The sequence below is a fragment of the Gordonia sp. NPDC003429 genome (assembly GCF_053588575.1).
Window position 1 is genome coordinate 57,672 of the sequence record NZ_JBSFQF010000005.1, and the last position, 57,307, is coordinate 114,978.

Sequence of the window (57,307 nt, forward strand, 5' to 3'; positions counted from 1 at the left end):
CCCTGAGGACGATCGCCGACGCCGCAGGCACCGTGTATGACGCGGTGGCCCCGCATCGCGTCGGGGACCCGTCGACGCACGACGTGGTGATCGAGTTGCCGGACGGACGTCGTCTGTCGGGCAGTATTCCCGACGTGTTCGCCGGTCGCGCCGGCCCGACGATCATCGCGGCGAGCTATTCGAGGCTCGCTCCCAAACATCGCCTGCAGGGTTGGCTGAAAGTCCTCGCCCTCAGTGCGGCACACGAGACGCCAGATGAGGTGATCTCGGCGCGGGTGTTCGGGCGCGAAGGTCATGCGGGCGTGGCGCAATCGCTTCTGGTGGCGCCCGCCGACGCGGCATCACTGATCTACGATCTCGTGCGTCTGCGTGATCGCGGACTGTGCACACCGCTCCCGCTGCCGCTGGGGTCCGGCGCCGACTACGCGGCCCGGCGGGCGCGGAGAGCCTCCGACGACACGGCCCTGCACATCGCGCGCCGCACCTTCGAGGGCAGGTTCGGCGATGCGCAGGATCCGTACCACCGGTTGGTCTACGGCGGCGATGTCACCGAGCCGACAACGTTTGACGACATCCTCGCGGTACCCACCCCGTCCGACGGCGACGGAGAGTGGCCGCCACTGCCGTCGGCACCCGGTGAACCGCTCTTCTGCGGTCTGGCCCGGCTGCTCTGGGAACCCCTCCTCGGACACGAGACGCTGTCATGAACGCACAGGGAACGTTCCACCTGGCTGAGGGAGTACCCGCGGGCACCACCGTGCTCGAGGCGAGCGCGGGCACCGGAAAGACGTACGCGATCGTCGGGGTGGCCGCGCGGCACGTCGCGGACGGTGTGCCGATCGGGGATCTGCTGCTGGTCACCTTCAGTCGGTCGGCGACAGCCGAACTGCGCGAACGGATGCGAGATCGGCTCGGCGCGTTGGTGGTTGCGCTCGATCCGGCACACTGTGCCGAACCGGACCCCGATCCGCTCGTGGCGTGGTTGCGTTCGGGTAGCAGCGTCGACGTCGGTGTGCGCCGCGAACGACTCATCCGGGCACTATCGGATTTCGACGCATCCACCATCGCCACCACCCACACGTTCTGCAACCGCATGCTCGAGGCGCTGGGCTTCCTCGGAGAACGTGAGATGGTCTACGACATCGTCGAGAACACCGATGATCTCGTCGCGGAGGTTGCCCGCGACCTGTTTCTCGCCGGGTTCGCCGGCGATGCCGACGAGCCCCCGTTCTCACTGAAGGTGGCCACCGAGATCGCCACCGACGCCGTCCGCAACACGGGGTTGGTGTTGTCCCCGGAGCCGGCGACGCCGCGCGGGTCCGATCATCAGCCCACCGTCGCCGACCGACGGGTGCGGTTCTGCCGCAGGGTCCGGGACATCGTGGACACCCGCAAGCGCACCGCCCGCCTGCGCACCTACGACGACCTGCAGACGATCCTGTACCGCATCCTCACCGACCCGATGGTGGGTGAGCGTGCCGCGCAACGTATCCGGTCGGTGTTCCAGTTGGTGCTGGTCGACGAGTTCCAGGACACCGACCCGTTCCAGTGGGAGATCCTGCGTCGCTGCTTTCACGGGCATCGGCGTCTGGTGCTCGTCGGTGATCCCAAACAATCCATCTACGCCTTCCGCGGTGCCGAGGTGCGCAGCTATCTCGCGGCGGTCCGGTCCGCCGATCAGCGGCTGGCGCTGGACACCAATTGGCGCACCGACGGTGACCTGGTCGACGCGCTCGGCCGTGTGTACGGCGGCGCCAGCCTGGGTGATCCGGCAATCACGGTGCGTCCCGTGTCCGCGGCACGTCCGGGCAGCCGGCTCACCGGTACGCCCGCACTTCGGTTGCGGGCCTTCACCGTCGATGATTTCCCGAACCGCAGCCAGCCATTGCCTGGAGTCGGGGCGGTGCGCGAGCGTGTCATCGACGATGTGGCCGCCGACATCGCCCGCCTGCTCACCTCCGATGCCCGCATCGACGACGGTTCGGGGCCGCGAGCCATACATCCCGGTGACGTCGCGGTGCTGGTCCGCACCAACCCAACGATCGCCCCGCTGCAGCGCGCCCTTGCCGCTCGCGGCATCGCGTCGGTGATCGGTACCGGCACCAGCGTGTTCCGCACCGTCGGCGCGCAGCATTGGCTGTGGGTGTTGCGGGCGGTGGAGCAACCCGCCCGTGCAGACCGGGTGCGTCTGGCCGCGCTGACACCGCTGATCGGTTGGAGCCCCACCCGACTCGCCGATGCCGGGGACGAGGGTCTCGCTGAGCTGTCCGCGTTCTGCGTCGAACTCGGTCGCGTACTCACCGAGGGCGGCTTCGCTGCGCTCACCCAACGTCTACTCGCCCGGTGCGACGTGGCCCCCCGAGTGCTGGGCACCGTCGACGGCGAGCGCGCCCTCACCGATCTGTTGCAGGTGTCGTCGCTGGCCAACCGGTACGTGGTGGAGACCGACTGCGGGATCTCGGCCCTGACCACCTGGCTGTCCGACCGTATCGACGACGAATCACGCTGGCACAGTAGGGACGACCAGACCCGGCGCCTGGACCGCGACACCCACGTGGTGCAGATCATGACCGTCCATGCCAGCAAGGGACTCGAGTTTCCCGTGGTGTACGTGCCGTTCGCCTGGGACACCCTCGGCGCCTTCGACCGGGAGACCTTCCGCTACCACGACGACGACGAGACCCGGCATCTCGACGTGGGTGGCAAGGGAACCCCCGGACGTCCCGATCGTTGGGCGAGATCGAAGTCCGACGATGCGGGCGAAGACCTGCGACTGCTCTACGTCGCGCTGACCCGAGCCGCGTCGGCGGTGGTCACCTGGTGGGCGCCATCGCACAACACCGCCCGAGGTCCACTGCACCGGCTTCTGTTCGGGCGCGACCCCGGTCATGCAGGGGCGGTGGCGGAGTCGGCGCCAGTGCCCGACGCCGACACGCTGGGTGCGCGCCTGAACCGGTTGGCCGCGGGATCGGCGTCGATCGCGATCGAACGCGCAGGTCGCGGGGCCTCCTGTATCTGGCAACCCGGTGACGGCGACGGGCCGCGACCGGCGTTGGACGTGGCGCGATTCGACCGCACCATCGATCAGCAGTGGCGACGCACGTCGTACTCGGCGCTCATCGCCGGTGCCGGACACGCCCACCCGGTGGTGGAGACGGGTAGCGAACCCGAAGCCGACCCGGGTGGCCGCGAGGTCCTCGACGACGAACCGGCCGAGGCGCCGCAGCCTCCTGACGAGCCGGGTGGCTCCGCAACCAGCGAGGACGTGCCGGACGCGTCGTTGATGAACGGTATGCCGTTCGGTGCCGCCTTCGGCACCCTGGTGCACGAGGTGCTGGAATACGTCGACACCGCACAACCGGACCGGGCCACGCATGTCGGCGACCTGTGTCGCGTATCGGCGGCGCGACACGCCGCCGACGTGGATGTCGACCGCCTGGCCACCGCGCTCATCGGGGTACTGACCACGCCCATCGGTTTCGGCGACCTCTGGGGGGTGAAGCCCCGAAACAGGCTGGCCGAGCTGGAATTCGAGCTGCCTCTCGGTGCCGCCGGGCACGCCGGGCGGGTCGCCACTCTCACCGACATCGCCGCTGTGATGGATACCCATCTCCCTGCCGATGATCGACTCCGCGACTATGCCGCGGTTCTCGCCGACCTTCCCGCACGCACGTTGCGCGGCTATCTGACCGGCAGCATCGACTCGGTGCTGCGTACGTCCGACGGCCGATTCGTGATCGTCGACTACAAGACGAATCGACTGCGTCCCGGACCGCTGCGCGCCACCGACTTCTCGGCCGCGGCGATGGCCGAGGAGATGATCCGCTCCCATTATCCGTTGCAGGCGTTGCTGTATTCGGTTGCCCTGCATCGTTATCTGCGATGGCGGCAACCCGGATACCGACCCGACAGGCACCTTGGCCCGGTTCAATACCACTTCGTGCGGGCGATGATCGGGCCGTCGACACCACCCGGCTGTGGTGTGTTCGAGTGGCGGATTCCCCCGGAGCTGGTCGTGGCGCTCTCGGATCTGCTCGCCGGTGTGGCATCCGGCGCGCCGGTTGATCCCGGTGAACCGATGACGGAGGTTTCGCCATGAGCGTCGACACGACGTCCACCCCCGCGCCCGGCAACGGCAATGCTGAGGGGCTGCGGTCGCACAACGATGCGCAGCGGGTTCGGCGCGCACCGGCTGTGCTCGACGACCTCAACGCGCTCGGTGTTCTCGCCGCCGCCGACGTGCATGTGACGCAGCGACTCGTCACCATGTGCGGCGCGCCGGTGGGTGATGCCGCATTGGCGGCCACCGCGCTCGCGGTCCGCGCGGTGCGCCTCGGCTCCACGTGCCTGGCGCTGGGGACAGTCTCCGACGTCGCCGCGGCCGCCACCCCCGGACCGGTACGGCTACCGTCGGCGGCCGATATCGTCGCCGAACTGCGGGACTGTCCGCTGGTCATCGGGGCACCGGGCGCGCCGCTTCGACCGTTGGTGCTGATGGAATCCGACGACGGTCCACTGCTCTACCTGCAGAAGTACTTCCGGCAGGAGCAGGCCATCCGCACCGCCCTGTCGCGGCGAGCGGAGCGAGCACCCATCGTCGACGACGACCGGCTCGACGTCGCCATCGCGGAGGTGTTCGTCGGTGGCGACGTGGCCCCCCGCCAGCGGGTGGCCGCCCGGCTCGCGGCGATCCGGTGGACCTCGATCCTCGCCGGCGGTCCCGGAACCGGCAAAACCTACACCGTCGCAAGGATTCTCGCGGTGCTCGATCTGCTCGCCGGAGGCCGAACACGCATCGGGATGTGCGCGCCCACCGGCCGGGCGGCCGCCCAGCTGCAGGCGTCCGTCGACAACGATGGGTCGCTGCCCGGCACGGTGCACGCGGTCACCGTGCACAGCCTGCTCGGGTGGCGTCCCGGATCGACGCCGCACTACGGACGAGGCAACAAGCTGCCGCACGATGTGGTTGTCGTGGATGAGACGTCGATGCTGTCGATGACGGCGATGAGCCGGCTTCTCGATGCCATCCGCGATGATGCGCGTCTCATCCTGGTGGGCGATCCCCACCAGCTGGCGTCCGTCGAGGCCGGCGCCGTGCTCGCCGATCTGGTGGAACGCGATCCGGCGCAGATCCCGGCCGTCGGCGGGATCGAGCCGGCCATCGCAGCACTCGCCGGCGACGCGGGCCTCACCGACGACGAACGACTGCGGCTGCGCGACGGTGTGGTGACACTGCGCCACGGGTTTCGGTTCGGCAGTCAGATCGCGCGGGTCGCCGACGCCGTCAACGCCGGTGATGCCGACACGGTGCTCGACCTGGTGACGTCCCCGACGCTGCACGACGTGAAGCTGATCGCGCCGGATTCCTTGGGCGCGGTACACGACGACATCGTTGCGTGGGGCCGGCGGTTGCATGCGGCCGCTGTCGACGGGGATGTGCACGGCGCACTCGGCGCACTCGACGCCCACCGGGTGCTGTGCGCCCACCGCGACGGTTCCTGGGGGGTCCGCGGGTGGCAGTCACGCATCGCGGACTGGCTGTCGGCGCTGCCCGGTCATCCGCGGATTCTGCTCGATGCCGCCACCTCGATACCCGGGCAACCGATCCTGGTGACCGCCAACGACCGGCAGACCGCCACGTTCAACGGCGATTGCGGGGTGGTCATCGCGCTGCCCGCGGGGTCGGGCACGGCCGGGTCGGCGAGCCCCACCGCTGTCGCCTTCCGGCGTGGCAGTGAGGAACGACTGATCGCTCCGGCACGCCTGGCCGACACGATGCCCGCCTATGCGATGACCATTCATCGCAGCCAGGGAAGCCAGTTCGACACCGTCACCGTGGTGCTCCCGCCGGGCGGATCGGAACTGCTCACCCGGGAATTGCTGTACACCGCGATCACCCGCGCCCGCACGCGGGTGCGGATCGTCGGCACCCCCGAGGTGCTGCGTGAGGCGGTGCAGCGGCGGGTGCACCGGGCCAGCGGTCTGCGTTCGGTGATCCGGCCGCTGGGCACGTCCTAGAGTCCTACCCGGGTCGTCCTAGAGTTCACACCCGCCGCGAACGAGGTCGCGCCGCAAGTAGTACTCGGTGCCCAGCAATCGGTCACGTCGTTCCTGGGGCAGTGACATCAGTTTGGAGATCATGTAGCTGCGTTCCACCTCTGAGCGATGCGACGAGATGGCTGCCGCCTTCTGCTTCACCCACGCCGAGACATCGAGTTCGAGGTCGATGGCCGACGCCGGGGTGCCGGGGAGGGCGTATCGCGAGATGGTGGGGAAGAAGTCGTCGACCACCTCTTCGATCATCCATTCGGCGATCGTCGCCATGTACACCGACCGCACCCGCCACGCCGGCCCGGTGCTGCGATGCAGCATGGGCACGGCGGCCGCGTCGGCCGCGACGCACGCCAGCCGGCTCGCATGCACGTGGTCGCGGTGGCCGTAGATGCCGACCGGGTCGTAGGTGATGATGATCTCGGGGCGCAACTTGCGGATGTGGCCGACGAGCGTGCGGACCTGTCCGTCGAAGGGCACGTCGCAGAACCGTGGCCGGCCGGGCGCCGACTCCGGCACACCGTCATCGGCGAACCCGAGCATGATCGGCTCGGTGGTGACGCCGAGTTCGGCCAGCGCGTTGCGAAGTTCGCCGTGCCGCGATGTGCCTGGTGCCCATGTCGCGGTGACTACGGTGACTTCGCCGCCATGCTCGACGTTCCGCGCGATGGCACCGCCCGTCCACAACGACTCGTCGTCGGGATGGGCGTGTACACACATGATCCGAGGCGCCGACATCCTCATGCTTCCGTAGCGGTCAAGAGCACAGGTGTATCCGGCATTCGCATCGGTGAAACCCGGACACCCAGTTTCAGGGTACTGCGTGCCATCTCGGTAGAATCGCGCGAGCGTTCTGCGGCGCCGGGCACGGTCGTCCGCGGCACGTGGATCATGTGGACGCCACGTACGGCACGTCGGAGGTCGAAGAGATGAGCACCAACACTGAAACCCGTGAATTCCAGGCCGAAACCCGGCAACTGCTGGACCTCCTGGTGCATTCGGTGTATTCGGACAAGGACAGTTTTCTGCGGGAACTGATCTCGAATGCCTCCGACGCACTCGACAAGCTGCGGCTGGAGTCGCTCGTCGACAAGGATCTCGACGTCGACACCTCCGATCTGCACATCACCCTCGAACCCGACGCCGGTGAGGGAGATGCGCCGCAGCGCACGTTGACCGTGCGCGACAACGGCATCGGCATGTCACACGACGATGTGGTCGACCTGATCGGCACCTTGGCGCGGTCGGGTACCGCCGAACTGCGCGCCAAGCTCGCCCAGGCGACCGACGCGACGAGCACCGAGGAACTGATCGGCCAGTTCGGGATCGGGTTCTACTCCACGTTCATGGTTGCCGACAAGGTCGTTCTGGTGACGCGTAAGGCGGGCGAACAGACCGGCACCCGATGGGAGTCCACCGGCGACGGCACCTACACCATCACCGAGGTGGCCGATGCGCCCCAGGGCACCGCGGTCACCCTGTACCTCAAACCGGTCGACACCGAGAACCACCTGTACGACTACACCGACACCACCAAGCTGCGTGCCCTGGTCAAGCGGTATTCCGACTTCATCGGCTGGCCCATCCGGATGGATGTGGAGAAGACCACCACCGCCGAGCCCGAGAACGAGGGCGAGGAACCCCAAACCACCACCACGGTCGAGACCGAGACCATCAACTCCATGAAGGCGCTGTGGGCACGATCGCGTGATGATGTGTCCGACGAGGAGTACAAGGAGTTCTACCGGCACGTCGCCCACGCCTGGGATGATCCGCTCGAAATCATCACGCTCAAGGCCGAGGGCACCTTCGAATACCAAGCGCTGCTGTTCATTCCGTCTCAGGCGCCGTTCGATCTGTTCATGCGGGAGCGGGTCGGTGGGGTGCAGCTCTACGTCAAGCGCGTCTTCATCATGGACGACTGTGAGGAACTCATCCCCGAGTACCTGCGCTTCGTCAAGGGTGTGGTCGACGCCGCGGATCTGTCCCTCAACGTGTCGCGCGAGATCTTGCAGCAGGACCGCCAGATCCGAGCCATCCGACGTCGCCTGACCAAGAAGGTCATCTCGACCATCAGCGAGATGCGGGCATCGCGCGCCGAGGACTACCGCACGTTCTGGCAGAACTTCGGTCGCGTGTTCAAGGAGGGTCTGGTCAACGACTTCGACAACCGTGATGCGGTTCTCAAGGCGTCGGCATTCGAATCAAGCTACGGCTCCGACGATCTGGTGTCTGTCGCCGACTACGTGGGACGCATGCGAGACGGTCAGAAGGCGATCTACTACCTCACCGGAGAGTCGCGTCAGCAGATCGAGAACTCGCCCCACATGGAGGCATTCAGGGCCAAGAACATCGAGGTGCTGTTCCTCAGCGATCCGGTGGACGAGATGTGGGTCAGTGGCGGGATCGAGTTCGAGGGCACACCGTTCCAGTCGATCGCCAAGGGTGAGGTGGACCTCGACAACCTTGACGGTGACGCGGAGAAGAAGGACACCGCCGACGAGCGCGGCGACGACTTTGCCGGGTTGCTGGGCTGGCTGGGCGAGACACTGGGCTCCGACGTCAGCGAAGCGCGTCTGTCGCATCGCCTCACCGAATCGCCGGCATGTCTGGTGGGAGACACCTACTCGATGTCGCCGCAACTCGAACGCCTCTACCGCGCGTCGGGCCAAGACGTGCCCAAGAGCAAGCGCGTGCTCGAACTCAACGCCGACCACCCCCTCGTCGCGGGGTTGAACACCGCGTTCTCCGCGTCGGACGATCACCACGCGCTCGAGGCGACCGCCAAACTGATCTACGGCATGGCGCTCATCGCCGAGGGCGGCGAACTCGAGGATCCCGCCGAGTTCGCGCGGCTGCTGGCCGCCACCCTGACGGAGAGCGTCGGACACGACGTTCCCGCATCCTCGGAGTCGGCGACCGACGGGGCGTAACCAGACTCCCCATCACGCGGGTTGTCATCTGCTCGAATAGTTTTGGACCCGTGGACGGGCCCGGGGCGGAATGCTGTCTCAACGTCCGTTAAGGTTGGGCGATCCTGCGACCCGGGGGGTCGCGATGACCGCGAAGAGGTGGAGTCCGTTGAGTTACCCGAATACGCCGGGTGAGCCCTACCAGCCGACCCAGGTGGCGCCGACCGCCGGTCAGTACGGAGTACCTGTCCAGGCTCCGTACGGACAGGGCCATCCGCACGCCGGGCAGGCGCCCTACCCCGGATACGGGCAACAACCTCAGGCCGCCTGGGGACCCGGCGGTGGGGCACCGCCCACCCCGCCGAAGAAGAGCAACCGCGCACTGTTCCTGTGGTTGACCGGCGGCGCACTGGTTCTCGTCGTGTTGCTGGTGATCGCGCTGGTCGTCGTCCTCACCCGCGACAAGGGACCGGGCTCGTCGCCGAACGGGGCTGTCCAGACCTACCTCGACGGTCTCGCCAACTCAGACGCCAAGAAGGTTCTCGGGGTGGTGCGCACACCGCCGTCGGAGAAGCTGCTCACCGACGACATCCTGCGCAAGCAGCAGGAGATCGCCAAGATCACGGCCATCACGGTGAGCGAGCCCACCAACAACTTCGGTTCGAGCGCCACCGTGAAGGCCACCTACAAGTTCGGCGACCGCAACGCCGACGTCGACTACCGCCTGACCAAGTCCGACGGCAAGTGGACCGTGGACAACGGCGTGCTGTCGGTCGACGTCAGCAACATCAAGGTGCCCAAGCTGACCCTGTTCGGGGTGGACATCAGCAACGACACCAAGGTCTACGTGTTTCCCGGACCGCTGCTGTGGGGATCGGGCAACCCGAACTTCACCGCGACCACCGACGACGACAAAGAGTTTCCGCTCGGTGGCGACTACTACGTGTCGTCATCGGTGAAGGCCGACCTGAGTACGCAGGGCAAATCGGCGGTCAACAAGGCCGTCGACGCGTACCTCGCCAATTGCGCCACCTCGACCAGCGATGACGCCTCCACCGACCGGCCCGGCTGCGGACAGGATCTCTACCGCACTGCGGTGCCGGGCAGCGTCCGATGGACCAAGCCCACCGATCTGTCCGACCTGCGCTACAGCATCGGGTACGACGATCCCAACAAGGTCGACGTCCTCGGTCAGGTGAACTGGTCGGCGACCTACGCCTCGCCCTCGTCGGGTCCGAGCGTCGCCACCGATTCCGATTTCATGAACGGTTCGGTGGATCTGTCACAGAACCCGCCGACCTACACGCCCGACCGCTGACCGTACGCCTGGGATCAGGTGGCCGCGGAGACCTCATCCCACAGCGGATGATCGTGCGGTAGATCGAGCAGTCGATTCACCCCGTCGAGTGAGGAACCCCGCGGTGGCCCCACCTCCACGCCGGGGCCCAATGAGTGCACGCCGCTGATGAATTCGGCACGAAGCAGAGAATTGTTGGTCAGCACCGCACCCATCCAGCTGATCCTTGCGGGTGCCCCCGGCTGTCGTCCGCTGCGATCGAGGGCGGCCCGCACCGCAGCGGTCAGTTCGGTGGCCGCAGCCCGGATGATCGTGACCGCGACGTCGTCGCCATCCTGCGCGAGCCGGCCGACGGTGCGGGCGAACCCCGCGATACGGCGCACCCGGCCGGCATCGGCCTGCAGCTTCATATAGATCTCGGGGAGCGGCCCGAATTCGACGACGGCGGCCTCGCACAGTCCGGTGGCCTGGCCGCGTCCGTCGAACGCGCGCAACGCTGCGTCGATCCCGGCCCTCCCCATCCAATACGCGCTGCCCGCATCGCCGACGATGTGTCCCCAGCCATCGACACGGGCCGTGCCCGCCGGACCCACGCCGAGCGTGACCACCCCGGTGCCGACGGCGGCCGTCACACCGAATGCGAGTCCGTTGGCGCCGAGGTAGGCCGACACCGAGTCGTGTGCGAGTCGGACCTCGCTCACGCCCATCGTGGCGGTCATGCGGAGCAGGTCGCCTGGGCGACTGTGTTCCGGTGTCAACCCCGAAACCCCGGCCGCGAGCACCGTCGTGGTGTCCGGGTGGTCGGCGAGGGCGGCGCGCGCGACATCGGCGATCTGTTCGACCACCGGATGATCGGTGCGCACCGGGGCGGCTTCGTGCTCGGTGATGTGGCCGTCGATGATGAGGCGAACACGGGTACCCGTTTGCCCGCCGTCGATGATCAGACGACGGCCCGTGGGTGCATCGGGTGCGGACATGTGGCCTCCTGGCCACGAAACTACCCGTTCAGGCGACCGAGTCGACGCTGTTCGGCAGGGTGATCAGGTCGATGTCGTTGGCGCGGTGGATCGGGTGTAGCCGGGTGCCGTGGCGCGCGCCGGCCTCCTCGATGAGTTGGGCCCAGCACAGGTCGCGTGAGGTGACGCCGTCGGATCCGGGCCGGGTGAGCAGGATCGCCACCGAGCGGCGCGAGCCGGTTCGGGTGATCTCGTGCAGCGCGGCCATGAGGCGATCCACACCGACCGGGTCGGGCAGGGTAGGCAGGGTGAAGCAGGAGAGCGGGGGCACCAGTCGGTCGTCGTCGACGACACCGAACCAGAGCCGCGGTTCGTCGAAACCGAGGGGGCCCATCAGTGCACGCCAGCGTTGCCGGAGTTCGCCGGTCGACGTGAACGGAAGGGTGGCGGTGTCGATGTGCGGTGGTAGTGAATCCTCGGTTGGGTTTCGCTGTGCGGCAGCATGGTTGACGGGTTGACCGGTGGCGATGTGGTGGTGTGTCATGTACCGATGATCGGGGTCGGCGGGCAGCACGGCAGATGAGTGTCCACAACAACACCCGATTGTGGACCGAGGAGTTGACGGCCAGGTCATCGGCGTTGTGATCATGCCAGACTGGCAGTCATGGGTATCCTCACACCACTGGCGGTCAGGATCGGATCGATCTCCTGGATGCCCCGGTTTCTGCCGCAGATTGTCCAGTGCGACAGAGCAATTCAATTCGTGACCGGTCAGCGGATCGGCCTGCTCGACATCGCGGGATTGCCCCATATCACCCTCGCGGTGCCCGGTCGGCGCAGCGGTGTGATGCGCCGGACGCAGTTGCTGGCGGTTCCCACCGACACGGGTTGGCTGATCGCGGGTTCGTACTTCGGTGGCCCCACAACACCGCAATGGGTGTTCAATCTGCGGGCGGCCGCCACCGCCGAGGTGCACGACCACGGCCGAACCGTCGGCGTACAGGTTGTCGAACTCGACGGCGACCAGAGATCGGCCGCCTGGCAGACGCTGCGGTCGGTGTGGCCCAACTTCGACCTCTACGAACAGCGCACCGACCGAGCCATTCCGGTTTTCGCCCTGACCATTCGCCAGCCGTCGGTGCGGTCGCCGCTCACGCCCCGGTGAACTTGGGCTGCCGCTTCTCGAACGCCGCGGTGATGGCCTCGGTGAGGTCGTGACTGGGCAGGAACGCCGCATTCCATGCGGCCACGAATCGCAGGTTGTCGTGCACGGCCGCCGTGCGGGTGTGATCGAGGACCGACTTGACCCCCTGCACGACCAGCGGGGGATTGGCGGCGATCGCGGCCGCGGTGTCCCGGGCGGCGGTGAGAGCGTCCTCGGGTGAATCCAGCACGTCGTTGACCAGTCCGATCTTTTCGGCGCGCGCGGCGTCGATGTCCTTGCCGGTCAGCGCGAGTTCACGCAGGTGGCCGTCGCCGATGATCGCGGGCAGCCGCGCGAGGCTGCCCATGTCTGCGACGATCGCGACACGCGCTTCGCGCACACTGAACTTCGCGTCGGAACTCGCGTAGCGGATGTCCGCTGCCGCGATCAGGTCCACTCCGCCGCCGATGCACCACCCGCTGATTGCCGCGACGACCGGCTTGCGGCAGTCGGCGACGGCGTTGGGACCGCTCTGCATTCGGGTGATGGTGTTGAGCAGCGCGGTGCGTGGCTTGGCCTTCGCGTTGTCGGCGAGTGCGGGCGCGAGTTCGCCGGCCATCGCGGGAAGGTCCAGGCCGTAGGAGAAGTTCTTCCCCGAACCCCGCAGGACGACGGCACGGACGTCGTCGTCGGCGTCGAGTCCGCGGAACAATTCGGGAAGTTCGTCCCAGAAATCGGGGCCCATCGCATTGCCCTTGCCGGGCCCGGTGAGCATCACCTCGGCGACACCGTCGGACACCGAGACCTCGAACGCCTTCCACTGTTGCTCACTCATGTCTGTTCACGTTACCCGTCGACACCACCCGCCGGTTGAGCCCATCCACCCCGCTGGTTGAGCCGTCCACCCTGCTGGTTGAGCGTTCACTCGATGGTTGAGCGTTCGCTTCGCTGGTTGAGCGTTCACTCGCTGGTTGAGCTTGTCGAAACCACCCCGCTGGTTGAGCGTTCGCTTCGCTGGTTGAGCCGTTCGCTTCGATGGTTGAGCTTGTCGAAACCACCCCGCTGGTTGAGCGTTCGCTTCGCTGGTTGAGCCGTGCACTTCGCTGGTTGAGCTTGTCGAAACCACCCCGCTGGTTGAGCGTTCGCTTCGCTGGTTGAGCGTTCACTCGCTGGTTGAGCTTGTCGAAACCACTTCGCTGGTTGAGAGGAGTGGTTTCGACAAGCTCAACCAGCGGAAGAGCTCAACCAGCGGAAGAGCTCAACCAGCGGAAGGGCTCAACCAGCGGAAGAGCTCAACCAGCCGAAGAGCTCAACCAGCGGAAGAGCTCAACCAGCGGAAGGGTTCACCCAGCCGAAGGGCTCAACCACCGGAAGGGCACCGCCGTTACGCGGTCGCGACGGGTGCGGTATACGTGCCGGCGCCGGTCACGATGGGGAGATCGAGCGTGGTCCGGATCCCGGGGGGAGCGGCGAGCACCGCGGGAATCGCGTTGACCACTCGGCCGACTCCCGCGACGATCGCGGCGTGATTGTGATCACCCCTCGCACTGGTCGGCATGATGTCGACCCGATACGACGGCTCGCCGGTGATCTCGACGCGATAGCAGCCGCCGGGTTGGGCGGGCCGGGGCCAGTCCGGTCGTAGATCCTCGCGCAGCCGCGTGACGTGCTCGACGACAATCGCTGGTGCGCCATCGACCATCCCGACGATCTCGAACCGCACCGCAGCCCTCGTACCGGCGGCGATGACACCGGAGGCGATCTCGAAAGCGTCTGGTGCCGGCTCACTTTCGTGATGTTCGACGATCTCGTCGATGGTGATGCCGAGTCCGCGAGCCAGGATCTGCATGGTGGTGCCCCAGGCCAGTCCGAGAACTCCCGGCAGGAACAGCATGGGGGTCTCGTCGAGCGGTTTGCCGAATCCCATCACGTCGAACATCACCGTTGCTCCGTCGTAGGTGGCGTAGTCGGCGATTTCCATGCACCGCACCTGTTCGATGCGCTGGCAGGTGCCGGCGAACACGAACGGGATGAGGTCGTTGGCGAAGCCGGGGTCGACGCCGCTGATGAACACGCTGGCGTCATGGGCCCGTGCGGCGTCTTCGAGTTTGGCGATTGCCTTGTCGGGCATCACTCCCCACGGATACTGCAGGCCGCCGGGAGCGGTCCCGACGACGTGGATGCCGGCCGCCACGAATCGCATGATGTCGCCGAAGGCCTCGACCGGGCGTGTATCTCCCATCGCGCAGTACACAACACACTCCGGGCGGGCGGCGATCACGGCATCGAGATCGTCGACCGCGATGATCCCCGTCACGCCGTCCGTCCCGGCGAGCGCCGCGGCGTCCCGGCCCACCTTCAGTGGGTCGGAGACAGCCACGGCCACCAGCTCGAAACGGGAGTCCTCGATGAGTTGGGTGAGGGCGAGTTTGCCCGCATTACCGGTACCCACCAGGGCTGTGCGGATGGCCATGTCGATGCCGCCTCCTCGCGCTCTATGTACATGTGTCCGGACGAATGTCCACTTCAGTAGAACACGTTCCCACCCGGCAAGGTAGAACGTGTTCTCATTTGTGCTCCGAGCAGGTACTGTGTGTCGCCATGGGACGTGTAGACAACAAGGTCGCAGTGATCAGTGGGGGTGCACGCGGGATGGGTGCCTCGCACGCCCGGGCACTGGTGGACGAGGGTGCGAAGGTGGTGATCGGCGACATTCTCGACGACGAGGGAAAGGCGCTCGCCGACGAGATCGGGGAATCGGCCCGCTACGTGCACCTCGATGTGACGTCACCGGACGATTGGAAGGCCGCGGTGGCGACAGCCGTCGACGATTTCGGCACCCTCAACGTGCTCGTCAACAACGCCGGCGTCATCAACGGATCCACCGTGCAGAAGTTTCGCCTCGACAAGTGGAAACAGATTCTCGACGTCAATCTGACGGGCACATTCCTCGGAATCCAGGCCGTCGCGGATCCGATGATCGATGCAGGCGGGGGATCGATCATCAACGTCTCGTCGGTGGAGGGGTTGCGCGGAAGTCCTTGGGCGCACGGATACGTCGCCTCCAAGTGGGGAGTGCGCGGGCTCGCGAAATCTGTTGCGCTGGAACTCGCCCCACACAACGTGCGGGTCAACTCGATACATCCGGGACTCATCCGCACGCCGATGACCGAAGGAATCCCCGAGGACATGGTCAAGGTTCCGCTGGGGCGCGCCGCCGATTCCAGCGAGGTGTCGACGTTCGTCGTCTTCCTGGCCAGCGACGAATCGTCGTACGCCACGGGCGCCGAGTTCGTGATGGACGGTGGTCTCAGCGCGGACGTTCCGCACAAGTGAGTCGGGACCGGTCGGTCACGTCACCGGTATGACGCGCGGGATCACCCGGAGCAGGATCATCATGCCGATCAGTTCGACGGCCGTTTGCGCGACGACGGCCGCTGCGGCGATCCCCGCACCCGCGGGGAGCGCGAGGGCGAGGGGCAGCACGACGAGCGAGTTGCGGGTGGAGCCGGAAAACGCCACCGCGCGAATCGATCTCGCGTCGAGTTGAAACAATCGGCCGACCATCGTGCCGAGTACGGGCATCACCAGCAGGAACACCACGTAACACGCCAGCGCGCCACCGAACGGCCGCAGGTCCGCATCCAATCTACGGATCTGAGATGCGGCGACCAGGGCGAGCACCCCGGCCATGAGCGGCACCATGACGATCTCTGCGCGGCCGACGGTTTCACCCCGCTCCGGATTGCGCCGCACCCAGGATTGCACCGCCCAGGCGGCTACGAGAGGCAGTGCGATCAAGGCGAGGAATGCCCGGAGGAAGGGCATCGGATCGATCGCGGCGATGCTGTCGCCGCCGAGTATGCGCAGATAGACCGGCAGCAGCAGGAACTGCGTCAGGAGAAGCAATGGCGTTGCCGCCAGCAGGCGATCGCTGCGCGCACCGGCCAGGCCGCTGAACACGATGACGTAGTCGATGCACGGACACAACAACACGAGCATGATCCCCAGGCGGATCGGATCCGACGCCGGCATCAACGGTCGCAGCGCGGCCACCACCAGTGGCACCACGACGAAGTTCGTGAGGAGCACCGCCGCGAGAAATCGGCCATGGCGCAGCGACGCGGGGAGCTCGGCGATCGGCACCTGCAGGAAGGTCACGAACAACAACGCGCCGAGCACTGGCGTCACCAGGTACTCCGCCGGTTCGCTGATCGACGGCACCAACAGACCGAGCGCGCCCCCGCCGACGAATGCCGACAGATAGATCGCCACCTGATGGCGGTCGAGGAACCCCGCCGAGTCGCACACGGACATGACGCCATTGTTCATCGCGCGACGGAGATGCATCAGCGCGCCGCGGAGGCCGCCGAATTAATTCAACAAGTGTTGACCTGTGCTCTGCGTCGGGACTAGTCTCCGAATCATGCGGGCGATGATCGTCAAGGAGTTCCGGGAACTGGTTCGTGATCGCCGGACACTGGCCATGCTGGTGGTGCTGCCGCTGCTGTTGCTGATCATCTTCGGGTACGCGGCCAACTTCTACGTCTCCTCGGTGCAGACCGCAGTGGTGGGACCGCAGGCGCAGCACGTGGCCGCCGGGCTGCCCGACTACTTCGATGTGACGGTCAACTCCACGACCGACACGGCGACCGACGCACAGAACCTGCTGCGCGACAACAAGGTCGACGTCGCGCTGGTCACCGGTGCCCAACCCGGCGCACAGATCCGGGCACTCGTCGACGGCTCGAATCTCTTCGCCGCGCAGTCGGCGGTGTCGGTACTCAACAAATTCGGCGCACGCGTGCACACCGAGGTGCTCTACAACCCGGGGCTCAAGACGTCGTGGGTCATGGTGCCCGCGATCATCGGTCTGATCCTCACGTTCATCGGCACCATCATCACCAGCATCGGCATGGTTCGAGAACGTGAGGCCGGCACTCTGGAGCAACTGGCGGTGATGCCGATCGCGCCGAGTCAGGTGATTCTCGGCAAGATCCTCCCGTACTTCCTCGTGGCCGCCGTCGACATGATCATCGTGACGGTGCTCGGCATCGCACTGTTCGGTGTGCCGTTCAACGGCAACGTGCTCACCTTCGCGCTCGGCGCCGCACTGTTCCTGTTCGTGGTGCTCGGACTCGGGGTGCTGATCTCCACCGTCTCGCAGACCACGGGGCAGGCTATCCAGACCGCATTCTTCTTCCTGCTCCCGCAGATCCTGTTGTCGGGCATGATCTTTCCGATCGACGCCATGGCCGCCGGGATTCGATGGATCAGCTACATCCTGCCGCTCACCTATTTCGTGATGATCTCGCAGGGTGTGATGCTCCGCGGCGCACCGATCTCCACGCTCTGGTTGCCGTTGGTGGTGCTCGCGGCGATGGCAGTGGTCGTTTTCACGGGCGCCACCCTGCGTTTCCGACGCGACCTGGCGCCGGGGTCGACGGGCCATCACCGCGACCGCGCCCCGGACGCCGCGTCATGAGCGCCGTTCGCGACGCGACGGTCCGGTTCGGCGACAAGATCGCTCTCGACGACATCTCGCTGGATGTCGAGCGGGGCCAGATCACGGCGGTGGTCGGTGGCGACGGAGCGGGCAAGTCGACATTGCTGCGCGTGTTCGCCGGCGAGATCGACCCGCGCGAGGGTGTCGTCGACATCCCGCCGAGCCACGAGATCGGTTTCCTGTCCGCGGGACCGGGTAGTTGGGCAGCCCTGACCGTTCGGCAGAACCTCGACTTCGTCGGCGGAATCTACGGACTGTCCGGCGAGCCACTGCGACAGCGACGCGAGGAGATGATCGACCGCGCCGGACTCGGCGTGGCCGCCGACCGTCTGGCACGGGACCTGTCCGGCGGGATGCGCCGAAAGCTCGGTGCGGCGATGGCCATGATTCATCGACCGACGCTGCTGATCCTCGACGAACCGAGTACCGGCGTCGATCCGGTCAGCCGCATCGATCTGTGGGGCATGGTCTCCGAGGCCGCCGCTGCCGGCTGCGCCGTCCTCATGTCGACCACCTATCTCGACGAGGGTGAGCGCGCTGGTGACCTGCTGGTTCTCGATCTGGGTCGTCAGCTGGTGCACGGCTCCTACGACGAGGTGCGTGCCGGTTTCACCGGGGTCATCACCCGCACCACGGACCCGGTGCGGCCGGGATGGTCGTGGCGCCGGGGGCGCGACCGCCACGAGTATTGGCCGGACGGGCCACCCGATGTGTCCGCGCCGTGCGTCGATCCCGACCTGGAGGATATCGTGATCGCACTCTCGATCCGACGCCGCGACACCGCCCCCACGCACGGAAGCGGCCGATCATGAACGATGCCCTCATCGAATCCCGTTCGGTCAGCAAGACATTCGGTGATTTCACCGCAGTCGACGCGGTCAGCATGACGATCGGTGCCGGCGAGGTGGTGGGACTTCTCGGAGCCAACGGTGCGGGCAAGACGACCCTGATCAGGATGCTGCTGGGTCTCTTGGCACCCACCGCGGGTTCGGTGCACCTGTTCGGCGGTGCCCCTGACCGCGCCCATCGGGCTCGGCTCGGCTACGTACCGCAGAACCTCGGCCTGTACCGGGATCTGACCGTCGCCGAGAACATGGCGTTCAGCGCAGGCGCCTACCGATGCGCCGCCACGCTTCCGGAGAACCTGCACGATGACGCACACACCCTCGTCGGCGACTTGTCGTTGGGTGCACAACGCACGGTCGCCTTCGCCGTCGCGCTGGCGCACCGGCCGTCGGTGCTCGTCCTCGACGAGCCCACCTCGGGTGTCGATGCGCTGTCGCGGGCGCGGCTGTGGGACACCATCCGGCAGCAGGCCGACGACGGGGTCGGGGTGCTGGTCACCACGCACTACATGGAGGAAGCCCAGCAGTGCGACCGGCTGTTGCTGATGTCGAATGCAGAACTCGTCGCCGAGGGCACCGAGCACGACGTCATCGGATCCACCCGCGCCGCGCTCGTGCGCACCGAGGACTGGCGCGATGCGTTCGCCGCGCTGCGGGCCGCGGATGTGCCGGTGGTGTTGTCGGGCCGCACCATTCGCGTCGCCGACACCGACCCGGAACGGATTCGAGCCATCCTTGCCCACGCCGGGCTGTCCGCCGACATCGACACGGTTCCGGCGACCATCGAAGAACGCATGCTCACCCTCGCCCGTCGATCCAGGGACGCGGTGTGACCGGACATGGTGCGACGCGACGGGGGCGTGGCCGACCCCCCGCACCGTCGAACGCGGACAATCGCTTGGCGATCTTGTCGGCAACCCGCGAGTCGCTGGCCGAGGTGGGCCTGGATCGGACCACCATCCGCGGCATCGCCGCGCGCGCCGGCGTCGACGCCGCGCTGGTCCATCACTACTTCGGCACGAAGCGTGAACTCGTCGGCCACGCCCTGCAACCGCCGATCGACGTCGCCGCGGCAGTGGGCGGGCCTATCGACGGTCCCGGGGCGGGCGCGGATTTCATTCGCCGGGCCGTCACGCTGTGGGACGGGGAACCACGTGTGCGCGAGCATCTGATCGGCATGCTGCGGGTGGCCTTGGTGAACCCTGACGTCGCCGAGGTGCTCCAGAACATCCAGCGCGGCATCGTCACCGCGGTCCTCGGGGCGGCGGTGCGCAGCGACAGCGCACCGCTGCGCTGTGCGCTCATCGGTTCACAGATGACGGGTCTTGCGATGATGCGATATGTGGCGCGGGTACCGGAGATCGTCGCGGCCGACGCCGACGAACTCGCCGACGCCATGGGCCCCACGGTGCGCCACTACCTCACCGGGGATCTTGGCGTCGGTAACGACAACCCGGTCGGCCCCTCGGCGCCCTGACCGACGCAAACCGCGAAACCTCTGACGAATCACAGTCCTTCGGAACGACTCTCACTCGGTACCGAAGATGCGATCACCGGCATCACCGAGTCCGGGCAGGATGTATCCCTGGTCGTTGAGCCCGCGGTCCACCGCCGCGGTATAGACCGGCACATCGGGATGGGCCTCGTGCAGCACGCTTAGTCCCTCCGGGCACGTGAGCAGACACACGAAGCGAATCGAGCGGGGAGCGTACTCCTTGAGCCGGTCCACCGCCGCGACTGCCGAATGTCCCGTCGCCAGAAGCGGATCCACCACCACCACGTCACGTTCGTCGAGATCGTGCGGCATCTTGAAGTAGTACTCGACCGGGATATGGGTCTTCGGATCACGATAGAGCCCGATGTGACCGATCCGCGCGCCCGGCACGACGGTGAGCATGCCGTCGGCGATCGAGGTTCCGGCACGCAAAATGGAAGCGAACACCAGCTTCTTGCCGTCGATCACCCGCCCGGTGGTCACCTCCATCGGGGTCTCCACCTTGATCTCGTGCATCGGGATGTCGGCCAGGACGTCATAGGCCATCAGCGTGGAGATCTCGTTGAGCAGACGCCGGAAGTCATTGGTGGACGTCTGCTTCTGTCGCATCAGGGTGAGTTTGTGCTCGATCAGCGGATGGTCGATGACATGTACGGTGCCGCTCATGGATTCGCTTCTTCTCCTACCGGGTTGAACTCGCGGGTGAGCACAGGGGCGTTCAGAAGACGGTGCCGTCGCTGACGATGTGCAGTGGCGGCAGTCCGTCGCGCGCTGCGGCCAGTTGCCGGCCCGCCGCCCAGGTGCCGCCCTCCAGCACGCAGGCCAACGGGGTGGTGGTGGGGTCGAGACCCAGACGAACGCACACGGCGGGTGCGAGCTCGTCGAGCAGCGCCACCGTCAGGGCGCGCCACTCCACGATGAACTCGTCGTCCACACGCCACGCGGTCTCCGACCATCCGCTCGAAAGCGGCTGCAGCACACCGGTGTCGATGAGCAGTCCACCGTTGCGGTATTCGGGGAGTGCGGTCAGGTCGTCGAGACCGGTGACCGTGACTCCGCCGTCACCGAACGGCTCGAGCAGCGAGTAGGTGAGCCACTGCGACAGCTTGTGAAATGGCATCCAGCCTGCCGTGAGGCCGCTGCCGGTGACGGCGTCGTGATGCCAGCAGTCACCGAGCGGCTGACCGCCGATCATCGCCGGCGACGGCCAGATCGATGAGAGATTCTCGAGCAGCAGGGTGAGGATGTCGTGGGCACGCACGGTGACGCCCGGCGCGGCGGGGCCTCGACCGGTGGTCTGGTCGGCGTCGAGGAGCGCGTCGGCGAGGCAGCCGGGCCGACCGTCGGGCCCGAACACCGCGGGCCGGTCGGCGAGTACGACCGCCAGCGTGTGCAGCAGATGCATTCGTCCGTCGAGTCCGACGAGCGGGTTGTGCGTATCCACCTGGAACGCCGCGGCCAACCGGTCCGCGCTCAACGCGCGCAGACCGGCTGCGTCCACGCGGAACGGATCATCGGCGTCACCGGAGAAGGCGCCATCGGCGAAGGCGTGCAGACTCGCGACCGCCAAACCCTCCGATCGCGAGAGTCGCCGGCCGGTGGTGTTCTCGTCGAAATGCCAAGCGGGGCCGGCACCCGCGTCGAGGAGCACGCTGACCACGGCCAGGTCGATCATCATCCGAATGCGCTCGGACGGTGTTCGCGGCCCGGCCCGTTCGGCCAGCCACGCCACCCGGTCCACCGACCCCACCTCGAAATGCCGCCAACGGCTGTGGAACGGCACCTCGAGTGTCGGATACCGCGAGCGGGTGACATCGGCAACGATCTCGGCAGCTGCGTCGAGCGCATCGTCATCGACGCCGAACCAGCGGGAGTGGCCGCTGCGTGCATCATCGAGCAGCCCCGCCGCGCGCGTCCGGATGGTGGACGTGGAACGCAGCATCGCCACCGCGCCCTCGACCGTGGCCGGGTCGTCGGCGGTCTCGGTGATGGTGCGGCCGCTGGTCACGGAACCAGACCTCGCCCCTTGGTCTTGCGGAGATCATCGGAACCGGGCACCGCTCCGCTGGTGAAGTACCCGGCGGCCATCTTGGCGTCGATCTCGACGCGGGCGTCGGCGGGGATGAGCGACTCGGGAATGTCGACGCGCTCGCCGACTTCGATACCCGATCCCGTGATGGCGTCGTACTTCATGTTGCTCATCGATACCAGCCGGTCGATGCGGGTGATGCCGAGCCAGTGCAATACGTCGGGCATGAGCTCCTGGAACCGCATATCCTGCACTCCCGCAACGCATTCGGTACGCGCAAAGTACTGGTCGGCGGTATCGCCGCCCACCTGGCGTTTGCGTGCGTTGTACACGAGGAATTTGGTGACCTCGCCCAGGGCGCGACCTTCCTTGCGCGAGTAGGCCACCACGCCCACCCCTGAGCGCTGGGCGCCGAGAATGCATTCCTCGATCGCGTGGGTGAGGTAGGGCCGACACGTGCAGATGTCGGAGCCGAATACATCCGAGCCGTTGCATTCGTCGTGAACCCGGGCGGTCAGTTCCACGTCGGGATCGGCCAGACCCCGCGGATCACCGAAGATGTAGACGGTTTGGCCGCCGATCGGCGGCAGGAAGACGTCGAGGTCGGAACGGGTGACCAGTTCGGGATACATGCCACCGGTCTCCTCGAACAGCACCCGCCGCAGTTCGGTCTCGCTACAACCGAAACGCTGTGCCACCCCCGGCAGATACCAGACCGGCTCCACCGCAGCCTTGGTGACCAGCGCCGCGCCGCTGGGCAGCAGCACCTCCCCGTCGGGCACCAGCCTGCCCTTGGCGATGGCTTCGATGACCTCGGGAAGGATGACGTGTGCCTTGGTGACCGCGATGGTGGGCCGGATGTCGTAGCCGGCGTCGAGGAGTTCGGGAAACGACTCGGCAACGGTCGCGCCCCACGGATCGATACTGACGATGGCTTCGGGGTCGGTCCATTGCGGATGCGGTCCGATCACGTCGGTCGGCGATGTGTTGGTGAGGTCTGCGCGATGCTCGCGTGAGAGCGCACCGGAAGCGACCGCCAGGGCGCGATACACGCTGTAGGAACCGCTGTGCGTCCCGACCACGTTGCGGTGTCCGCGAGTGGTGGTGGTGGCGATCACCGGGCCGCGTTCGGCGGCCGTGGCGGCACCCCAACAGATCGAGGGTGCGCCCAGTCCGCCGCTGTGCGAGGTCAATCGGATGTGGCCGGGCGATCGGCGTCCCGGGGCCGAACTGGTGGAGTCGGTGGACACGGTGTTCCGTTCTGTCGGGAAACCGCCAGCATAGTCACAACCGGGCGTCGCCGCCGCGCGAGAAGCGGTGCCCTCACACCCCTGCGTCGAGCGGCATTTGGTGCACCGAGACCGCGTAATCGCCGCCGGTGTACGGCGCGCGATCCCACGTCGACCACCTGGCGACGAACTCGAGACCGGCGGATCGTGCGCACTCGTCGTATCGGACGAGAGGAAGACGTTGCGCCGTCACACGGAATCCGGCAACCAGTAGGCCACCTGGTCGCAATCGGTCCGCACACCGGGCGACGACGGCCGGTTCGCTGCCCGGGCTGACGAAGATCATCACGTTGCCGGCGAGCAGCGCGAGGTCGAAGGTTTCGTCCACGCGCCCGTCGAGGTCGGCGAGGTCTGCCCGAACCCAACGGATTCGGGGCTCCTTGGCCGCGGCGCGCGCCAGCATGGACGGATCGGCGTCCACCCCGACCACGTCATGACCGCGCGCATGCAGTTCGATCGCCACACGTCCGGTTCCGCATCCCGCATCGAGCACGCGCCCGCCACCGTCGATGCCCAACAGGCTTTCGACGAGGTCGGCCTCACCGTGGATGTTCTCGCCGGCCGCGGCCAGCGCCTCCCAGCGGCGGTCGTAGTCCGCTCCGCGCGGCGCCGCCGTCGAATCCCAACGCGTCATCCTCTTCACTCTGCCACTCGTGCGCGGCCTCGTTCATTCGGCGACTCGGACCGGCGAGAAAATGAAGTGGCCTTCCGCGCAGGGTCGGGCCAGACTGACGGGTCACTGAATTCTTCAGTCCGCACTTTTCAGTCCGCATTCCATAGCCCGCAGAGTGCCCATCGGCATTCGGCGGCATCCTCGATCAGATCAGGTGTGATCTTCATGCGAAAACTCACCGACCGCTGAGATGACGGCGCCCCGGGACGTGAGGCCCGGGGCGCCGCTCCGCTGTCGATCAATGGGTGTCGATCGAGGGGTGTCGATCAGTCGAGGTCGTACCGATCGAGTTCGGTCACCTTGGTCCACGCGTCGATGAAGTCCGACACGAATTTCTCCTTCGAGTCGTCCTCGGCGTACACCTCGGCGAGTGCCCGCAGATCCGAGTTGGCGCCGAACGCCAGGTCCACCCGGCTGCCCGTCCACTTCTGCTCGCCTGAGTCGATATCGGTGGCGATGTAGGTGCCATCGTCGGCCGGCGACGGCGCCCACTCGACATCCATCCCCGTGATGTTGACGAAGAAGTCGTTGGTGAGAGTGCCGGGGGAGTCGGTCAGCACCCCGAGCGACGAACCCTGATAGTTCGCCCCCAACACACGCAGACCTCCGACGAGGACCGTCATCTCCGGCGGGGAGAGGGTGAGCAGATTCGCCTTGTCGACCAGATTGAACTCCGCGGGCAACTCGTTGCCCTTGCCCTCGTAGTTGCGGAATCCGTCGTACCGCGGCTCCAGATACGCGTGGGAATCCACGTCCACCATGTCCTGAGTGGCGTCGGTGCGTCCCGGCGTGAAGGGGACCGTCACCTCGAATCCACCGTCCTTGGCGGCCTTTTCGATGGCGGCAGCACCGCCGAGCACTACCAGATCGGCGAAGGACACCTTGGGGCCGGACTCGGAGTTGAACGTCTGCTGGATCTGTTCGAGAGTGCTGATCACGCTCGCGAGCTCGTCGGGTTCGCTGGACTCCCAGCCGAGCTGCGGTTGCAGGCGGATACGTCCACCGTTGGCACCGCCGCGGTAGTCACTGCCGCGGAACGTGGCAGCCGCCTTCCACGCGGTCGAGACCAGTTGCGCCACAGTGAGACCCGACTCCAGAATCGATGCCTTGAGGCTGTCGGCGTCGGCGTCGGAGATCAGCGGACCCTCCTGTGCGGGCACGTTGTCCTGCCACAGGTGGGTCTGCGCCGGCACGAGCGGTCCGCGATACCGGATCGCCGGACCCATGTCGCGGTGCAGCAGTTTGAACCAGGCCTTGGCGAACTCGTCGGCCAGTTCCTCGGGATGATCGAGCCAGCGACGTGTGATCTCCCCGTAGACCGGGTCGAATCGCATCGTGAGATCGGTGGTGAGCATCGATGGGTGCGTCTTGCCGTCGCCCTGGGCCATCGGGGCGGAGTTCGCCCAACCGTTGTTCTTCGGCTTCCACTGATTGGCACCGGCAGGACTCTTGGTGAGCTCCCACTCGTTTCCGTACAGGATCTCCAGGAAGCTGTTGTCCCACTTGGTCGGGGTGTGCGTCCAGGTGACCTCCAGGCCACTGGTGACGGTGTCGTTGCCATGGCCGGTGCCCTGCGGGTTCTTCCAGCCCAGCCCCATCTGCTCGAGCGGCGACGCCTCCGGTTCGGGTCCGAGTACTTCGGCGTCGCCGTTGCCGTGCGCCTTGCCGAAGGTATGGCCGCCGACGATCAGCGCGGCGGTTTCCACGTCGTTCATCGCCATCCGGCCGAACGTCTCCCGGATGTCCTGCGCGGCGGCGAGATAATCCGGATTACCTTCGGGGCCTTCGGGATTGACGTAGATCAGACCCATCGTCGTCGCGCCCAGCGGGTTTTCCAGGTTGCGTTCACCGGAGTAGCGCAGATTGGTGCCGAGCCACACCGATTCGGCGCCCCAGTACACCTCATCGGCCTCCCACTCATCGACACGGCCGAACGCGAAGCCCTCGGTCTTGAAGCCCATGTCCTCGAGCGCCACGTTGCCCGCGAGTACCAGCAGATCGGCCCACGAGAGCGACTTGCCGTACTTCTTCTTGACCGGCCACAGCAGGCGGCGTGCCTTGTCCAGGCTGACGTTGTCGGGCCAGCTGTTGAGGGGAGCAAAACGCTGCATACCGGTGCCCGCACCGCCCCTGCCGTCCTCGACGCGGTAGGTACCTGCGGCGTGCCACGACATCCGGACGAAGAACGGCCCGTAGTGACCGAAGTCGGCCGGCCACCACGACTTCGAATCGGTCATCACGGCCTTGACGTCGGCGACGAGAGCCTCGACGTCGAGATCGGCGAGTGCGGCGTCGTAGTCGAAGTCGGGTTCACGGGGGCGGATGACCTGAGGATTGTGGGCGAGCACGCGCAGATTGAGCTTCTCGGGCCACCACTGCTGATTGCCGCCACCCTCGACCGGCGGCCGAATGTGCATGGGGCAGCCGGATTCGGCAGGCTCTGTCTGCGCCTCTCCGATCGGCGGATGCTCGGGTGTGGTCTGGTCAGACACGACATTCCTTTCGGTGATGAATTCTTCGGGCTGTGATCACTGTCGTGACCCCGTCGATGAGGAGACCGCGCAGTAAGGGCACAGTCCCCAGTAGATGACCTCCGCCTCGTCGAGGACGAAACCCTTGTCGTCGGAGGCGATGAGGCATGGGGTGTCGCCGACGGCGCAATCGACGTCGACGATGGCTTCGCAACCCCGGCACACCATGTGATGGTGGTTGTCGCCGACCCTCGCCTCGTAGCGGGCGAGATGACCGGACGGTTGTATCCGCCGGACGAGTCCCGCATCGGTGAGCGCACCGAGCACGTCGTACACGGCTTGGCGCGAGATGTCGGGAAGCAGCGACCTCGCCGCGCCGAACAGCGTGTCGGTGTCGGCGTGGGGGTGTGCATCCACAGCCTGCAGTACCGCGACCCGCGGACGGGTCACTCGGAGGTCGGCTGCACGCAGTCTGTCGGCGTACTCCGGGGAGGAGGGCACGGCGACAGTATGCTCCCCAATCTGGATCGATTCAGGACTTCTCTCGAATTGAGACACCCCGGTTTCTCCGTGAACGCGCTCGCCGACCACGGATACCGCTGTGGCAGGCTGGATCCGTGGTGCACGAGCCCGCCGACTTTGACGATGTGGCCGACGAACTGTATGGGCTGGATCCCGCAACATTCGTCGCTCGCCGCAACGACCTGGCCAAGTCGATCAGGTCCGATGATCGCGAGCTCGCCACGCGCATCACACACCTTCGCCGCCCGACGACCGCCGCCTGGTCACTGAATCAGTGGGCTCGGCGCTCGCCCGACGAGGTCGACGAGATCGTGGCGCTCGGTGAGGACCTGCGCGACACCCAGCGGCGGTCGGCCGCGACGCAGATCAGATCACTCTCGCGTCGCCGTCAGGAGGTGATCGCCGCGGCGCTGAAGTCGGTCGGCGATGTCTGCGCTTCGCTGGATACGGAGATGTCGGCAGCCGTCGGGCGTGACGTCGCGCAGACGCTGCGTGCGGCGATCGCCGACCCCGAGGTCGCCGCGACATTACGTCGCGGACGCCTGGTCGGTGCCGTCGAGTACAGCGGCTTCGGACCCGCCGGGCTGGCCGTGGTCACCGACGCGTCGGCAGGGGAGGGGGTCGCCGATGCCCCCACAAGCGCCGACCCCGCCGCCGACCCCAGCGGGCCTGCCGAGCCGGATGAGCACGAAGCGGCAGCGGCGCGCGCGGTCGCGAGTGCCGAGTCGGCGGCCACCCGTCGGACGTTCAACCGGGCCGTGCAGGCGGCCGAGCGTGCGGCCCGGCAGAGCTCGGCGGCCACCGAACGGGCCGACGAACTGGGCCGGCGCGCATCGGCCCTGCGCGAGGAACTCGCCCGAATCCGCGCGGAGCTTGCCCGAGTAGAGGACGAACTGCGGTTCGCCGACCGTGCCGTGACGACCGCCGCCGCGGCGCACCGCGATGCCACCGATGCGCTGGTCTCGGCACGTGAGGCCGCCGACGCTGCGCAACGACGACTCGACGAGGTGACCGAAGCCCCGGACTCGCGCACCGGGCGCAGTCGTGGACTGTGATGCGAATCTGATCGCCAGGATAGGTCACAGGTGCCGTTCTCCGAGGGTTCGGGCCGGAATGATGTGATGGACACGCCGGTTGCCGCCTACATGACAACCACCGAGTTCGACCCCCGTGACCTGATAGCCGAGACATCGATCGGAATCCTCGCAACCATCAGAGCCAGCGGCGTACCCCAGATGTCGCCGGTGACGGCGGCCTATGACCGTGCGTCGGACACCATCTATGTGTCGATGACCGAGGGGCGCGCCAAGACGGCGAATCTTCGCCGGGATCCGCGCGCCGCCATCGAGTTCACCGGTCCGGGCGGATACACATGGGCCACCGCCGAGGGAACCGTGACACTCACCGGTCCGTCGACAGACCCCGACGGCCCCGAGGTGGACGCCCTGGTGGCCTATTACCGCCTCGGTGCCGGTGAGCATCCCGACTGGGCAGAGTACCGACAGGTCATGGTCACCGACAGGCGAGTGCTGATGACGCTGCACATCACCCGGGTCTACGGTGCCAAGCTGAGATGAGCGCGGAGCCTCGCCGGTCGTGCAGGTGACGCGCCGGTGGCCGGTAGCGTACTCGCGCGTAGCGAAATCATTCGACAGAATCATGCCCGTCCGTCATCGGGAAGTGTGCGCGCTTGCCGATGGTGCCCTGACGAGGTTTTCCCGAACAGAAGGAGTCGTGATGTTCACCCGCATTGCCATCGTGAACCGCGGCGAGGCCGCCATGCGACTCATCCACGCCGTCCGCGGGCTGTCGGCCGAAACCGGCCGCCCCGTCGAGGTGGTGGCGCTGCACACCGACGTCGACCGCAACGCGACCTTCGTCCGCGAGGCGGACATCGCCTACGACCTCGGCGCCGCGGCCGACCGGCCGTACCTCAATCTCGAGGTACTCGAACACGCGCTGCTCGAGACCGGTGCCGACGCCGCGTGGGTCGGCTGGGGTTTCGTCGCCGAGGACCCGCTGTTCGCCGAACTGTGTGACCGCATCGGAGTCACCTTCGTCGGGCCGTCGGCGGAAGCGATGCGCACGCTGGGCGACAAGATCGGCGCCAAACTCCTCGCCGAGGAGGTGGGGGTGCCGGTGGCGCCGTGGAGTCGTGGCGCGGTGGACACCGTCGAGGCCGCCGAGGAGGCCGCTGCGGCCATCGGCTACCCGTTGATGCTCAAGGCCACTGCAGGCGGCGGAGGTCGCGGTATCCGGGTGATCAACGATGCGTCGGAGCTGCGTGACGCCTACGAGCGCACCCGCGACGAGGCCGCACGCGCGTTCGGTAGCGGCGTGGTGTTCCTCGAACGACTGGTCACCGGTGCGCGCCACGTCGAGGTGCAGGTGATCGCCGACGGCCAGGGAACCGCGTGGGCGCTCGGCGTGCGCGACTGTTCGATACAGCGTCGCAACCAGAAGATCATCGAAGAGTCCGCGTCGCCGGTGCTGGCCACCGAGCAGGTCGCCGAACTGAAGGCCTCCGCCGAACGGCTCGCGGTGGCCGTCGGGTATCGCGGCGCGGCGACCGTCGAGTTCTTGTATCACCCGGTGGAGAAGCTGTTCGCGTTCCTGGAGGTGAACACCCGCCTGCAGGTGGAGCACCCGATCACCGAGTGCACCACCGGCCTCGACCTGGTGCGGGCACAACTGCTGGTGGCCTCCGGTGGACGGCTCGAGGGCGAACCTCCCGCCGAGCGCGGTCACGCCATCGAGGCGCGACTCAACGCCGAGGACCCCGACCGTGACTTCGCGCCCGCGCCCGGTCGCATCTCTCGGCTGGATCTGCCCGCCGGACCGGGTATCCGGGTGGACACCGGCGTGGCCGCCGGCGACACCATCCCCGCCGATTTCGACTCGATGATCGCCAAGATCATCGCCTACGGCGCCAACCGCGATGAAGCACTCGGCCGGTTGCGGCGCGCGATGGCCGAGACCCGCGTCGTCATCCAGGGCGGTGCGACCAACAAGAGTTTCGTGCTCGAATTGCTCAGCCGGCCGGAGGTGATCGACGGAAGCGCCGACACGGGCTGGATCGACCGGGTACGCGCCGAGGGCGAGCTTGTCGCACAACGGCATTCGGCGGTGGCGCTGGCCGCCGCGGCCATCGACGCCTACGAAGAGGAAGAGGCCGTCGAACGTCACCGGCTGTTGTCCACCGCCTCTGGTGGCCGTCCTCAGGTTCAGCACCAGAGTGGCCGGCCACTTGACCTGAAGTTGCGTGGCGCGGCGTACCGGGTGCGGGTGGCGCGCATCGGCGCCCACCGCTTCCGCGTGGCGATCGACACCGGCAGCGAATCCCGCACCGCCGACGTCGACCTGGAGCGCTTCGACGAACACGCCGCGCAGTTCTGGCTCAACGGCGTGCGGTACCGCCTGGTCACCGACACCCACGGTCCGGTGCACCTGGTCGATGTCGACGGCGTGACCCACCGTGTGAGCCGCGACGAGGGTGGCGTGGTGCGTTCGCCCGCACCGGCGCTCGTGGTGGCCACGCCGCTCGAGGTGGGTGCCGAGGTGGAGGCCGGGGCCCCGGTGCTGGTCCTGGAGAGCATGAAGATGGAGACGGTGCTGCGCGCGCCGGTGCGTTCCCGCCTCAAGGAGTGCCTGGTGTCGGTGGGCACGCAGGTCGAGACGGGTGCGCCGCTGCTGCGCCTGGAAGCCGTCGCCGACGATGACGGCGACGACACTGCCGCCGAGGTCACCGACACGATCGACCTGGAACTGCCCGAGGAGCCGGTCGATGTGCCGTCGATCGAACGTGCGGCGCGTGCCCTGGAGGATCTGCGGAGCCTGCTGCTGGGCTACGACGTCGACCCCGACGACCGTTCGCGGCTGCTCGACGACTACCTGACCGCGCGGCGTACGGCGATCGAGGACGGCAGGCGGCCGCTGGCCGACGAGCTCGAGCTGATCACCGTGTTCGCCGATCTCGCCGAGCTCAGCCAGAACCGTCCGTCCGGCGAGACCAACGGTGACGAACACGTCCGCAGTGCACGCGAGAACTTTCACACCTACCTGCAGAGTCTCGAGGTGGAGCGCGACGGGCTGCCGGAGACATTCCACGAGCAACTGCGCCGCGCGCTGGTGCATTACGGGGTCACCGAACTCGATCGCAGCCCCGAACTAGAGGCCGCGGTGTTCCGGATCTTCCTGGCGCTGAACAACCCGTCGGAGTCGATCACGGTGATCTCCACCCTGCTGCGTGAATGGCTCGGCGAACCCACACCTCGCGACGAGTTGCAGGATGCGGTGAGCACGGCACTCGACCGGCTGGTGGCCGCCGCGCAGGTACGCTATCCCGCGGTCGCCGACCTCGGCCGTGGCGTCGTGTACTCGTGGTATGGGCAGCCGTTGCTGCGTCGCAACCGTGCGCGCGTATATGGCAACGTCCGTGCCCATCTGCGTTACCTCGACGAGCACCCCGACGTTCCCGACCGCGCCGAACGCATCGTGGAGATGGTGTCGAGTACCGAACCACTGGTCCGTCTGCTCGCGCAGCGCCTCGTGCGCGGCGCCGAGGACAACACGGTGATGCTGGAGGTGCTCACCCGGCGCTACTACGGCAACAAGGGACTGTCTGATCTGCGCACCGAACACGCGGGCGGCGCGACATTCGTGGTGGCTGAACGCGACGGCGCCAGTCTGGTGTCGGCGGCGCTGCGTTTCGACGAACTCGGCGACACACTCGACGGGCTCGGTCAGTTGGCGCGCGAGCGGGCTTCGGTCGACGTCGACCTGTACGTGAGCTGGGAGCAGCAGCCCGACGGTTTCGACGCGATGGCCGACGCGCTCGGCACCGTCATCTCCGCCCGTTCGTTGCCGCGCAGCGTGCACCGGATCACGATCACCGTCGCCGGCAGCGACGGTGCGCTCATGCATCACCACTTCACTTTCCGGCCGTCGGCGACGGGGATGACCGAGGAGCGGCTGATCCGCGGACTTCACCCCTACATCGCGCAACGGATGCGGATGGAACGGTTGCGGAAGTTCGATCTCACGCGACTGCCCTCGTCCGACGACGAAGAGGTGTATCTGTTCCGTGCGGTGGCCCGCGACAATCCGCGCGACGACCGGCTGATCGCGTTCGCGCAGGTCCGCGACCTCAGCGCGCTGCGCGAACACGACGGCAGGCTCCTGACGCTGCCCACGGCCGAGACGACGCTCGCCTCGTGCGTCGACTCGATCCGCCGCGCGCAGCGCAACTCCGATCGCCCGTCCAACAACACCAATCGGATCGTGTTGTACGTCTGGCCGCCGATTGCCGCGACCGCAGCCGACCTCGACACCATCGCCGACCACATCCGGGCCACCACCGTGGGGGTGGGCCTGGAAGAGGTGCTGCTGATCGCGCGCCGCCGCGACGCCGAGACCGGTGCACTCACCAAGGTGGCGGTGCGGTTCGCGATCAGCGCCACCGGGGATATCGGCGTCACCGTCGGCAAACCGTCGACCGAGCCCATCGAGCCGGCCGACGAGTACCGGCAGAAGGTGCTCGGCGCCGCGCGGCGCGGCACGGTGTATCCCTACGAACTCGCCGGGCTACTGGGCGATTTCACCGAGTACGACCTCGACGACGACTACCGGCTGGTGCCGGTGGACCGGCCGATGGGGCGCAACACGGCGGGCCTCGTGGTCGGTGTGGTCACCACCGCCACCATCAAGTATCCGCAGGGCGTCACCCGTGTGGTGCTGCTCGGCGACCCGACCAAATCGCTTGGGGCACTGTCCGAGCCGGAATGTATGCGGGTGATCGCGGGCCTCGATCTCGCCGAACGCCTCGGTGTGCCGCTCGAATGGTATGCCCTGTCGTCGGGCGCCAGGATCTCCATGGACTCGGGAACCGAGAACATGGACTGGGTGGCCCGCGCGCTCAAGCGAGTGGTCGAGTTCACTCAAGCCGGCGGCGAGATCAACATCGTCGTCGCCGGGATCAACGTCGGCGCGCAGCCGTACTGGAACGCCGAGGCGACGATGTTGATGCACACCAAGGGCATTCTGGTGATGACACCCGACTCCGCGATGGTGCTGACCGGCAAGCAGTCCCTCGACTTCTCCGGCGGAGTGTCGGCCGAGGACAACTTCGGCATCGGCGGCTACGACCGGGTGATGGGCCCCAATGGGCAGGCGCAGTACTGGGCGCCCAATCTCGGTGCGGCACGAGATGTCCTGATGGCCCACTACGACCACACCTACATCGCGCCCGGTGAACTCACCCCGCGCCGTGCGGTCACCGCGGACCCGATCGACCGCGACGTCTCCGACTATCCGCACGTGATGGAGGGCAGTGATTTCACCACGGTGGGACAGATCTTCTCCGCTGCCACCAACCCGGATCGCAAGAAGCCGTTCGACATCCGGACCGTGATGCGGGCGGTCGCCGACCAGGACCAGTCGGTGCTCGAGCGGTGGGCGGCCATGGCCGACGCCGAGACAGCCGTGGTCTGCGACGTCCACCTCGGTGGTATCCCGGTCTGCCTGCTCGGTATTGAGTCGCGCGAGGTGGCCCGTCGCGGGTACAAGCCGACCGACGGCCCCGACGCCTACACTGCCGGCACGCTGTTCCCGAACTCCTCGAAGAAGGCGGCCCGCGCGATCAACAGCGCGAGCGGCAACCGCCCGCTGGTGGTGCTGGCCAATTTGTCCGGATTCGACGGTTCGCCGGAGTCGATGCGGAAACTGCAGCTGGAGTACGGGGCCGAGATCGGTCGTGCCATCGTCAATTTCGAGGGCCCGATCGTGTTCTGCGTGATCTCGCGGTATCACGGCGGTGCGTTCGTGGTGTTCTCCAAGGCGCTCAACCCCAACATGACGGTGTTGGCCATCGAGGGGTCGTTCGCCTCCGTACTCGGTGGAGCACCCGCGGCGGCTGTGGTGTTCGCCGGTGAGGTCCGCAAGCGCACCGGTGCCGACCCGCGGGTTCGCGAGCTCGAGGCGCGGGTGGCCACCGTGTTCGGTACCGACCGTTCGGCGGCCAGCGCTGAACTCGCCGAGATGCGACAGTCGGTGCGGGCCGAGAAGATCAGCGAGATCGCCGCCGAGTTCGATGCGGTGCACAACATCCACCGGGCCGTCGAGGTGGGGTCGGTCGACGCCGTGATCGAGGCCGCCGAACTGCGACCGAGGATCATCGCGGCCATCGAGGGCAGTGAACTGTGGACGCAGCAGGGAGCTCACGTTTCCACGCACTGAGTCACACGGTCGCTGGTTCGGCGACGGACTCAGCGTGGCGTGACGGTGTCTTCGCGGGCATGGCCTGCGCTATCAGGGCGCCGGCCGCAACCACTGCGATCATCACCAACAGTGCTGCGCGGTAACCCGATTGGAATCCACTGTGCTCGGACACCGAGCTGTAGACGGTTCCCACCACAGCGGCACCCAGCGCGATGGAAAGCGCCTGCGCGGTGTTGAAGACTCCCGACGCGGCACCGGCCAGACGGACCGGGACGTCGTTGAGCACCAGGAGTCCGGCGGATCCGACGATCGCGCCGAAGCCCAGCCCCGACACCGCCAGGGCGACGGCGAACCAGACTGCGGGATGAGTGGACTGCTCGGCGAGATACATCAGCACCATGCCCACGGCGAGAACCACCGCCCCCAGCTGCAGAATGCGTTTGCCGAGCCGGAAGGCGACCACTGTCGCGGCGAGTCCCGCCGAGATCGGCACGGCCACGGAGAACGGGATCCACATGAGTCCGGCGTGCAGCACCGACCACCCGAGTGCGAGCTGCACATGCAGTGACTGCACGAGGAAGTAGCCGCCGGTGGGCACCATCAGGGTGGCGAAGGTGGCCAGCCCTGTGGTGAACGACCGGGTGGCGAACAGTTGCGGCGGCACCATCGGCTCGACACCGATTCGGGCCAGCGCGACCTGTCGTCGTGCGAAGACCGCGAGTCCCCCGAATCCGGCCACCATTGCCACGAAACCCCATGCGGGCCAGTCATGGTCGGGTCCCAGCGTGATCGGTAGCATGATCGCGGCCAGCGATCCGCCGAGAAGTGCCGCGGATCCGACGGTGATCGGTGTCGACGTCTGCGCGCGTGACTCGGGTATGAAGGCGATCGCCGCGACGATGGCGATCACCGCGATGGGAATGTTGATGAGGAAAACCGGTCGCCAGGACAGGCCGAACCAATCACCGCTGGTGATCACGGCGCCGAGGATGGGGCCGGTGACGGCGGCCAGGCCGATGACCGAGGTGAACATCCCCATGGCCTTGCCTCGTTCAGCAGGCGGGTAGAGCACCTGGATGTTGCTGAGCACCTGCGGCACCATCAACGCGGCCGCAGCGCCCTGCAGGAGGCGGAAGAGCACGAGTTGCAGGGGATCGGCGGCCAGTCCGCAGGCAAGTGATGTGAGACCGAAGGCGGCCAGGCCGGCGATGAAGAGCCGCCGCCTGCCGAGGTTGTCTCCCAGTCTGGCTCCCAGGATGAGGCCCACCGCGTAGGTGAGGGGGTAGCCGGCGACCACCCACTGCAGTGCGCCGGCGGACGCCCCGAGATCGACCTGCATGGTGCGTAGTGCGACGTTGACGACGGTGGCGTCCATCAGTTCCATGAACGACGCGGCGAGGAGGCAGATCAGGGCAACGGTTCTGGCGCGCCCGGTGGGCGACGGAGTTGTCGTGGTGGTCATCGCTTGCTCCCGTGAACGGAGGAGGTGGTGCTCTGGACAACGACGACGCTATAGGGGATCGCGGACGGGTACGGTCCGCGATGAATCAGAGCGCGTCAGATCACGATGTCGGCGATTCGGTCCGCACTCTTGAGGCCGGTTCCGGTGAGCACCACCACGGTGCGCTCTCCGGGGCGGATCGTGCCGGTGGCCAGGAACCGGTCGAGGGCGGCCGCCGCCACCGCGCTCGTCGGCTCCGCATACAGGCCACGGGAGGCCAGTGCTCCTGTGGCCGAGACGATCTCGGATTCGGCGATGCGGATGGCGTGTCCGTCGGAGCGCCGAATCGCCGCAACCACCTCCGCCAGCCGTACCGGACGCGCGATGGAGGCACCTTCGGCGATGGTGGGGGTGCGGTCGGCATCGGCGGTGGGGGAGACGCCGTTGAGCGTGTCGGCGATGGTGGCCCAGTGTTCGGGTTGACCCACCAGGATTCGCGGCCTGCGGTCGATCAGGCCGGCCTCGAGGAGTTCGCTGAACGCGATGTCGCATCCCAGGGCGATGCTGCCTGCCCCGGCCACCAGCACGACGTTGTCGGGCGCGGCGAACCCCAGGCTCTCCCAGATCTCGTACCCGATGGTCTTGGTTCCCTGCAAGAACATCGGGTGCCAGTTGTGGCTGGCGTAGGGAATCAGCGAGGACTGCCGGATCGCTTCGTCGGCCACCTGATCGCGTGTTCCCGCGACGAGTCTGATCGTCGCGCCGTACGCGCGTGCCTGCATGATCTTGGCCGGGGAGGTGGACTCCGGCACGATGATCGTGGCATCGAGCCCGGCGGCGGCCGAGTAGCCTGCGACCGCCGAACCGCCGTTGCCCGAGGAGTCCTCGAGTACCCTCGTCGCACCCAGCGAGCGCAGATGGGAGATGAGTACCGTGACCCCGCGGTCCTTGAAACTACCGGTGGGATTGAACCATTCGAGTTTGAAGTGGACGGCGTGCCCGCCCCAGTCGAGCGCGGGCATCGGGGTACAGCCCTCGCCCAGGCTCACCCGGAAAGCGGGATCCACCGGGATTCCGGCTCGGTATCGCCACAGCGATCGTTCTGGATGATCGATCTGCTCGGGGGCGACAGCCGGCAGCGGATCGAGCATCAGCGGTGAGCCGTCGTCGCCGCGCCAGCGGGGGTCGGTGAGTGGATAGACGCGCCCGGAGCGGTCGTACTGGCGGGTGGTGTCTGGCACGGCGGGCACGAAATTCCCTTCGTCGGTTCTCGATGTCTACAGGTAGCCGACTACGCGTGTGCCGGCTGCGGATGGTCCCTACTTTCGTGTCATGACCAAGAATCTGGTGGTGTGCTGCGACGGAACGTGGAAGAACTCCGACGATCCCAACGTCTCCAACATCGAGAAGATCGCCCGTTCGATCGCGCCGACCGGTTACGACGGAGAATCGCAGATCGTGCACTACTCGCGTGGCGTCGGTGCCGGCGGCAGTCGCGTCGAGCGACTGTTGGGCGGTGCGTTCGGCCTCGGACTCGATACCGCGATCGTGGAGTGCTACCGGTTTCTCGCGTTGAACTACGAGCCCGGAGATCGGGTGTTCGTGTTCGGCTTCAGTCGTGGCGCCTACACCGCCCGCAGCCTGTGCGGCATGATCGCGCATGTGGGCCTGCTGACGCCCATGGGTGTTGCGCAAGGAGAACTCCCCGTCGCAATGACCGTATATCGCAACCGGCCGCGGGCAAAAGATCCCACCCAGCCACCACCCGTCGATCCGAAACACGAGAAGGACCTCGCCGACCTGAAGGCCTATTGCCACCCCGACGACCAGGTGTGGATCGAGTTCCTCGGTGTGTTCGACACAGTGGGCGCGCTCGGTATCCCCGGCCTCGCGCGCAGCAAGTACAAATTCCACGACGTGACCCTCTCGGCGAAGGTCCGGTGCGCACGGCAGGCACTCGCAATTGCCGAGCGGCGCCGCATCTTCGCGCCGTGCCTGTGGGGAGGCCACCATCTCGACATCAAACAGGTGTGGTTCGACGGTGTGCACAGTGACGTCGGTGGCGGCTATTCGAACTGCTACTACAGCGACAAGACGCTGCTGTGGATGGCCCGTGAAGCCGCGGGCACCGGCCAGTACGGGATCCGCGCGGGTATGGTTTTCGACTGGGAACGCCTGTCCACCAAGCTGTGCCGGCCCGACGAATCCGTCGTCGAACACAACTCGATGACGCCCGGTTACCGGATCGCGAACATCCTCGGGCTCATCGGCGCGCGATTCCGTCGGCACATCGCACCGTATGTGCCGGTCTTTGTGCGCGGCTGGCGGATGTTCGCACCCACCGTGGCGATCCCCGGCAGCGGTATCGCACGCGCCTACGACGTGCATGTCGAGGGGTCGGCGGCCAGGCGGGGGGTGAACCCGAACATGCAGGTGTGGTTCGACGAGGTGCGCACGCTCGGCGGCGATCCGGATCAACTTCTCGTCAGTGCACCCACGCTTGCCGAGGCAGACGGTGAGATGCCGGCTTCGGCGAGTGTGTCAGCGGCACACGGCTCCTTGTGAGGCCGACGTCACCAGTTTCGTGTACTTCGCGAGCACACCGCGTCGGTAGCGGGGTGGAAGCGGCGTGAAACCGGCTGTGCGGCGGACGAGTTCGTCGTCATCGACGAGAAGGTCGAGGGTGCCTTCGGCCACGTCGAGCCGGATGCGGTCGCCGTCGCGGACATGGGCGATCGGACCACCGTCGACCGCTTCGGGTGCGATGTGTCCGACGCACAACCCGGTGGTGCCGCCCGAAAAACGGCCATCGGTCATCAGCAGCACGTCCTTGCCCAGGCCCGCGCCCTTGATGGCACCGGTGATCGCCAGCATCTCCCGCATGCCCGGTCCACCCTTCGGGCCTTCATACCGGATCACCACCACGTCTCCGGCGGTGATGGTGCCGTCCTCGAGTGCGTCCATCGCCGCCCGCTCGCGGTCAAAGACCCGTGCCACACCCTCGAACACGTCCGAATCGAATCCGGCGGACTTCACCACGGCCCCCTCGGGTGCCAGCGAGCCGTGCAGGATCGTGATGCCACCCGTCGGGTGAATCGGTGACGTCATGGCGCGCAACACTTTTCCATCCGGATCGGGTGGTGCGATGTCGGCGAGATTCTCGGCCACGGTCTTGCCTGTGACGGTCAGGCACTCGCCGTGCAGCAGACCCGCGTCGAGCAATGCCTTCATGATGACCGGCACACCGCCGATTCGGTCGACGTCGGTCATCACGTGCGCGCCGAAGGGTTTCACGTCGGCGAGGTGGGGGACACGCGCGCCGATGCGGGAGAAGTCGGCCAGTGACAACTCGACCTCGGCCTCGCTGGCGATCGCCAGCAGATGCAGCACCGCGTTGGTGGAACCGCCGAACGCCATCACCACGGCGATGGCGTTCTCGAACGCTTCACGGGTCATGATGTCGCGGGCGGTGATACCGCGCTTGAGCAGTTCGACGACGGCTGCGCCACTGGCCCTCGCGTAACCGTCGCGGCGTTTGTCGGGAGCAGGCGGCGCCGCACTGCCGGGCAGCGACATGCCCAGTGCCTCGGCGGCACTGGCCATCGTGTTCGCGGTGTACATGCCGCCGCAGGCACCCTCGCCCGGGCAGATGGCGCGCTCGATGGTGTCGACGTCGGTGCGGCTCATCAGTCCGCGGGCGCACGCACCGACGGCCTCGAACGCGTCGATGATGGTCACCTGATGCTCGGAACCGTCGGAGAGCGTGGCGTAGCCGGGCAGGGTGGAACCGGCGTAGAGAAACACGTTGGCCAGATCGAGCCGTGCCGCGGCCATCAGCATCCCCGGTAGCGATTTGTCGCACCCGGCGAGCAGCACCGATCCGTCGAGGCGTTCGGCACTCATCACCGTTTCCACGCTGTCGGCGATCACTTCCCGCGACACCAGTGAGAAGTGCATGCCCTCGTGGCCCATGGAGATGCCGTCGGAGACGGAGATGGTGCCGAACTGTAGTGGGTAACCACCGGCTTCGAACACGCCCTCCTTGACCTCGGTCGCCAACCGATCCAGCGACAGGTTGCACGGTGTGATCTCGTTCCACGACGAGCCGACCCCGATCTGCGGTTTCGCCCAGTCGTCGTCGCCCATGCCCACCGCGCGCAGCATGCCGCGTGCCGCCGTCTTCTCGAGGCCGTCGGTGACATCGCGGCTGCGTGGTTTGATGTCGACCGTCTGGTCCGCGGGTGGCGTCGCGTGTGTGTCCATGTGGCCACGGTATGCCGTCACGTGCGTTCGCGGGGGCGTCGGGCGCGAGGGCGGGTGACGTAGGGTTGCGGTGGTCACATTCTCCGGCCGCGCGACGTCATCGAGATGACCACCGCGAGCGAAGGAGCCACCCGTGGACCACGATGACGCATTCGACGCCGAACGCTCCCGCCTGACGCGCATTGCCGAACGCATCGTCGGCGATCACGGTGAGGCCGAAGACATCGTGCAACAGGCGTGGCTTCGGTTGCATGGCACCGAGACCGAGATCGAAAACCTGCCCGCATGGCTGACGACGGTGACCACTCGGCTCTGTCTCGACCGCCTCCGCTCTGCGGTCCCGACTCCCGACGACGAACTGGAACCCGAGGCGGATGCACCCGACCCGTTGGACGAGGTAGCCCTTGCCGACACCGTCGGAGTGGCCCTGCAGGTGGTGCTGGATCGATTGAGCCCCAACGAGCGCGTGGCGTTCGTCCTGCACGACACCTTTGCCGTCGACTTCACCACCATCGCCGCGATACTCGGGTCGAGCCCGGCGGCAGCTCGCAAACTCGCCTCACGGGCTCGCGGGAAGGTCACACAGCGGAGCAAGCGCGATCACCAGACGGATTGGGCTGTGGTGGACGCGTTTCTCGATGCGGCACGAAACGGTGAGTTCGCCAGGCTACTCGAGCTTCTCGCACCGGATGTGGTGATCGAGGCCGACGCCGCAGCGATTGCGACCGGCACGCCGCAACGACTCGAGGGCCGCGACGCGGTGGCGACGATGTTCAACGGGGCGGCGAAGGCCGCGCTACCGGTCTACATCGGTGTGCGGGCCGGGGCGTGCTGGTTCCAGCAGGGTCAGCCGCGAGTGGCGTTCGACTTCACCATCGTCGACGGCATGGTGCGTCGCATCGTCTTTCGCGCCCATCCCGATGTCCTCGCCCGGACCACGCGTCGTCGCGGACCCGATCCGCTCTGACATCTCGGCAGCGGCTGTCACAAACTCGCGCTTCCCTACGTCGACACGACAGAGGACGGACGATCAGGGTTCGTCCACACCCGAAAGGTATGACGACATGAGGACGATGACGTGCCGCGAACTCGGCGGACCCTGTGACCTGGCATTTCAGGGCGAGACCGCCGACGAGGTGATCAAAGCCCAGGATCAGCATCTGAAGGATGCGGTTGCCGCGGGTGACGATGTGCACGGTCCGGCGCTCGAGGAGATGAAGCGCCGATGGAAGCATCCGCTCAAGGCGATGGGCTGGTACAAGGCGACCAAGAAGTCGTTTGCCGATCTGCCAGACGCCTGAGAGGGGTCGATGGGTGGTGGTGGCCGGTCGGTGCGAGATCGGCCACCAAATACGAGGAGCCGACGAGAATCGCACTGTCCGGGCACGGACGAGGTGCGGTCCGGATCACCCTCACCATGACGGTCACACCGCACGGCAGTGGCTCGCATTTCCACCTTGACGCCCACATCGGGGGAGGAGTGCTGAACGGGCCGATCGGACACTTCGTGGCCCGGGTCATCAAGTCGGACGCGTACGAATCCATCGAGAATCTCGCGGAGTTGCGCTAGGTCTTAGCGCAGCCATCGGCTTTCCGGGAAACAAGTCGGCGCCGATACCGGTGAGCGACATGGTGAGCACGGTGGTGGTCAGGTCGGTGACACCGAGCGAGCGGACCACCGTGTTGCGGACGCCGAGTCCGATCGCCAGCAGGGTGACGGCGGTCGCCTCTACGAGTCCCACATCTTGCGCATCGGGTCCACCGATTGTCGCATCTGCACCATTGGTCCGGCAGTCGCTGAGCGGAGCCGAGGCCTAACCGGTGCTAGCATTGGGTGCGTGAATCATCGAGGCGCTGCACCTGTTTCGCATGGCGAACCGTCCTGGATCGCCATCGGCAACGAGGCACCGCGTGCCGACGTTGTCGACACTCTGGTTCGCGAGACTGTTGCCCGATCGCACGAGTGCATGCCTTCGGCCCATCTCGACCGGCTCGCCGATCCGGTCGAGGCTGCCCCCGATCTCGCAACGGAATGGTCGGCGATGGCGACCATCGGTGCCATCGACCTGACGGTGGCACGCGTGCTGGAACCACACCTCGACGCACTGAGCATTCTCAAGGAAGCGCACTCAGCCACGATGGCCGACAATCGGCGCCACCGGTGGGGTGTGTTTGCTGCGGAGGGCCGCACGCGTCTGCTCGCGCGTGAAGACGGTGGCGAGTGGACCCTGTCGGGAACCAAGACGTGGTGCTCCCTGGCTCGTGAACTCGATCGAGCGCTGGTCACCGCATGGATGTCGGAGCATGCCCGCGGGTTGTTCGCGATTGATCTGACCGACGCACGCACCGTAGTTGGCGATGAACCGTGGTATGCCCGCGGATTGGTGTCGGTGGATTCACCGAGCATTGATTGTGACGCGGTGCCCGCAATCCCGGTGGGCGGCGACAACTGGTATCTGGACCGGCCAGGGTTCGCCGCGGGTGGTATTCGAGTGGCTGCGGTGTGGTTCGGCGGGGCGGTGGGCTTGGGCCGCACCGTACGTGCGGCCAGTGGGCGTGCCGATCTCGATCAGATCGGGCACATGCATCTGGGGGCGATCGACGCGGCACTGCATCGCGCGCGGTGCGCGCTGGCCGACGCCGCAACACGTTTGGCCGCGTCCTCCGCGGAGCAGGCGGCGGTGGTGGCCGGTCACACTCGCCGCATCGTGCGCGAATCGGCCGAGGAGACTTTGGAACGGGCCGCTCACGCGTTGGGGCCCGCGCCGCTGGTACGTGATGACGCTCACGCGGCTCGCGTAGCGGACCTGACGGTATACCTCCGTCAAGAACACGCCGAGCGTGACGCCGCGGCGTTGGGACGAGCAGTGGTCGTCGGCCGGGGGCTGATACTGTGACGGCGGCCCCGCGCTTCACCTCGTCTGACACCGGAACTCCCGAAACAGTCTGGCGCCGAGGTCTCGACCCCGACGCGTGGCCGGAAGCCGGCGTCGCCGACTCGTACGACGCGATGGTCGTGGTGTCCGCCCACCCCGACGACGAGTCGCTGGGGTGCGGCGGTTTGATGCATCACGCTGTTGCCGTCGGAGTGTCGGTGACTGTGGTCCTGGCCACGTGGGGGGAGGCCTCGCATCCGCAGTCACCCACTGTGTCAGCCGGTGTCCTTGGTCGGCGTCGGCAACGTGAGATGCACGAGGCGATGGACGCCGTGCGAAGCGGAGCAGGCAAAGCCATCGAGCTGCGAGCTGTCGGATTGTCTGACGGCGACGTCGGTGCTCATCACGACGAGCTGACAGCGGCTGTGGTCAGCTCGATCACCGCTCAGCACGGACGCGTGTTGGTTCTCGCGCCGTTGCGACGCGACGGGCACCCCGATCACGAGGCGGCCGGCCGTGCTGCCGCAGCGGCCGCGGCGCGCACCGACTGCGCTCTCTGGGAGTACCCGATCTGGTTCTGGCACTGGGGAACACCTGAATTGTTTCCCGACGGCCGACCAGCGGTGCATCATCTGTCCTCAGGGGATCGAACCGCCAAACTCCGGGCGATTCGCGCACATAGCTCTCAGGTGGAGCCGTTATCGGACGCGGCAGCAGACGCTGCGGTGTTGCCCGCGCATGTCCTCGAACACTTCATGCGTGACCACGAGGTGTTCCTGTGTGACGAGACGCCAACAGATCTCACCGCCTTCGAACCGCTGCACCGTCGTGACCCCGACCCATGGCAGGTGAACTCCGACTACGAGGTGCGCAAACGTCGTGCGACTGTGGACATGCTCGGGACAGTGCCACAGCCCGACCGCGCGCTGGAGATCGGTTGCTCCGTCGGCGCGCTCACCGCCGACCTTGCGTCGGCGTGCCGACACGTCGACGCGATAGATCCGTCCCCGACAGCGGTCTCCGCGGCGCGTGCACGCGTGCGTCACCACGCGAACGTGACCGTCTGGGAGGCGTCGGCACCCGATCACTTGCCCGACCACCGTTACGACCTGGTGGTGTTGTCGGAAGTGGGGTATTTTCTGAGTCCGGCGCAGCTCATCGCAACTCTCGACGGGATCGATCAGATCCTCACTCCCGCAGGGCATCTGTTGGCATGTCACTGGACCCATCCCATTGCGGGATGGCCGCTTGACGGGCGGGCGGTGCATGACGCCATTGATGCGCATCGTCGCTTTGTGACTGTCGGTTCCGCCACGCATTCCGACTACATCCTCGGTCGGTGGCGGCACACCGCGATATCGACGTCATGACGGGCGTCACCACCATTCACGTGATCGTTCCTGCGCGTAACGAGGAACGTCTCATCGGCCGGTGTCTGAGCTCGATCCGGATCGCTGAACAGCACCTCGCCCGCGTGGCGGTCGACGTCGAGGTGGCGCTCATCGTTGTGCTCGATCGGTGCCACGACGACACGGCTCGCATCGCACGCCGACACGGAGCACGCATCGTGTCATCGGACGCGGGTGTGGTGGGGACCGCCCGGCGAATCGGTGTTGCGGCGGCGCTTGCCTGCATGGAGAGCCATGCGCCGGTACAGCATTGGGTGGCCAACACCGACGCCGACTCCGCCGTTCCACCCGATTGGTTGTGGACTCACCTCGACCTCGCCGATCGCGGAACACACGTTGTGACCGGGTTGGTCGTCCCCGATCACGGCTTGACCGCACATCAACAGTTTCGGTGGCACACCGCTCACCCGGTGCGTTCCGGGCATGCACACGTCTTTGGCGCCAACCTGGGCATCCGTGCTGACACCTACAGCGCGATCGGCGGATTTGCGCCGATGACCAGTGGGGAGGACCGAGCGCTGGTCGACGCCGCACGTGCCGCTGGCGCCGTCGTGGTTGCGACCGACCGCGGCATCGTGCTCACCTCACCGCGACGGGGTTCCCGGGCGCCCGATGGATTTGCTCACTGGCTGCACACCGCTCACCACGACGAGGTCCGCAACAACGACGCGTGATGCCGCTGCGTGTTTGCCCGCTCCGGGGCGAAGGTCCCAATCCGGGTGATTCAGCTGCCGAACGAACCGCTCGGTGGCCCAGCGGTGCCCACCTTGTTTGCCTTGACCGCCATTGTCACGGTGCCCGCGCACGGCCCGCTGTCGATGGTGGTGGTCCATCTGCCACGTTTGGTGCCGTCGGGCATCGGTGTGTAGAAGGCGTCCGAGTGTGCGGGCGCGTACACCTTGGGTTTGCCCGCGCCCATGTAGCAATCCCATTGCCAATCAAAGTGTTCGACCCACGAAACGCCATTCCAGGTGTAGCGCGGCGGTCGCGGGATGGTGGGGTTCTTGGCTTCGGGTCCGGCCACCACGGTGGCCACGCACTTGCCGGACGCGCACGACGTCGAGAACGTGTAGGTGTCGGAGAAGTCTGGTTCCTTTTGTCGCGCCGCGAGACTCGTCCCGGTTTTCGACGCGGCATAGCGGGTCAGCGACCACTGGCCGTTCCACTCGGGCTGTGCCGCGCCGGCGTCGCTCACGCCCGTGCCGAGTGCGGCAACGGCGAGCAGGACCGACGAGAGGCAAATCCAGATGCGCATGGTGTGGCGAGATTACCGCAGATGAGGGTCGCGGAGCGGCGATTCGCGACTATCGACGGGCGACCGCGTGTGAGCGCAATGGGGAGTGTGATGTCAGGAGTCGGCGCGCACGAGGAACTTCGCGCCTTTTCCCGCCCGGAGTGTGGCAAACGCATCGCTGACGTCGTCGAGTCCGATCGCGGTTACCCAGCCCGTTGGATCGTAGAGTCCATCGGCCATCGCGGCGATCACTGCATCGAAGTCGGCGGGCAGATAGGCGAGGGCCCCGGCGATCTCGGTCTCGGCCATGACCAGCATGGTCGGAAGGAACTCCATCGGGTGTTCGTGGATCGCCACGATGACCAGCCGGCCGCCCGGGGTGAGCAGGTGAATGGCCGACGCGATCGCGGACCCGGCGCCGGCAGCGTCAAAGGCGACGTCGACTCCGTCACCGCCGGTGAGTTCGGCGACCGCGCCCGCGAGGTCGCCGCCGACCGGGTCGACAGTAGCCGCGCCGAGACCCTCGATCACTGCACGTCGTTCCGTGCTTGGTTCGGAGACCACGACGCGCGTGACACCGCGGGCTTTGAGGGCGAACCAGAGCCCGATGCCGATCGGTCCAGCGCCCGCGATGAGCGCGGTGGCGCCTGCGTTGACGCCGCTTCGGTCGACGGCGTGCCACGACACGGCCATGGGTTCGACCAGCGCGCCCATCGTCAGGTCGACGGCGGCGGGCAACGCGTGCACCTTGGATGCGTCGACCGTCGTGTACTCGGCCATGCCGCCGCCGTGGGACGTGAGACCGTGGAAACCGATTGTGCGGCACACGTTGTAGCGGCCCCGGCGGCACGCGACGCATGTGCCGCAGTAGTAGATCGGCCACACCGCCACGTGATCGCCCACGGCGATGTTGTCGACACCTTCGCCGAGTTCGACGATGGTGCCGGAGAACTCGTGACCGAGGATCTGCGGCAGCCCCGCGCCGGTCAGCGGATGCGGGGGATACTGGTCGGCCGGAGGAAGCGGCGCGTAGTACATGTGCAGATCGGAGCCGCAGATACCGGTGTACGCATTCTTGATCTTGACCTGACCGGGCAGGGGAGTCGGGTCGGCGACGGTGTCGACGCGCAGATCGGTGGTGCCGTGGAGTCGGGCAGCGCGCATGATCAATCCTTTGGTGACAGTGCGTGATTCGAACACGCGACCCGAACCATACTCCGCGAGTGGTAAGCAGGATCCCGATCCGCTTGCATCATGATTCGACCAGTGTCAATATCGATGCGTGTCGAATCAGAATCTGTTGACGGCCGGCAACCGCCGAGACTTGGATGCCGGGGATGCCGCTCGGTGGGCGGTAGCGTTGAAGGCTCTCGCGGATCCGGTTCGGTTGCAGTTGGTGTCGCAGGTGGCCGCGCATCCGGGAGGTGAGGCATGCGTGTGTGACATCTCCGGTTCGGTTGCGGTGTCGCAGCCGACGATCTCCCATCATCTCAAGGTCTTGCGTGAGGCGGGATTGGTGACGAGTGAGCGTCGCGCGACGTGGGTGTACTACCGGGTCAACACGGACATGATGAGGCGCCTGTCGGTACTGCTGGGTGGTTTCGCCACGGTGGTGGACGAGTCACGCTCGTGTGAGCCTCCGGAGTAGATCGCATGAAGAGTGGTGTGGCCGGCAGGCTTTCGGTTCTCGACAGATTTCTTCCAGTGTGGATCGGGGCGGCGATGGTTGCCGGCCTGGTGCTCGGTCGTGGCGTGCCCGGCCTTGGTGACGGGCTTGCCTCGGTACAGGTCGACGGCGTTTCACTGCCCATCGCGCTCGGGCTGCTGGTCATGATGTATCCGGTTCTGGCCAAGGTTCGCTATGACCGCCTGGACTCGGTGATCGGTGACCGCCGCATGCTGGTCGGGTCGTTGGTGTTGAACTGGGTTATCGGTCCGGCCCTGATGTTCGCCTTGGCGTGGCTGCTGTTGGCCGACGTGCCCGACTATCGGACGGGGCTGATTCTCGTCGGGTTGGCGCGCTGCATTGCGATGGTGATCATCTGGAACGACCTCGCGTGCGGCGACAGGGAAGCCGCGGCGGTGCTGGTGGCGTTGAATTCGATCTTCCAGGTGTTCATGTTCGCGGTGCTCGCCTGGTTCTACCTGTCGGTCCTGCCGGGCTGGCTCGGTCTGGAACAGACCACCATCGACGCCTCGCCGTGGCAGATCGCCAAGTCTGTGCTCATCTTCCTCGGTATCCCGCTGCTGGCGGGGTACCTGACCCGTTTCTGGGGTGAGCGCGTGCGGGGACGCGATTGGTACGAGAACACGTTGTTGCCACGCCTGGGCCCGTGGGCGCTGTACGGGCTGCTGTTCACCATCGTGATCCTGTTTGCGCTGCAGGGGGACAAGATCACCTCGCAGCCGTGGGATGTGGTGCGCATCGCGATTCCGCTGCTGATCTACTTCGCGGTGATGTGGGGAGGCGGCTTTGCTCTCGGCGCGGCGATGGGATTGGGATATTCGCGCACCACCACGCTGGCGTTCACCGCGGCCGGCAACAATTTCGAGCTCGCGATCGCGGTGGCCATCGCCACCTACGGCGCGGCGTCAGGACAAGCATTGGCCGGCGTAATCGGTCCGCTCATCGAGGTACCCGTACTGGTGGGCCTGGTGTATGTGTCGCTCGCACTTCGTAACCGCTTCAAGGATTGTCGATTGCACACCAACGTTCGGGCCGACGCCGCTGGGGTCCTCGATGCGCGAGATGTCGACCGACGGTGACAGTGGACGCCGCATGTGATTCCTTGGCCCTCGTGGCCTTGTAGTGGTTGCGTCGATGACGAGCCAGCTCGTCGAGGCGCCATTGAGCGCATTCGTATCCCAGAAGACCCGGATGCACACCACCTGCCCGTGTATCACCGGTGATACACTGAAGAACATGACCGACGCGGCGAGTGTGAGGGATCTGCGCAACAACGGGGGTGAGGTGTTACGCCGAGTCGAGCGTGGTGAGCGGATCGTGGTCACCCGCGATGGCGAGCCAGTGGCCGAACTTCGGCCTTTGCCCAGAAAGAGCGTCAGCGCGGCAGAGTTGATTCGTCGGCGAGCCCACCTTCCGCAGATCGACCCGGACGTCCTGCGGTCTGACATCGACAGTGTGTTGGATTCGTCCCTATGACAGGAGCGGTCGCGACGACGCGGGGGATGCTTGACACGTCCACCGTGATTCTGCTCGGCAGGCTCGCCGATCCTGACGAGCTTCCTGAGGAGTCGGTGATTAGCGCGATCACCCTTGCGGAGCTTTCGGTTGGGCCACACGTGGCGCGAACCGACCACGAGAGAAGTGCAAGGCAACAGCACGTACAGCAGGCAGAAGCGGACTTCGAGGTCCTTGCATTCACCGCCGAGAGTGCGCGGGCTTTTGGCAGCGTCGCGGCGGCATTGCGGTCGTCGGGGCGAAAGCCCAGTGCGCGAGCATATGACGCACTGATCGCGGCCAGTGCCATCGCGAACGCTATTCCGCTGTACACCTGCAACCCCAACTATTTTGTTGGCATACCCCAACTGGAGCTACGTTCGGTGACACATCCGGACGCGCTGGAGCGCGAGGGTGGATAACCCGAGGATGGCACTTGTATCGTCCTGCACTGCACTGCAGCGCTCTTCTGGTAACCCTGCATATTCATCCCGGGGATGCGCACTCTGGCCAGTCTGAAGCGTTACATGTAACATGTGGGCGTGGCAGTGAGGGACAGGGTTGGCGAGTACCGGCGCCGGATGCGTGAGCGCGGCTTGCGGCCGTTGCAGGTCTGGGTTCCTGACGTACGAACACCTGAGTTTGCCGCGCAAGCCCACAAGCAGTCAGTTCTCGTGGCAGAGGCCGACGCCGACGGGGATGAGCAGGATTTCGTCGAGGCTATTGCGGCACCCTGGGACGACGAGGCGTGATTCGCGGCGAGATCTGGACTGTGGCGGGTGGCGTGTATGCATCCAAGCCGCGACCTGCGGTCATCGTCCAGGACGATCTCTTCGATTCAACTCTGTCGGTGGTAGTTGCGCCGATGACGAGCCAGCTCATCGAGGCGCCGTTGTTGCGGATTCGTATCCCAGGAGACCGGGATACGATCTCGGGCCTCGATCGGGACAGCGACGTGATGATTGACAAGCTGACCGCGGTCCGGCGGTCGAGTGTACTGACGCGTGTTGGCCGTCTGACATCCGAGCAACTCGTGGAAGTCGAACGCTCGTTGATGGCGTTCCTGGGACTCGCGCGATGACGTGTAGGCAAATAGGGGGCCGGCGGCCGACGAATCACATAGCCGACGACAACGACGCACCTGAATAGTGTTGCGGCGCAGCGCAATATGCAGTGGTTTACTGGATACCGTCAATATCGAACTGATCATATTCCCCAGCAAGAGGTTTCAAGGTCTGCAGTCGTGCGGTGGTGGTAGATGGCGGGGGTTGGATTGTCCGTTGATTCGATGTGTGTCAATATTGATGTATGTCGAATCAAGACGTGCTGGTTGCGGGCGGTGGCGGGTTGAGTGCGAATCGGGCTGCGCGGTTTGCGCCGGCGTTGAAGGCGTTGGCGGATCCGGTGCGCCTGCGGTTGTTGTCGGAGGTGGCGTCGCGGCCGGGTGGTCAGGCCTGTGTGTGTGATATTTCGGGACCGATCCGGTTGTCGCAGTCGACGATCTCGCATCATCTGAGGGTGTTACGGGAGGCCGGCCTGGTGACCAGTGAACGCCGGGGCACGTGGGTCTACTACCGCGTGAATAGCGTTGTGCTCGAGCAGTTATCGGAGGTACTAGTTGGTCTTGCGGCAGTGGTCGGTGAGCCGGATTCGTGCGAGGAAGGTCGATGAGTGGGGCAGGTCATGCGGTCGCGGGCAAGTTGTCGATGCTTGATCGGTTCCTGCCGGTGTGGATCGGCGCCGCAATGGTTGCAGGATTGCTGTTGGGCCGCGCTGTCCCGGGGCTGGGAGAGACACTGGCGGCGGTAGAACTCGACGGTATCTCGCTGCCGATCGCTCTCGGGCTGCTGATCATGATGTATCCGGTGCTGGCAAAGGTGCGTTACGACCGACTCGACGCGGTCACCGCCGATCGTCGCCTGCTGCTCAGCTCGCTGGTGCTGAACTGGATCATCGGCCCGGCGTTGATGTTTGCGCTGGCGTGGTTGCTGTTGCCGGATCTGCCGGAATACCGGACGGGCCTGATCATCGTCGGTCTGGCCAGATGTATCGCGATGGTCATCATCTGGAACGATCTGGCCTGCGGCGACCGGGAAGCCGCTGCAGTCCTCGTCGCGCTGAACTCGGTGTTCCAGGTCATCATGTTCGCCGTGCTGGGCTGGTTCTACCTGTCAGTGCTACCCGGCTGGCTCGGTCTCGAACAGACCACCATTGATACCTCGATGTGGCAGATCGCCAGGTCGGTGCTGATCTTCCTCGGCATCCCCCTGGTGGCCGGGTACCTCACCCGTCGCATCGGCGAGCGGACCAAAGGCCGCGAGTGGTACGAGTCCTCGTTGCTGCCGCGCCTCGGGCCGTGGGCGCTCTACGGTCTACTGTTCACGATTGTTATCTTGTTCGCTTTGCAGGGTGAGCAGATCACCTCGCAGCCCTGGGACGTCGTGCGGATCGCTCTTCCGCTGCTGATCTACTTCGCGGTGATGTGGGGTGGCGGATTCATCCTGGGCGCCGCGCTGGGACTGGGTTACGAGCGGACCACCACGCTCTCTTTCACTGCGGCGGGCAACAACTTTGAGCTTGCCATCGCCGTCGCGATCGCCACCTACGGTGCGACCTCCGGGCAGGCTCTGGCCGGGGTGATCGGCCCGCTGATCGAGGTTCCCGTCCTCGTCGGTCTCGTGTACGTGTCTTTGGCGCTGCGGAAACGCATCACCACAACCACCAACGCAACCAGGGAGCCCCTGCGCCATGCCTGAACCCATCGATGTGCTCTTCGTGTGCGTTAGCAACCGCGGCAAATCCGTGATGGCCGAACGCCTCACGCCGGAGATCACCGACCGGATCTCCGCGTCGTCGGCCGGGACCAGCGCGAAGATCGGCGGCCGGGTCAACGACCTCTCCGCTCAGGTGCTCGCCGAGTTCGGGGCCGAAGTCGCCGAACACAAGCCTCGCCAACTCACAGACGAGCTGATGCGGGCCGCAGATCTAGTCGTGGTGATCGGCGCCGCCTACGTTACCCCGCCCGAAGGTGTCGCCCTCGAGGTGTGGAACACCGACGAACCCTCCGAATGTGGCATCGAGGGCATCGAACGGATGCGGTTGATCCGCGACGACATCGCCACCCGCATCCGCTCTCTCGCCGACCGGCTTGGGCGGTAGGCGAGAGAGCGAGCCGCGGCTCGTCAGCAGCAGGCTGTGCGGGCCTCAGTAGGATCGCTGGCGCTGCCTCCGCAGCACACCGAACTTTGGTCGGCATTATCGACGGCGTTCTGTGTCAACAGTTTCGGGCTTGTCCCGAAGGTGTCGGAGTCGGCGAGTACGGTGTAGACCTCCCACTTCTCGTTGGCCGGACCGGTCACCCACACCTTGTCCTGGGTCGCGAAGCAACAGGTGGAGTTGATCTCCTCCTGCGTGAACAGACCCTCCCCGGACAGCCGGGCGATCTCGGCGTGCACCTTCTCGCTCGACTCGACCTCGACGCCGAGGTGGTTGATGGTGCCGCCCTGGCCAGGATTCTCCAGAAGCACCAGTTTCAGCGGCGGCTCTGCGACCGCGAAGTTGGCGTATCCCGGCTTGCGCTTGGCCGGAGTGGTGTTGAACAGCTTGGAGTAGAAGTCGATCGCGGTATCGAGATCATCAACATTGAGCGCGAGCTGCATACGGGACATGACCATCACCTTCACCTGTGAGACATATATCGAACTAAGGTCATCTGCAGGGTGCCTACCTTTTCGACATATGTCAAGTGGTTGGGTACGGTTGAGTCGTGCCGAAGACTTTGCCGATGGTTGATATCAGTGGTCCAATTTGCTGCGCTCCGGTGTCGTCGGGTCCGCTTGGCGATGACGATGCGCTCGAGATTGCGTTGCGGCTCAAGGCGCTTGCTGATCCGGTGCGGATCAAGTTGGTGGCGATGTTGCTCGCCGATGAGTCGGGTGAGGGTGTGTGCACGTGTGATCTCGCGGCCGCGGTTGGGGTGACGGAGGCGACGACTAGTCACCATCTGGGGCAGCTGCGCAAGGCGGGGATGGTGGTGGGGCAGCGGCGAGGGATGAACGTGTACTACCGGGCTCAGCCGGAATCGTTGCAGGCGTTGTGTGCGGTGTTGGGGGCGGGCACCGGCTGCTGTTGAGGATGAGGTCAGTTCACGGTCGCGATCGTCGTGGCCAGCGATTGGGCGTAGCGGGAGTAGGTGGTGGCTGCCAGTGCGGCGTGGCGTTCGGTCACCTGGTAGCTGTAGCCGAGCATGTCGGCGACGATGGGTGGAGGTGCCAGTTTGACGAGGTTGTCCAGGGCGCTGTTGCGTGCACCGTGCAGGTTGATGCCGAGGCGGCGGAGTTCTTTCATCACGGTTTGTGCGTGCAGGTGGCGGCCCGGGCGGTACCCGGGGAACAGATACATGGTGTCGCTGCCGGTGGTCTGCAGGTTTGGGCGGTGTTCGAGGAGTTCGTAGATCAGGACGGCGAACGGTGCCGGCACGGGGGTCGGTTCGGTGCCCAGGCTGATGCGCATCTCGGTGGGTGTCAGCTGTAGATCGCCGATTTCGAGCGCAACGACTCGAGTGAGGGGCTGGGCGTAGAGCAGCATTAGCAGGCCGGCCACCCGTTGATGCAGGCTGGTGACATTGCCGCGCATCAGTGTCTGAATCCATTGCAGCCGTTGCTCATCGGTCAACGTGGGTGTCGTCTTGGCGTACCGGTGTGCGATCTCGACGCTGGTGTTGATGTGGTTCGCGCGGCACCAGACGAAGAACGTCCGGATCAAGTGTCGGGTGGTCGGTCCGGACTGGAGATACTGATCGACGTCGAGTTGGGTGGAGGTCTGGGCCGTGCGGGCGTGGGTGTGGTGCAGCCAGTTGAGGAACTTGATCACCTCGGTGATCTCCTGTTTCGCCGAGCGGACAGCTCCCTCGCTGGAATCACCGGGAACTGACTGGGCGCGGATGCGGCGCAGGTGATGCCAGGTCGCAAACCGGTAGGCCATCGCCCAGGTCTTCGGAGTGTCGGCCGCCGCCTCCTTGGCGGCCAACCATTTTTCGAAGATAGCGAGGTAGTGGTCTCGGCGGGGCAGCAGACCGTGCTGCTCGAGGATCGAGCGGAAGTGTTCGGTGGTCTTGGAGTGGGGGAATTCGTCGAACGATTCGTGGGTGCACGCGATTGTCCCGGTCATCAGGTCTTTCAGGATCTCGCGGGCATCGGCATTGCGCATCCACGTCATCACGCTTTCGGGTCTTTGCGCCCGGCACAGTGCCTCGATCATCGCAGAGCGCACACGCTTGATGTCGGCTCGGCGAGGTTGGGGAGTGAGGTGGTCCAGATTGTCCCGCAGCGCGCAGCGTGCGCACTGGCCGTCGCGGTAGATCTCACCCTCGTGGGCGCAGGTCCGGCACCGGTAGGCGTCCGGGTCGACGCCGCCGCATTCCAGACAGCATGGCCGTGGATCGTCGTGCCGGGCCCGGGCGGGAAGCACACCGTCGTGACCACACCGCGGGCACTGCCCGTAGGTGCGCATCCCGGTATAGAAGCAGCTGTTGCACAGCCGCTCGCCCGGCCAGTGCACCCGGGGTTTGCCCATAACCCGCCCGCATCGATCGCAGGTGTAGTCGCCGGTGGTCCGCTTGGGGCGGCCTCGCGATCGCCGCGGTGGCGCGGCGTCCTCAGCCATCGCGGATCACCCGGGCTCGTTTCGGGCGGGCACTGCGGCCGAGGTCGACAACATTGTCGGATGCGGTCTTGCGGCGCCGGGCATCGGTTGCGGTGACGGTCACGAGATCGCCTGGTGTACAGGCGAACACATCGCAGATCGCGGCCATCACTTGCAACGAGACCCGTTCGGGCTGACCGGCCACCAGCCGATAGACCTGTGACGCGGACAAGTCGATGCCGCGTTCGCGCAGCAGCGGCACCAGATCGGTGCTGTTGTGCATCCCTGCCGCCGCCATCAACTCCGCCAGTCGCCAGCGATATTCCACCGTCCGTGCAGCCACTAATCGCCCTCCTTGAGGTTATCGCCGGGTGTCGTCGTCGATCCCGGTGTTCATCGCGTCGCGCAGTGTCGAGTCCAGAGCCTCGCGTAGCGTGCTCTGACGAAAGTGGGTCGTGGTGCAGTCGTAGATCCCTGTGGTCGACGCGAATTCGTGGCCCAGTTGATCCTGCACGAACTTCGGATCGACGCCCGCTTCGATCAGGTGTGTCGTGTACGACCGCCGAAATGAGTGCATATCCAAGCCTGGCGCCAAACCGAGCTCGTCGCAATACCGGGAAAAGCGTTGCCACACGCAACAGACGCTCACTAATGTGTCGCGCTCGCTGGTGAACAGATCCAGCGGGCCGTCCTCACCGCCCAGCTGTGCGGCCGAGATCCAGTCGTCGACCACCTCTGGACACCAGTCGAACACCGTCAGAACCGATCGAGGCTTCGGGGGAGAACCCCGATGGGGCTTTCCGTAGCGGACATGCACAACACCGTACTTACCGAACTCAGGGGCTTTCGGATTCCGGTAGAAGTCCCTCGTCTGCAGATGTCGGACTTCGTTACCGCGAAGCCCCCAGCCGTAGGCGACCTTGAACCAGGTCGCGTCGCGGTAGGCCGCCCGCCAGCCTTTGCGGCCGCTCGCTGCGATCCGATCCACCTCACTATCGGCATGATCGAAAAAGCGTTGTAGCTCAGCACGACTGAACGTGCGCTTCGTCGGATTCGACTCAGCTTCCTGAACGTGCCGCGCGGAGTTCCAGTCGTGACACACCTGCACCGGATGCGAACCAAACTGCTCGAGGCACAGATCTGTCCACCCGTAGTCCGAGGACGAGACGTAGTCGCAGAACAGGCGTAGCGATGCCTGATAGTTGCGCACGGAGGTCTGGCGCAGATGGCGCACACCGCGCAGATCCCCGAAAAACTCGTCGACCATCGCCGGCGTCCACTGCCATGGATACTCGTTCGCATAGTCGGCGAACCGGCTGATCAGCTTCACGCGTTTCTCGATCGTGCCGAAAGACAGGTTGCGAGACAACTGCTGATTGCGCCAACCCTCGAGCATCTCCGCGAACACCACATCCCGGCTGTTCAGATAGCGCACACCGGGAACCAGAACCAACCGTCCGGCTTCATCAACGGCCACCTGACATCACCTCCCACACGGCTGCATCAGATGCTCATATCTTGCATCAAACGCAGGAACGAAGTCAATCACCAAGTTACACAAACGCGCTCAGACGGCCCTCGCACCGCACACTTCATTCTCGCAACCCGATCTCACGGACACCTCACGCGCCAGGGACGGCGTCAGTGCAGGTTGTCGGCTCGCGCCGATAATCAATCCGCCGGAGCAGGGGCAACGTGTCCGCCTGCATCTGTTGCAATATTACAGCTTTTACTTGACATAATCTTTATTATCGGCACTATTACCTATCGAGTTCGAAAACAGATGAATACTCGAGACGAGTGCTAAAACCCGCTGACCAGCAATCATTGTCCTCGCCGAACTGGCCGGAGGCGCCTTATGGCCGGGCTGCCGTAACGATGACGTGCAGACATGTTGAGATCATTCATCTAATGAATGGGATCTACGCGCCGATGCACCCGTACGCGGCGATTGGGTGTCCGTCCGGTTCCCGCACTTCAGCGCGTCTACTAGGTTCGATATTCGTCACAGTGACGTTTCTCACTGCGGTGTATTTACCTGTTGAACAGGTCATCTGGCGGTTCCTGCCGTTGGATCCGAGTGTGGTCGTCCGCCGGGACCGAGACGTGCCTTGGAAATGCCGTGGCCCGACGGGGGTATCCGCGCACGTCTATTCATTAGATGAATGCAAGCGTAGGATACGCGGTTATGAGCGGTGAGCATCCACTGCCAGGCAGTGCTCCGTTGCGCCTGATCTCGTCCGGCGCGGAGTTGCTCCGCCCTGACGAGCAAGTGTGGACGGAGATGCTCGAGGGGTGGAAATCCGCGTTGATGGCCCGAACGTTGAATGCCTCTACGATCCATGGGTACCTACGTGTGCTGAGCGATTTTCAGGATGTCGCCGGCGATTACCCCTGGCGGTGGATGCCGCAGGACGTCGACGACTACGTCACCACCCTGCACGCACGCAACGGCGGAACGGCCGCCAAGTCGACAGTCCGCGCCTACCTGATGGTGATCCGAGGATTCTGCAGCTTCCTCTGCGAGCCGGCGTATCGGTGGCCCGATCTGTGCGCGGAGGTCTTTGGCGAGTACCCGTCGCAGATCTGCTTTGCCTACAACTTGCCGGTTCATGTCTCTGACAACGAGGCAGAACCGCAGCGAAGAGCGTTCTCCCGCAGTGAAGTCCAGACTCTGTTCGATTTCTTCGACGACGAGGTCGAACGACTGTACGCGCAGAACAGCAAGGCATGGCTGACCACTCTGCGGGATTCCTGTATCGCCAAGGTCGCCTACGCCTACGGCCTGCGCCGTCAGGAGGTCTTGCGTCTACAGATCCACGACTTTGGCCCGAATCCACATGTGCCACAATATA

The 57,307-nt window shown here is 66.0% G+C and carries 53 protein-coding genes (2 of these 53 only partly in view); 32 read left to right on the plus strand and 21 right to left on the minus strand.

Annotated elements, in window-relative coordinates; translation table 11 throughout:
* The 3 genes in view from recC to recD are tightly spaced (each overlapping or abutting the next) and all read left to right on the plus strand, a layout consistent with a single transcriptional unit that may run on beyond the window.
* Positions 1–707, plus strand: partial view of an exodeoxyribonuclease V subunit gamma gene (recC, locus tag ACWDSI_RS08195; protein WP_449756253.1) — the end only. Its footprint begins 2,779 nt before the window's first position; the window shows 707 of its 3,486 coding nt (coding positions 2,780–3,486); its start codon lies off the left edge, out of view; its stop codon occupies positions 705–707.
* Positions 704–4,099, plus strand: coding sequence for a UvrD-helicase domain-containing protein (locus tag ACWDSI_RS08200; protein ID WP_449756254.1), 3,396 nt, complete (start codon positions 704–706; stop codon positions 4,097–4,099). Before recC ends, ACWDSI_RS08200 begins: the two co-directional genes overlap by 4 nt.
* Positions 4,096–6,018 (plus strand): exodeoxyribonuclease V subunit alpha, encoded by a 1,923-nt coding sequence (gene recD / locus ACWDSI_RS08205; RefSeq protein ID WP_449756255.1) that lies wholly within the window; start codon positions 4,096–4,098, stop codon positions 6,016–6,018. The genes ACWDSI_RS08200 and recD overlap by 4 nt, the downstream gene beginning before the upstream one ends.
* A gap of 18 nt (positions 6,019–6,036) precedes the next feature.
* On the opposite strand, the gene ACWDSI_RS08210 is transcribed toward recD, so the two are convergent.
* Entirely contained in the window at positions 6,037–6,789 is a 753-nt protein-coding gene (locus ACWDSI_RS08210) for a PIG-L family deacetylase (RefSeq protein WP_449747871.1), read from the minus strand.
* Positions 6,790–6,980: 191 nt separating this feature from the next.
* On the opposite strand from ACWDSI_RS08210, the gene htpG reads away from it, so the two are divergent.
* Together htpG and ACWDSI_RS08220 are read left to right on the plus strand one after the other, a co-directional pair.
* Positions 6,981–8,984: a molecular chaperone HtpG gene (gene htpG, locus ACWDSI_RS08215; RefSeq protein WP_449756256.1), complete on the plus strand. Its 2,004-nt coding sequence runs from the start codon at positions 6,981–6,983 to the stop codon at positions 8,982–8,984.
* A gap of 124 nt (positions 8,985–9,108) precedes the next feature.
* The gene (locus ACWDSI_RS08220; protein ID WP_449756257.1) at positions 9,109–10,281 is read left to right on the plus strand and encodes a hypothetical protein; all 1,173 of its coding nucleotides are present in this window, start codon (positions 9,109–9,111) and stop codon (positions 10,279–10,281) included.
* A gap of 14 nt (positions 10,282–10,295) precedes the next feature.
* Here ACWDSI_RS08220 and ACWDSI_RS08225 read toward each other — a convergent pair whose 3' ends face one another.
* Complete coding sequence (locus ACWDSI_RS08225) at positions 10,296–11,237, minus strand: N-acetylglucosamine kinase (RefSeq protein WP_449756258.1); 942 nt, start codon at positions 11,235–11,237, stop codon at positions 10,296–10,298.
* Between the two features lie 28 nt (positions 11,238–11,265).
* Positions 11,266–11,760: a hypothetical protein gene (locus ACWDSI_RS08230; RefSeq protein WP_449756259.1), complete on the minus strand. Its 495-nt coding sequence runs from the start codon at positions 11,758–11,760 to the stop codon at positions 11,266–11,268.
* 120 nt (positions 11,761–11,880) lie between these two features.
* On the opposite strand from ACWDSI_RS08230, the gene ACWDSI_RS08235 reads away from it, so the two are divergent.
* On the plus strand, positions 11,881–12,381 hold the full coding sequence (locus ACWDSI_RS08235) for a nitroreductase family deazaflavin-dependent oxidoreductase (RefSeq protein WP_449756260.1): 501 nt from the start codon (positions 11,881–11,883) through the stop codon (positions 12,379–12,381).
* On the opposite strand, the gene ACWDSI_RS08240 is transcribed toward ACWDSI_RS08235, so the two are convergent.
* The gene (locus tag ACWDSI_RS08240) at positions 12,368–13,195 is read right to left on the minus strand and encodes a crotonase/enoyl-CoA hydratase family protein (protein WP_449747865.1); all 828 of its coding nucleotides are present in this window, start codon (positions 13,193–13,195) and stop codon (positions 12,368–12,370) included. The genes ACWDSI_RS08235 and ACWDSI_RS08240 overlap by 14 nt on opposite strands.
* Before the next feature lie 549 nt (positions 13,196–13,744).
* Entirely contained in the window at positions 13,745–14,833 is a 1,089-nt protein-coding gene (locus ACWDSI_RS08245) for an NAD(P)H-dependent amine dehydrogenase family protein (RefSeq protein ID WP_449756261.1), read from the minus strand.
* A 128-nt stretch (positions 14,834–14,961) separates the two neighbouring features.
* Here ACWDSI_RS08245 and ACWDSI_RS08250 point away from each other — a divergent pair, with 128 nt between their 5' ends.
* The gene (locus ACWDSI_RS08250; protein WP_449747863.1) at positions 14,962–15,696 is read left to right on the plus strand and encodes a glucose 1-dehydrogenase; all 735 of its coding nucleotides are present in this window, start codon (positions 14,962–14,964) and stop codon (positions 15,694–15,696) included.
* Between the two features lie 15 nt (positions 15,697–15,711).
* Here the strand turns inward: ACWDSI_RS08250 and ACWDSI_RS08255 are convergent, their stop codons facing one another.
* Positions 15,712–16,677: an arsenic resistance protein gene (locus tag ACWDSI_RS08255; RefSeq protein WP_449756262.1), complete on the minus strand. Its 966-nt coding sequence runs from the start codon at positions 16,675–16,677 to the stop codon at positions 15,712–15,714.
* 109 nt (positions 16,678–16,786) lie between these two features.
* Between ACWDSI_RS08255 and ACWDSI_RS08260 the strand changes: the two genes are divergently transcribed.
* The 4 genes from ACWDSI_RS08260 (at position 16,787) to ACWDSI_RS08275 (ending at position 20,188) form a co-directional block, all read left to right on the plus strand.
* Positions 16,787–17,845 (plus strand): ABC transporter permease, encoded by a 1,059-nt coding sequence (locus tag ACWDSI_RS08260; protein ID WP_449747861.1) that lies wholly within the window; start codon positions 16,787–16,789, stop codon positions 17,843–17,845.
* Complete coding sequence (locus ACWDSI_RS08265) at positions 17,842–18,678, plus strand: ABC transporter ATP-binding protein (protein ID WP_449747860.1); 837 nt, start codon at positions 17,842–17,844, stop codon at positions 18,676–18,678. The genes ACWDSI_RS08260 and ACWDSI_RS08265 overlap by 4 nt, the downstream gene beginning before the upstream one ends.
* Positions 18,675–19,544, plus strand: a complete 870-nt coding sequence (locus tag ACWDSI_RS08270; protein ID WP_449747859.1) for an ABC transporter ATP-binding protein — start codon at positions 18,675–18,677, stop codon at positions 19,542–19,544. The genes ACWDSI_RS08265 and ACWDSI_RS08270 overlap by 4 nt, the downstream gene beginning before the upstream one ends.
* Before the next feature lie 65 nt (positions 19,545–19,609).
* Complete coding sequence (locus ACWDSI_RS08275) at positions 19,610–20,188, plus strand: TetR/AcrR family transcriptional regulator (RefSeq protein WP_449747858.1); 579 nt, start codon at positions 19,610–19,612, stop codon at positions 20,186–20,188.
* Positions 20,189–20,239: 51 nt separating this feature from the next.
* Here ACWDSI_RS08275 and upp read toward each other — a convergent pair whose 3' ends face one another.
* The 6 genes from upp to ACWDSI_RS08305 all read right to left on the minus strand — a co-directional run bounded on the left by upp (position 20,240) and on the right by ACWDSI_RS08305 (position 27,169).
* Positions 20,240–20,872, minus strand: coding sequence for a uracil phosphoribosyltransferase (gene upp, locus ACWDSI_RS08280; protein ID WP_449747857.1), 633 nt, complete (start codon positions 20,870–20,872; stop codon positions 20,240–20,242).
* Positions 20,873–20,924: 52 nt separating this feature from the next.
* Positions 20,925–22,148 carry a URC4/urg3 family protein gene (locus ACWDSI_RS08285; RefSeq protein WP_449747938.1) on the minus strand — a complete coding sequence of 408 codons (1,224 nt, stop codon included), beginning with the start codon at positions 22,146–22,148 and terminating at the stop codon, positions 20,925–20,927.
* Positions 22,149–22,210: 62 nt separating this feature from the next.
* Positions 22,211–23,485, minus strand: a complete 1,275-nt coding sequence (locus ACWDSI_RS08290) for a GTP cyclohydrolase II (RefSeq protein ID WP_449747856.1) — start codon at positions 23,483–23,485, stop codon at positions 22,211–22,213.
* Positions 23,486–23,558: 73 nt separating this feature from the next.
* Positions 23,559–24,158, minus strand: coding sequence for a class I SAM-dependent methyltransferase (locus ACWDSI_RS08295; protein WP_449756263.1), 600 nt, complete (start codon positions 24,156–24,158; stop codon positions 23,559–23,561).
* A 305-nt stretch (positions 24,159–24,463) separates the two neighbouring features.
* A complete protein-coding gene (katG, locus tag ACWDSI_RS08300; RefSeq protein WP_449756264.1) occupies positions 24,464–26,689 on the minus strand; it encodes a catalase/peroxidase HPI in 2,226 nt (741 codons plus the stop codon).
* 36 nt (positions 26,690–26,725) lie between these two features.
* Positions 26,726–27,169, minus strand: coding sequence for a Fur family transcriptional regulator (locus tag ACWDSI_RS08305; RefSeq protein WP_449756265.1), 444 nt, complete (start codon positions 27,167–27,169; stop codon positions 26,726–26,728).
* 116 nt (positions 27,170–27,285) lie between these two features.
* On the opposite strand from ACWDSI_RS08305, the gene ACWDSI_RS08310 reads away from it, so the two are divergent.
* The 3 genes from ACWDSI_RS08310 (at position 27,286) to ACWDSI_RS08320 (ending at position 34,423) form a co-directional block, all read left to right on the plus strand.
* A complete protein-coding gene (locus tag ACWDSI_RS08310) occupies positions 27,286–28,245 on the plus strand; it encodes a hypothetical protein (protein WP_449756266.1) in 960 nt (319 codons plus the stop codon).
* Between the two features lie 90 nt (positions 28,246–28,335).
* Complete coding sequence (locus ACWDSI_RS08315) at positions 28,336–28,767, plus strand: PPOX class F420-dependent oxidoreductase (protein ID WP_449756336.1); 432 nt, start codon at positions 28,336–28,338, stop codon at positions 28,765–28,767.
* Positions 28,768–28,927: 160 nt separating this feature from the next.
* On the plus strand, positions 28,928–34,423 hold the full coding sequence (locus ACWDSI_RS08320) for an ATP-binding protein (protein WP_449756267.1): 5,496 nt from the start codon (positions 28,928–28,930) through the stop codon (positions 34,421–34,423).
* Position 34,424: 1 nt separating this feature from the next.
* Here the strand turns inward: ACWDSI_RS08320 and ACWDSI_RS08325 are convergent, their stop codons facing one another.
* Positions 34,425–35,867, minus strand: a complete 1,443-nt coding sequence (locus tag ACWDSI_RS08325; RefSeq protein WP_449756268.1) for an MFS transporter — start codon at positions 35,865–35,867, stop codon at positions 34,425–34,427.
* Positions 35,868–35,962: 95 nt separating this feature from the next.
* Positions 35,963–37,096 carry a threonine synthase gene (locus ACWDSI_RS08330; RefSeq protein ID WP_449756269.1) on the minus strand — a complete coding sequence of 378 codons (1,134 nt, stop codon included), beginning with the start codon at positions 37,094–37,096 and terminating at the stop codon, positions 35,963–35,965.
* Positions 37,097–37,178: 82 nt separating this feature from the next.
* Between ACWDSI_RS08330 and ACWDSI_RS08335 the strand changes: the two genes are divergently transcribed.
* Positions 37,179–38,411, plus strand: a complete 1,233-nt coding sequence (locus tag ACWDSI_RS08335; RefSeq protein WP_449756270.1) for a T6SS phospholipase effector Tle1-like catalytic domain-containing protein — start codon at positions 37,179–37,181, stop codon at positions 38,409–38,411.
* Here ACWDSI_RS08335 and ilvD read toward each other — a convergent pair.
* Complete coding sequence (gene ilvD, locus ACWDSI_RS08340; RefSeq protein ID WP_449747847.1) at positions 38,388–40,109, minus strand: dihydroxy-acid dehydratase; 1,722 nt, start codon at positions 40,107–40,109, stop codon at positions 38,388–38,390. The genes ACWDSI_RS08335 and ilvD overlap by 24 nt on opposite strands.
* Before the next feature lie 133 nt (positions 40,110–40,242).
* Between ilvD and ACWDSI_RS08345 the strand changes: the two genes are divergently transcribed.
* The 6 genes from ACWDSI_RS08345 to ACWDSI_RS08370 all read left to right on the plus strand — a co-directional run bounded on the left by ACWDSI_RS08345 (position 40,243) and on the right by ACWDSI_RS08370 (position 45,068).
* A complete protein-coding gene (locus ACWDSI_RS08345) occupies positions 40,243–41,076 on the plus strand; it encodes a sigma-70 family RNA polymerase sigma factor (RefSeq protein WP_449756271.1) in 834 nt (277 codons plus the stop codon).
* Between the two features lie 97 nt (positions 41,077–41,173).
* The gene (locus ACWDSI_RS08350) at positions 41,174–41,410 is read left to right on the plus strand and encodes a DUF1059 domain-containing protein (protein ID WP_449756272.1); all 237 of its coding nucleotides are present in this window, start codon (positions 41,174–41,176) and stop codon (positions 41,408–41,410) included.
* Positions 41,335–41,679: an SRPBCC family protein gene (locus tag ACWDSI_RS08355; protein WP_449756273.1), complete on the plus strand. Its 345-nt coding sequence runs from the start codon at positions 41,335–41,337 to the stop codon at positions 41,677–41,679. Before ACWDSI_RS08350 ends, ACWDSI_RS08355 begins: the two co-directional genes overlap by 76 nt.
* A 397-nt stretch (positions 41,680–42,076) precedes the next feature.
* Positions 42,077–43,006 carry an acyl-CoA dehydrogenase gene (locus ACWDSI_RS08360; RefSeq protein WP_449756274.1) on the plus strand — a complete coding sequence of 310 codons (930 nt, stop codon included), beginning with the start codon at positions 42,077–42,079 and terminating at the stop codon, positions 43,004–43,006.
* The gene (locus tag ACWDSI_RS08365) at positions 43,003–44,355 is read left to right on the plus strand and encodes a PIG-L family deacetylase (protein ID WP_449756275.1); all 1,353 of its coding nucleotides are present in this window, start codon (positions 43,003–43,005) and stop codon (positions 44,353–44,355) included. Before ACWDSI_RS08360 ends, ACWDSI_RS08365 begins: the two co-directional genes overlap by 4 nt.
* The gene (locus ACWDSI_RS08370; protein WP_449756276.1) at positions 44,325–45,068 is read left to right on the plus strand and encodes a glycosyltransferase; all 744 of its coding nucleotides are present in this window, start codon (positions 44,325–44,327) and stop codon (positions 45,066–45,068) included. Before ACWDSI_RS08365 ends, ACWDSI_RS08370 begins: the two co-directional genes overlap by 31 nt.
* A gap of 50 nt (positions 45,069–45,118) precedes the next feature.
* Here the strand turns inward: ACWDSI_RS08370 and ACWDSI_RS08375 are convergent, their stop codons facing one another.
* Positions 45,119–45,649: an Rv2253 family sensor-like surface protein gene (locus ACWDSI_RS08375; protein WP_449756277.1), complete on the minus strand. Its 531-nt coding sequence runs from the start codon at positions 45,647–45,649 to the stop codon at positions 45,119–45,121.
* A 93-nt stretch (positions 45,650–45,742) separates the two neighbouring features.
* Entirely contained in the window at positions 45,743–46,792 is a 1,050-nt protein-coding gene (locus ACWDSI_RS08380) for a 2,3-butanediol dehydrogenase (RefSeq protein WP_449756278.1), read from the minus strand.
* 118 nt (positions 46,793–46,910) lie between these two features.
* Here ACWDSI_RS08380 and ACWDSI_RS08385 point away from each other — a divergent pair, with 118 nt between their 5' ends.
* The 9 genes from ACWDSI_RS08385 (at position 46,911) to ACWDSI_RS08425 (ending at position 51,968) form a co-directional block, all read left to right on the plus strand.
* Positions 46,911–47,276 carry an ArsR/SmtB family transcription factor gene (locus ACWDSI_RS08385; protein ID WP_449756279.1) on the plus strand — a complete coding sequence of 122 codons (366 nt, stop codon included), beginning with the start codon at positions 46,911–46,913 and terminating at the stop codon, positions 47,274–47,276.
* 5 nt (positions 47,277–47,281) lie between these two features.
* Positions 47,282–48,394 (plus strand): ACR3 family arsenite efflux transporter, encoded by a 1,113-nt coding sequence (gene arsB, locus ACWDSI_RS08390; RefSeq protein ID WP_449756280.1) that lies wholly within the window; start codon positions 47,282–47,284, stop codon positions 48,392–48,394.
* Between the two features lie 55 nt (positions 48,395–48,449).
* Entirely contained in the window at positions 48,450–48,791 is a 342-nt protein-coding gene (locus ACWDSI_RS08395) for a type II toxin-antitoxin system Phd/YefM family antitoxin (protein ID WP_449747838.1), read from the plus strand.
* A 26-nt stretch (positions 48,792–48,817) separates the two neighbouring features.
* On the plus strand, positions 48,818–49,231 hold the full coding sequence (locus ACWDSI_RS08400) for a PIN domain-containing protein (protein ID WP_449747837.1): 414 nt from the start codon (positions 48,818–48,820) through the stop codon (positions 49,229–49,231).
* Between the two features lie 120 nt (positions 49,232–49,351).
* Positions 49,352–49,561, plus strand: a complete 210-nt coding sequence (locus ACWDSI_RS08405; RefSeq protein WP_449747836.1) for an antitoxin MazE-like protein — start codon at positions 49,352–49,354, stop codon at positions 49,559–49,561.
* Complete coding sequence (locus ACWDSI_RS08410) at positions 49,558–49,890, plus strand: type II toxin-antitoxin system PemK/MazF family toxin (protein WP_449747835.1); 333 nt, start codon at positions 49,558–49,560, stop codon at positions 49,888–49,890. The genes ACWDSI_RS08405 and ACWDSI_RS08410 overlap by 4 nt, the downstream gene beginning before the upstream one ends.
* A 227-nt stretch (positions 49,891–50,117) precedes the next feature.
* Positions 50,118–50,480 (plus strand): ArsR/SmtB family transcription factor, encoded by a 363-nt coding sequence (locus ACWDSI_RS08415; protein ID WP_079929799.1) that lies wholly within the window; start codon positions 50,118–50,120, stop codon positions 50,478–50,480.
* Complete coding sequence (gene arsB, locus ACWDSI_RS08420; protein WP_079929798.1) at positions 50,477–51,565, plus strand: ACR3 family arsenite efflux transporter; 1,089 nt, start codon at positions 50,477–50,479, stop codon at positions 51,563–51,565. Before ACWDSI_RS08415 ends, arsB (ACWDSI_RS08420) begins: the two co-directional genes overlap by 4 nt.
* Positions 51,558–51,968, plus strand: a complete 411-nt coding sequence (locus ACWDSI_RS08425) for an arsenate-mycothiol transferase ArsC (RefSeq protein WP_265076471.1) — start codon at positions 51,558–51,560, stop codon at positions 51,966–51,968. Before arsB (ACWDSI_RS08420) ends, ACWDSI_RS08425 begins: the two co-directional genes overlap by 8 nt.
* Before the next feature lie 23 nt (positions 51,969–51,991).
* Here ACWDSI_RS08425 and ACWDSI_RS08430 read toward each other — a convergent pair whose 3' ends face one another.
* Positions 51,992–52,477, minus strand: a complete 486-nt coding sequence (locus ACWDSI_RS08430; RefSeq protein ID WP_172398815.1) for an ArsI/CadI family heavy metal resistance metalloenzyme — start codon at positions 52,475–52,477, stop codon at positions 51,992–51,994.
* Positions 52,478–52,575: 98 nt separating this feature from the next.
* On the opposite strand from ACWDSI_RS08430, the gene ACWDSI_RS08435 reads away from it, so the two are divergent.
* The gene (locus ACWDSI_RS08435) at positions 52,576–52,941 is read left to right on the plus strand and encodes an Rv2640c family ArsR-like transcriptional regulator (protein WP_079929793.1); all 366 of its coding nucleotides are present in this window, start codon (positions 52,576–52,578) and stop codon (positions 52,939–52,941) included.
* Positions 52,942–52,949: 8 nt separating this feature from the next.
* On the opposite strand, the gene ACWDSI_RS08440 is transcribed toward ACWDSI_RS08435, so the two are convergent.
* The 3 genes from ACWDSI_RS08440 to ACWDSI_RS08450 all read right to left on the minus strand — a co-directional run bounded on the left by ACWDSI_RS08440 (position 52,950) and on the right by ACWDSI_RS08450 (position 55,929).
* The gene (locus tag ACWDSI_RS08440; RefSeq protein ID WP_094600596.1) at positions 52,950–54,383 is read right to left on the minus strand and encodes a hypothetical protein; all 1,434 of its coding nucleotides are present in this window, start codon (positions 54,381–54,383) and stop codon (positions 52,950–52,952) included.
* Positions 54,384–54,465: 82 nt separating this feature from the next.
* On the minus strand, positions 54,466–54,795 hold the full coding sequence (locus tag ACWDSI_RS08445; protein ID WP_265076470.1) for a helix-turn-helix domain-containing protein: 330 nt from the start codon (positions 54,793–54,795) through the stop codon (positions 54,466–54,468).
* 18 nt (positions 54,796–54,813) lie between these two features.
* Positions 54,814–55,929, minus strand: a complete 1,116-nt coding sequence (locus tag ACWDSI_RS08450) for a tyrosine-type recombinase/integrase (protein WP_094600595.1) — start codon at positions 55,927–55,929, stop codon at positions 54,814–54,816.
* 711 nt (positions 55,930–56,640) lie between these two features.
* On the opposite strand from ACWDSI_RS08450, the gene ACWDSI_RS08455 reads away from it, so the two are divergent.
* On the plus strand, positions 56,641–57,307 hold the 5' portion of the coding sequence (locus tag ACWDSI_RS08455) for a tyrosine-type recombinase/integrase (RefSeq protein ID WP_006368699.1). Its footprint extends 485 nt past the window's final position; the window shows 667 of its 1,152 coding nt (coding positions 1–667); its start codon is at positions 56,641–56,643; its stop codon lies beyond the right edge, outside the window.

What these genes read in the sequence shown, in the direction of transcription:
- ACWDSI_RS08200 (WP_449756254.1), top strand. Translation starts at nt 704, where the DNA reads ATGAACGCACAGGGAACGTTCCACCTGGCTGAGGGAGTACCCGCGGGC.
- recD (WP_449756255.1), top strand. Translation starts at nt 4,096, where the DNA reads ATGAGCGTCGACACGACGTCCACCCCCGCGCCCGGCAACGGCAATGCT.
- ACWDSI_RS08210 (WP_449747871.1), bottom strand. Translation starts at nt 6,789, where the DNA reads ATGTCGGCGCCTCGGATCATGTGTGTACACGCCCATCCCGACGACGAG.
- htpG (WP_449756256.1), top strand. Translation starts at nt 6,981, where the DNA reads ATGAGCACCAACACTGAAACCCGTGAATTCCAGGCCGAAACCCGGCAA.
- ACWDSI_RS08220 (WP_449756257.1), top strand. Translation starts at nt 9,109, where the DNA reads ATGACCGCGAAGAGGTGGAGTCCGTTGAGTTACCCGAATACGCCGGGT.
- ACWDSI_RS08225 (WP_449756258.1), bottom strand. Translation starts at nt 11,237, where the DNA reads ATGTCCGCACCCGATGCACCCACGGGCCGTCGTCTGATCATCGACGGC.
- ACWDSI_RS08230 (WP_449756259.1), bottom strand. Translation starts at nt 11,760, where the DNA reads ATGACACACCACCACATCGCCACCGGTCAACCCGTCAACCATGCTGCC.
- ACWDSI_RS08235 (WP_449756260.1), top strand. Translation starts at nt 11,881, where the DNA reads ATGGGTATCCTCACACCACTGGCGGTCAGGATCGGATCGATCTCCTGG.
- ACWDSI_RS08240 (WP_449747865.1), bottom strand. Translation starts at nt 13,195, where the DNA reads ATGAGTGAGCAACAGTGGAAGGCGTTCGAGGTCTCGGTGTCCGACGGT.
- ACWDSI_RS08245 (WP_449756261.1), bottom strand. Translation starts at nt 14,833, where the DNA reads ATGGCCATCCGCACAGCCCTGGTGGGTACCGGTAATGCGGGCAAACTC.
- ACWDSI_RS08250 (WP_449747863.1), top strand. Translation starts at nt 14,962, where the DNA reads ATGGGACGTGTAGACAACAAGGTCGCAGTGATCAGTGGGGGTGCACGC.
- ACWDSI_RS08255 (WP_449756262.1), bottom strand. Translation starts at nt 16,677, where the DNA reads ATGTCCGTGTGCGACTCGGCGGGGTTCCTCGACCGCCATCAGGTGGCG.
- ACWDSI_RS08260 (WP_449747861.1), top strand. Translation starts at nt 16,787, where the DNA reads ATGCGGGCGATGATCGTCAAGGAGTTCCGGGAACTGGTTCGTGATCGC.
- ACWDSI_RS08265 (WP_449747860.1), top strand. Translation starts at nt 17,842, where the DNA reads ATGAGCGCCGTTCGCGACGCGACGGTCCGGTTCGGCGACAAGATCGCT.
- ACWDSI_RS08270 (WP_449747859.1), top strand. Translation starts at nt 18,675, where the DNA reads ATGAACGATGCCCTCATCGAATCCCGTTCGGTCAGCAAGACATTCGGT.
- upp (WP_449747857.1), bottom strand. Translation starts at nt 20,872, where the DNA reads ATGAGCGGCACCGTACATGTCATCGACCATCCGCTGATCGAGCACAAA.
- ACWDSI_RS08285 (WP_449747938.1), bottom strand. Translation starts at nt 22,148, where the DNA reads ATGCTGCGTTCCACGTCCACCATCCGGACGCGCGCGGCGGGGCTGCTC.
- ACWDSI_RS08295 (WP_449756263.1), bottom strand. Translation starts at nt 24,158, where the DNA reads ATGACGCGTTGGGATTCGACGGCGGCGCCGCGCGGAGCGGACTACGAC.
- ACWDSI_RS08315 (WP_449756336.1), top strand. Translation starts at nt 28,336, where the DNA reads ATGACAACCACCGAGTTCGACCCCCGTGACCTGATAGCCGAGACATCG.
- ACWDSI_RS08320 (WP_449756267.1), top strand. Translation starts at nt 28,928, where the DNA reads ATGTTCACCCGCATTGCCATCGTGAACCGCGGCGAGGCCGCCATGCGA.
- ACWDSI_RS08325 (WP_449756268.1), bottom strand. Translation starts at nt 35,867, where the DNA reads ATGACCACCACGACAACTCCGTCGCCCACCGGGCGCGCCAGAACCGTT.
- ACWDSI_RS08335 (WP_449756270.1), top strand. Translation starts at nt 37,179, where the DNA reads ATGACCAAGAATCTGGTGGTGTGCTGCGACGGAACGTGGAAGAACTCC.
- ilvD (WP_449747847.1), bottom strand. Translation starts at nt 40,109, where the DNA reads ATGGACACACACGCGACGCCACCCGCGGACCAGACGGTCGACATCAAA.
- ACWDSI_RS08350 (WP_449756272.1), top strand. Translation starts at nt 41,174, where the DNA reads ATGAGGACGATGACGTGCCGCGAACTCGGCGGACCCTGTGACCTGGCA.
- ACWDSI_RS08355 (WP_449756273.1), top strand. Translation starts at nt 41,335, where the DNA reads ATGGAAGCATCCGCTCAAGGCGATGGGCTGGTACAAGGCGACCAAGAA.
- ACWDSI_RS08360 (WP_449756274.1), top strand. Translation starts at nt 42,077, where the DNA reads ATGCCTTCGGCCCATCTCGACCGGCTCGCCGATCCGGTCGAGGCTGCC.
- ACWDSI_RS08375 (WP_449756277.1), bottom strand. Translation starts at nt 45,649, where the DNA reads ATGCGCATCTGGATTTGCCTCTCGTCGGTCCTGCTCGCCGTTGCCGCA.
- ACWDSI_RS08380 (WP_449756278.1), bottom strand. Translation starts at nt 46,792, where the DNA reads ATGCGCGCTGCCCGACTCCACGGCACCACCGATCTGCGCGTCGACACC.
- arsB (WP_449756280.1), top strand. Translation starts at nt 47,282, where the DNA reads ATGAAGAGTGGTGTGGCCGGCAGGCTTTCGGTTCTCGACAGATTTCTT.
- ACWDSI_RS08395 (WP_449747838.1), top strand. Translation starts at nt 48,450, where the DNA reads ATGACGAGCCAGCTCGTCGAGGCGCCATTGAGCGCATTCGTATCCCAG.
- ACWDSI_RS08400 (WP_449747837.1), top strand. Translation starts at nt 48,818, where the DNA reads ATGCTTGACACGTCCACCGTGATTCTGCTCGGCAGGCTCGCCGATCCT.
- ACWDSI_RS08415 (WP_079929799.1), top strand. Translation starts at nt 50,118, where the DNA reads ATGTCGAATCAAGACGTGCTGGTTGCGGGCGGTGGCGGGTTGAGTGCG.
- arsB (WP_079929798.1), top strand. Translation starts at nt 50,477, where the DNA reads ATGAGTGGGGCAGGTCATGCGGTCGCGGGCAAGTTGTCGATGCTTGAT.
- ACWDSI_RS08425 (WP_265076471.1), top strand. Translation starts at nt 51,558, where the DNA reads ATGCCTGAACCCATCGATGTGCTCTTCGTGTGCGTTAGCAACCGCGGC.
- ACWDSI_RS08430 (WP_172398815.1), bottom strand. Translation starts at nt 52,477, where the DNA reads ATGTCCCGTATGCAGCTCGCGCTCAATGTTGATGATCTCGATACCGCG.
- ACWDSI_RS08440 (WP_094600596.1), bottom strand. Translation starts at nt 54,383, where the DNA reads ATGGGCAAACCCCGGGTGCACTGGCCGGGCGAGCGGCTGTGCAACAGC.